We start from the raw sequence: 53,571 nt of genomic DNA on the forward strand, positions 1-53,571 counted from the left end.
CACCAGCGCCTGGCCAATGAAACCGGTGCCGCCGGTCAGCAGGAAGGATTGCGCGCGCCGCGCCGTATCGGCCCCGGCAAAATCGAACGCAGGCACCGTGCCGGCACGGCTGGCAAGCGCGCGGCTCGCCAGCGCATCGCGCACCCCGGACGCCGCCACGCCCAGCGCGAACACGCTCAGCACCCAGCTTTGCCAGCCTTGCGGATTGACATGCAGGCCGGCCGGCAATTGCCACCATGCTTGCGAATGCCACGCCAGCAGGCCGAAGATCACCCCGCCGTTGATGGCCAGCACGGTGTGCGTCACCCGCTCGCTCGGCGGCAGGCTGCGGGTCTGGTCCTCCACCACGAAGTCGCGCAGCGTCAGCAGGATCTCGATGGCAATGATGGCCCACAGGGGAACCAGCCATGCGCCACCCCACGCAAACCACGCCAGGCCGGCGAACAGCACGCCGTACAGCACCGCCCGGATCGCGTGCAGGCGCAACTCCGGCGCGGCGTTGTGCTGCTGCGGCAGTGCGCAGCGCATCTCATGGTGCCAGACGGTATCGAAGGCGCCCATCAATCCCTGCACGATCAGCAGGTTGAGGATGACGGTATGGAGCGTGTCGCTGGTCGGGTCCATCTCAAGCATCCTTAATTACAATAATTTCTGTTGAAAGAGAAATATCAAGTCAAAAAAACGGCCACCATGGCGGCCGGTTCTTCATGCCTGTGCTATTTGCCAGCTTCGCGGGCGCGCTGGTCGCCACGCACCAGCTTCTGGATGCGCGCGCCCAGTTTCATCACCTTGACCAGGGTGTCGGGCGAGAGCAGCAGCATCTCGTCGCCCCAGCTGCCCAGCGTTTCCATCAGCTGCAGCGTGGCGATGATGCGCTTCTGCACTTCCTTGCTCTCCTTGGCGAAGGCGGGATTGTTCACGCATTCGTGCAAGGCATCGATGGTGGGATCGAACTCGCGCTGCTTGCGCTCGCGCACCACGGTGCGGAACAGGTCCCACACGTCGGTGACGGTCTCGAAGTGATCGCGCCGGTCGCCCATCATGTGCACGGTGCGGATCAGCTTCCAGTTCTGCAGCTCTTTCAGGCTGTTGCTGACGTTGGAGCGCGCGACGTTCAGCGTGTCGGCGATTTCCTCGGCCGGCAGCGGGTGCTCGGCAAGGAATAGCAGGGCGTGAATCTGCGCGACAGTGCGATTGACGCCCCACTTCGAGCCCATTTCGCCCCAGTGCAGGACGAATCGTTGTGCGACCGGTTGAAGTTCCATGCCTGACAGTTTATCCGTTCGGAAATTTCCGTCAAGACAGAAATCCAATTTCAGGCAAGCAGGCTCAGGCTGGCTGCGCCAGCGTGCTTTCGTTTTCCTTCACGTATATCGAGTTGCGCGGACGCGCGAACACCCGCCGCACCATCGGCTCGAAGAAGGACAGCGGCAGCGTGTCGTAGTCCTGCGTGAAAGCCGCGCCGTCATACTTGGCGCAGAACTCGGCGGTGCGTTCAAACAGCTCGGGCTGGTCGCGGAATTGCTCGCGCAGGTTGCGGTCGAGCCCAAGGTGGTGAAAAAAGTAGTAGCCCTGGAACACGCCGTGCTTCTCGACCATCCAGAGGTTTTCCGGGCTGACGAAAGGCTTGAGGATGGCGGCGGCGATATCGGGATGGTTGAACGTGCCAAGCGTATCGCCGATATCGTGCAACAGCGCGCACACCACGTACTCTTCGTCGCGCCCGTCGCGGTGGGCCAGCGTGGCGGTCTGCAGGCAGTGGGTCAGGCGGTCGATGGGGAAGCCGCCGTAGTCGCCGTCGAGCAGCTTGAGGTGATCGAGCACGCGGTCGGCCAGCGCGTGCGCGAACGGCATGAATTCCGCGGATATCGCGGCCCAGTCCTCGCGCGTGCCTTGTTCCATGTGGCTGAAGGTGGCACGGGCGTGCGTAGTCGTCTCGCTCATCGTGGGGTCTCCGTGCAGGGTGATCCTGCTTGTTTTGATGGTGATGAGCAACGATTCTGGCACAGGTTTCGCGGCTACACTGTCAAGGACTTAACAATGCAGCCGTGTGCCGCGGCGCATCAATCCGCATGCAGATCCGCCCTTACCTGGCTGCCGACGAAGCCGCCATCATCGACCTGTGGCACACCTGCGGCCTGACCCGGCCGTGGAACGACCCGAAGAAAGACATCGCCCGCAAGCTGACTGAACAGCCGGAGCTGTTCCTGGTCGGGGAAGTGGACGGCCAGCCGGTGGCATCGGCCATGGTTGGCTTCGACGGCCATCGCGGCTGGGTCTACTACCTTGCCGTGCATCCCGACCACCAGCGCCGCGATCATGGCCGCCGCCTGATGGCGCATGCCGAGCAATTGCTGATCGAGCGCGGCTGCCCCAAGATCAACCTGCTGGTACGCACCGGCAACAGCAGGGTCATCGACTTCTACCGCAGCCTCGGGTACGCGCAGGACGAAGCGCTCAGCCTGGGCAAGCGGCTGATTCCGGATATCTGAGCGAGGTCAAGCGCCATGTTCCACATCCTCGGCATCGATCACCTGGTCCTGCGCACCGGCAACGTGACGGCGCTGATGCGCTTCTACGTGGACGTGCTTGGCTGCAGCCTGGAACGCGTGCAGCCGGACTTCGGCCTGATCCAGTTGCGCGCCGGCGGCGCCCTGATCGACCTGATCGACCTGGTCGCGCTGGACGGCCCGCTCGGCCGCGCGGGCGGCGCCGGCCCCGGCAAGGAAGGCCGGAACCTCGACCACTTCTGCCTGCGCCTCGATCCCTTCGACGCGGATGCGCTTGGCGCCCACCTGCGCGCGCGCGGGGTGGAGCCGGGGCCGGTGGAGATGCGTTTCGGCGCCGAGGGCAAAGGCCCGTCGATCTACGTGCAGGATCCCGAGGGCAATGTCGTGGAGCTGAAAGGACCGCCCGCAAACATGTGACGCAACGTGGGCATTTCGCCCGGATGCCCGCTACAATTCCCGCTTGGCCCTCGCCGCCACTCGCGCCATCCGCCCCCCTCCACGGCGGTCCCCGGCACAGCGGCAACGACCGCGTCCAGGCGCGCAATGACAAGACACGAAGCTTCTCCCGGCAGGTCCCCCATCTCGCCACGTCAGCTGGTCTGGACCCTCGGCATCACCGAGACCATTTCCTGGGGCACGATGTTTTTTGCCTTCACCGTCTTTATCGCCCCGATGAGCGCGACGCTGGGCTACTCCAAACCCTTCCTCGCCGGCGGCTATTCGCTGGGCCTGCTGGTCTGGGCCATGTGCTCGTTTGCCGTGGGCCGGCTGCTTGACCGCGTGCAGGCGCGCATCGTGATGTGCGCGGGATCGGTGCTGGCGGGCTGCGGTTTGCTGCTGTGGGCGTGGAGCCCGAACCGGGCGGCCTTCCTGCTGATGTGGATACCGCTCGGGCTGGCCATGGCGACCACCCTGTACGAGCCCGCCTTCGTGGTGCTGCGCCAGGCCTTTGGCGACGGCTACCAGAAGTCCATCGTCACCGTCACGCTGATGGCCGGCTTTGCCAGCACCATCTTCGTGCCGCTGGCGCAATGGCTGGTGCTGCATCTGGGCTGGCGCGAAACGCTGCTGTGCTTCGCCGGGCTCAACCTGCTGGTCTGCGCGCCCTTGCATGCGCGCCTGCGCTACGTGGCGCATGCCTCCTATGCCGCCGCCCCGGCGCCGGCCCCGCTGGAGAACGCGGCGCAGCCCGGTATTGCGCATATGGCCTTGCGACAGCCGGTGTTCTGGGCCGTGGTGCTGGCCTTCACCGCGCTGTCGGTGATCGCCTCGCTGCTTGGCGCCCACCTGATCCCGCTGCTGACCGAAAAAGGCCTGCCGCTGGGCGAACAACTGGTGGTGGCCGCACTGATCGGACCGGCCCAGGTGTTCGGCCGCCTGGTGATGATGCGCTTCCCCGTGCGCCACCCGCTGCGGCTGTCGCTGCCGGTGTACGTGGTGATGAGCGTGGGGCTGCTGTGCTTTGCCCTCGGCTACGGCAAGTGGCTGATGCTGGCCGCAGTGCTCTACGGCTGCGCCAACGGCATCAACACCATGCTGCGCGCCATGGCCATGCCGGAGCTGATCTCGCGCCACCATTACGCCACGCTCAACGGGCTGATGATGACGCCGGTGCTGCTGATGCAGGCCGCCGCCCCCTGGCTGGGCGCCTTGCTGTGGCGGGCCGCGGGCGGTTACTGGCTGATGCTGTGGGTGATGGTGGCCCTGGCGCTGACGGCGCTGGCTGCCTTCGGGTTCGCGCTGCACCGGCGCGGCCTGCTGCGTACATCCAGCCACGCCGCGGCGGCCTAGGAACGCAGCGGCGGGCAACGGGCCTGGGCGGTACGGTCATGCGCCCGACGCACCGATATGCGACGATGCGGGGCTCGACTACCCTGCAGCGCCCGCCAGGACACCTCGGCGCCACCGCGCGTGGCCGGAGATGCCCGCCGCATCCATGCCCGATTCCACTTCCAGCAATCTGACCCGGCCGCCTTCGCCCTCCTCCGCCGCTCCGGCCATTGCCCCGGTCGGCGCGCGCCGCGTGGAGCACGCCGCGCGCGCCACCATGGCGCTGTTTTTCGTCAACGGCGCCACCTTCGCCACCTGGGGCGTGCATATCCCCACCATCAAGGCCCGCTTCGGACTGTCGGATGCCGTGCTGTCCCTGGCCATGCTGGCGGTGGCCGGGGGCGCCATCGCCGCGATGGGGCCGGTGGGGCGCTGGGTGGCGCGCGTGGGCAGCGCCAGCGCCTGCCGGCGCAGCGGCCTGGTCTATGCAATCGCCACCGCCGCCCTTCTCGCCATGCCGCAGTTTGCCTTGCTGATCCCGGCGCTGATCGCCTTCGGCATGGCCAACGCGGCCTTCGACGTGGGCATGAACGCGCAGGCCGCCACGGTGGAGGCCAGCCGCGCGCGGCCCGTCATGTCGGCGCTGCACGGCATGTTCAGCCTGGGCGGCATGGCAGGCGCGGCCGTTGCCGGCGTACTGCTGGGCCTGGGCGTGCCGCCGCTGGCGCACGCCATCGGCATGGCGGCGCTGACGGCGGCGGTTACCGCCGGCGTGGCACCGTGGCTGCTGGATGACCATCCGGTGCCGTCGCCTTCCGCGCACCACCGCGCGCATGCGGTTCGCGCGCTCTGGCTGCTGGGCCTGATGGCCTTCCTGGGGCTGGTTGGCGAAGGGGCGATGTACGACTGGTCCAGCGTCTATATGCGGGAGGTGACGCTGGCGCCCGACGCCTGGATCAGCGCCGGCTATGCCGCCTTTTCCGGCGGCATGGCTTGCGGCCGCTTTGGCGGCGACCGCCTGCGCGCGCGCTGGTCGGACGCGCGCACGCTCGGAGGCAGTGCCTGGGTGGCGTTCGTGGGCATCATGCTGGCGCTGCTGTGGCCCGCGCCGGTGGCGACCCTGACCGGCTTTGCGCTGATGGGCCTGGGCGCGGCCAACATGGTGCCGATCTTCTTCGTGGCGGCGTCGCGGCTGCCGGGCGTGGCGCCGGCCGAGGCGATCGCGCGCGTGGCGCGCTTTGCGTATGTCGGCTTGCTGCTGGGGCCGGTGATGATCGGTGGCGTGGCCCACGCGAGCAGCCTGCAATATGGGCTGGGCGTGGTCGCCCTCACAATGGGCTGGATCGCCCTGGCGGGCGCCCGGCTGGCGCGCCCTTACCTGTCCGCCCGCAAAGGGTAGCAGCGTCCCGCGGGCTCAGGCCGCCGCGCCGGTCAAAGCGATCTGTTCCGAGCCCACGCCCTCGAACACGAAGGTATCCATCGCCAGCACGCCGTAGGTCACATCGTCGGCCACCCGTGCTACACCCGCCGGCAGCTTCTTCTGCGCCGGCGCTCCTTCATGCGGCCCCAGCGCCGCGCCCAGCGCCACGAAGAACGGCAGCAAGTGCTCGTCGGTGGGATGCGCGCGGCGGGCATACGGCGCCTGCGCGCGATAGTCCGCAATGCGCGTGGTGTCGCCGCTGGCGAGCGCCTCGTCCAGTGCCTCGATCATCCAGCCGCGGAAAGACTCCACATAGGGCTCGACAGGCGAGCCGTGCTGCTCGCGCCGGCCCCCGGTGCCGAAGACTTCCTGCAGGTTGTGGGTAAAGCTGCCCGAGCCAAGCACCAGCACACCTTCGTCGCGCAGGGGCGCAAGCGCACGCCCGATCCCGATCTGGGCCGCCGGCGGGAGATACGGATTCAATGCCAGTTGCACCACGGGGACGTCGGCATCCGGGAAGAAGTGCCGCATCGGCATCCACGCGCCATGGTCCAGCGGGCGCTCGTCGTCCTGCAGCACCACCGCCGCGCCGGGAACGTGCGCAGCCTCCACCAGCGCCTTGACGCGGTCGGCCAGCGCCGGGGAGCCGGGTGCGTCGTAGCGCAGTTCGTAGAGCGCGCGCGGGAAGCCGCCGAAATCGTGCCAGGCCTCCTGCCGCTGCCGGGTGCCGACCACCAGCGTGCTGTAGATCCAGTGCGCCGAGACGATCAGCACCGCGCGCGGCTTGCGCTGGCGCAGCACTTCGCCGAGGGCGTCGAACGCGGCGCCGCTCCGGCCCGGCTCGAGCGCGAGCATGGGGGAGCCGTGTGAGATGTAGATGGCGGGGAGCATGATGTCGGCTCTCAATTCCTTTGGATAACGGTATTGAGTGTGACAAAACTTGCCGCCCCCGGCGGTAGGCGTTTGCGGATACCTCCATCAAAAAACTTGAAGCGAATTCGCTGCACCGCACTCGCCCGCCGCATTGCGCCGCAACCCTGCCGCCGTCGGGTGTGGGGTGGCCCACACAACGCTTTAAAGATTCAGACACGCTGTGGGCAATCGGCTTATGATTCCAACACGAGGTGCTGTCCCGTTGCGTGATGCGAGTCGTTATCCGCGCGAGCCGGGGCCAAACCCCGCAACAAATGGATACGATGCGCCACGAAGCGCGTCAGGCTGGAGAACACCGTGGTCAAGCGCACAGCCCACAGGCCCTTGCTGCCCCATGCAAACTGGTGGCAGCCAGGCGTGTATGCAAGTGGACCGGCTGTGCTCCTCTGGATCGCAGCCCGCCTGCCCGCCACCTGGCTGGCCGACCTGTTCAATGCACCAGGCGCGGCCGTGCTGCTCAACCATTGCGGCGATACGGTTTTCGTGGCTGGCTGGATAGCCAGTGCGCTGTGGCTCTGGCTCACGCGAAACCGTCCCGAACCAGACGCCGCGCAACAGCAACCCAATGTGGACAGGCCAGCCAAAGCCGGTAGGCCACCGCGGCGGCACGTCAGCTAGCGCCCCTTCCCGCCGCCACGCGACGCTGGCCTTTGACGCGGTCCGCGCCTCAGTACCTTAGTTCTCCACGACCCGTTCCACCACCGCCGCATCCGGTGCCCATGCCGCCGGCACGTCGCCCGCGCGCAGTCCGGGCGCCCAGGCAATCGTCTCGTAGTCGGCCCGGCCTTCCCGATGGAAGGGGTCTTCGGCCAGCCAGCCCGCCACCTCCTCGCGGCTTGTCCCGCGTGCCAGGATGGCGCCGCCCACGCGCGGCTCCTGCCGGCCCGAAAGCAGGAAGCAGCATAGTGGCGGTGAAGGAAGTCGCGGTGTGCCGCCAGGTAGCGATCGAGTTCTTCCAGGGGCGCGCGGTAGCGCAACAAGATCAGGTACAGCATGGAACGCTCCAAAGGTTGTCCAATCCCGGCCAGGCTTGGCGATGGCAATGCGGCGCCGGTCATGGCAGCAGCAACAGGGAGCCGGAAGTCTCGCCGGCTTCGAGCCGGCGATGCGCCTCGGCGGCCTCGACCAGTGGCAGGCGAGCGCCGATCTCCACTTTCAGGCCGGCCTCCAGCCGCGTGAGCGTGGCCTGGGCGCCTTCGCGGTAGCGCGCCAGATCGGCCATAAAGCGGAACACGCCCGGCCGGGACAGCGCAATCGACCTGGCCGGCCCCAGCGCGGCCAGGTCCAGCGGCCCGCTGTCGCCGCCAACCTGACCGATGCTGGCCACCATGCCATAAGGCCTTACCGCTGCCAGGGTGCGCGCCAGCGTGTCGGCGCCGATGCCATCGATGGCGAAGTCAACCCCGTCGCCGCCACCGAATTCGCGCGCGGCGGCAACGAAATCCGCTTCACGATAACGTACCGCGCGCTCCAGGCCGTGCGCCAGCGCCAGCGCCGCCTTGGCCTCGCTGCCGACGGTGCCGATCACGCGCGCGCCCAGCGCACGCGCCCACTGCACCAGCACCAGGCCCAGGCCACCCGCCGCCGCGTGCACCAGCACGCTGTCGCCAGCGCGCAGCGGGCGCACCCGGCTATAGAGCATGTGCGCCGTCATACCGCGCAGCAGGGCGCCCGCGGCGGCCTCGTCCGGCACGCTCTCGGGCAGCGCCACGGCGCGCTCGGCCGGCAAGTTGCGCACGCGGGCATAGGCACCCGCCGGAGGGCCGGCATAGGCTACTCGCTGGCCTTCCGACAGGCCGCTGACGCCAGGCCCCACCGATTCCACGATGCCCGCGCCCTCCACGCCCAGCGTGGCAGGGAGTGCCGGCAAGGGGTAGAGGCCGGTGCGATGGTAGACATCGACGAAGTTCACCCCGATGGCGGTGTGGATCAGCCGGATTTCGCCCGGGCCGGGCGCAGGGACGGGTACGGTTTCGAGGCGCAATGCTTCGCGCCCACCGGGGGCATGCAGGCGCACTTGAAGTGAAGGGATGGCAGTCATGGCGGACTCCGCGAGATGGCGTATCGAATCGTTGAACGTGCAGGTAGCGTCGAAAAGTCGACTCGCATCACGATAGCCCGGTGCAAAATAGATCGGAACTCCCGAACCATTCGCGCTTATTGTGCAAAATTCGACAGAACAAGGTGGCCTTCCCCTGGACTGGGACGACGTGCGGTACTTCCTCGCGCTGGCCCGCCAGCGCAGCCTGTCCGGCGCGGCCAGAGTGCTTCACGTGGAACACTCCACGGTAGCCCGACGCGTGCAAGGCCTTGAAACCAGGCTGGGCGTGCGGTTGTTCGACCGGCTGCCGCGCAGCTGGCCGCTGACGGCCGAAGGCGAAGACTTGCTCGCCCACGCGGGACGGATGGAGGAGGAGGCGCTTGCCTTTGGCCGGGCCGCACTGGGCGCCAGCACTCTGGAGGGCACCGTCAGGCTATCGGTACCCCCTGTTTTCGGGAGCCATTTCCTGGTACCCCGCCTAGCCGCGCTGCGCCCGCAGTGGCAAGGGATCGTGCTAGACCTGACGGGCGAAGCGCGCGCCGCCGATCTCCATCGCGGCGAGGCCGACCTGGCTGTGCGGCTGTCGCGGCCGCAGCAGCCGGGGCTGGCGGCGCGCAAGCTGGGGGAAATGGGCTACGGCCTTTATGGCGGCCACGGCTGGCTCGGGCTGCCCCAGGATGCCTGGGTTTTCCTCGGCTACGGCGAATCCTTGCGCGAGGTACCGCAGCAGCGCTGGCTGGAACGCCTGGCCGGCGAGCGGCCCTTTGTGATGCACGCCAACGATCTCGCCACCCTGCACCAAGGCTGCCGCGCCGGGCTGGGCCTGGCAGTACTGCCGCATTTCCTAGCGCGCGACGACCCTATCCTGTTCGGCATGATGCCGCCGGATGCGGCCCTGCGGCGTGATATCTGGCTGGCGGTACACCCTGACGTGCGGCGCTCGCCGCGCGTGCGGGCCGTGGCCGAGGCGCTGGCCAAAGCGGTACAGGAAGCGTCCGGCAGCCTGATCTGACCGCTTCCCGGAACAAGGCGGTGCATCCGCCGCCACACGCGCGGGCGCGGCACAGGCCGGACACAAAGAACACCGGCGCCAGTCGCCGTTCCCGCTGTTAATTAAAGAATCGCTTACTATTCTGCCTTTCAGGGCACACGTGCCGTCCCGGGCCAAGCCCTCCGCCGATTTCTCATTGCATCAAACGGATCATGCAAGCCACCGCTGCAACACCTCAATTTCACGAAATATCCAGATCCCAGCGACGGAAGGCGATTCTTGCCGCCACCATCGGCAACGGCCTCGAATGGTTCGACTTCACCGTCTACAGCTTCTTCGCGCTGATCATTGCCAAGTTGTTCTTTCCCACCGGCAATGACCTCACTTCCTTCCTGCTGACCGTCGCCACCTTCGGCGTAGGCTTCTTCATGCGCCCGGTCGGCGCCATTGTGCTAGGCGTCTATGCCGACCGCGTGGGCCGCAAGGCGGCACTGACCCTGACCATCCTGATGATGGCGCTCGGTACGGCCATCATCGGCCTGGCGCCCACCTATTCGTCGATCGGCCTGTGGGCGCCGGCGCTGATCGTGCTGGCCCGCCTGATCCAGGGCTTCTCGGCCGGCGGCGAGGTTGGCGGCGCCACCGCCTTCCTGATCGAGCACGCGCCCGACGAGGAGCGCGGCGTCTACGCCAGCTGGCAGCAGGCCAGCCAGGGCATTTCCTTCATGCTGGGCGCGGCCATGGGCGCGCTGGTGATCAACGGCCTGGAGCCGGAGCAGATCGATGCCTGGGGCTGGCGCATCCCGTTCCTGTTCGGCCTGCTGATCGGCCCGGTCGGCATGTATATCCGCTCGCACCTGGAAGAGCCGCCCGCCTTCGAGGCGCGCCGCGCGGAGCGCAAGGCCAGCAACGTCAAGTTCTCCCCGCTGACGCAAGTGCTGCGCGACCATCCGCGTGAAGTGCTGGCCGGCCTGGGCGTGACCATCCTGTGGACGGTGTGCACCTATGTGCTGGTGTTCTACATGCCGTCCTACGCCAAGCAGCAACTCGGCCTTCCGCTGGGCGCGACCTTCCAGTCGACCGCCCTGTGCGGCGCCATCATCCTGGTGCTGTGCCCGCTGATGGGCATGCTTTCCGACCGCCTGGGCCGCAAGCGCATGCTGGGTACCGTGGCGCTGATCATCGGCGTGCTGGCCTACCCGCTGTTTCACTGGCTCAACGTCTCGCCGACCACCCAGACCCTGCTGATGGTCCAGGTGATCCTCGGCATCCTGCTGGCGGCCTTCACCGGCCCGGCGCCGGCGGTGCTGGCAGAGCAGTTCCCGACCGAGGTCCGCTCGACCGGCCTGTCGCTCGCCTACAACTTCGCCGTGACCATCTTCGGCGGCTTTGCCCCGCTGATCGTGACCTGGCTGATCGCGTCGACCGGCAGCAAGCTGGCGCCCGCGTACTACGTGATCGCCGCTGCCGTGGTGAGCTTTGTCGCGCTGCTGTTCATGCACGACCGTACTGGCAAGCCCTTGCAGTAACCCGGCCCCGCCGGCGGATTTGCTCCGGCCGGCGACGACGAAAAACGAAGAAGGCCAACCACCCGGTTGGCCTTTTTCATTGTCTGGCACGGGCGCTCAGGACGCCGGCGGGTCCCGCTCCTGCGGCGGCGCGGCTGGCGCGCCCAGCGTCCGCAACAAGCGCCAGGCCATTGCGCCCAGTACGCCCACCGCCAGCAGCAGCGCGCCCCACAAGACAAGGCGCCGCTTGCGCTGGGCGTCGGCGGGCGCCGCGGCGGACCGCGGCGACGCGTTCATGCCGGCAATCCGCGCCTTGGCGATGACCGGTGCCGGACCGGCCAGCAACTCGGCACGCGCGACCGGCCCGGGCTCCCGCGGCTGCGCCGCGGGTTCGCCCACCGCCAGCGAGAACGGCGCCGCGCCACGCGCGACAAATGTCACCACGGCGGGACGCCAGCCCAGCGCTAGCAGTGGCATGCCGCTGCCAAGGCCGCCGGCGCGCGCATCCACGCTCAGGCGCCACAGGCGGTCGGCATTGCGCCCGATCGCCAGCGGTTCGCTCTCCTGCTCCGCACCGCCCGCACCGGCAAGCCAGTAGAGCTGCCCGCTGCTCACCATGCGCCAGGCCGACTCCGCGTCGGGCCGCGACCACAGCGTCGCCTGCACCACCGTATTGGGCTGCGGCAGGCGAATGCGCACCCGCTCGGCGGGGAAGCGCCCGCCGGTGTCGAACACGTAGTCGCCGCCAGCCTGGGCCTGCGTGGCGGCGATGTTCTCGCGCCATTGCAGCGCCAGCGGCGGCGGCGTGCCCGCCGCCACGGTCTCCACCTGCACGCGCGCCGGCGCCGGCGGCACGCCCTGCCACTGCAAGCGCAGGTAACGCGCCCGCAAGCGCCCCAGCGCGACCCGGTCCTGGCTGAGCACGCTGCCCGCGCGGCTGACCCGCAGCAATTGCGCGCTGCCCACGGCCTGCCAATGCTGCAGGTCGTCGCTGCTGGCGACGTCCACCGCGCCCTGGTATTCGCCGTCCGGCAGCCCGATCACCACCGCGGCGGCGTCCTCGCGCAGCTTGCTCAGGTCCAGCAGCCATGCCCCGGCGCTGGCGGCGGCCGGTTGCGGACTGGCCGCCCGCAGCGCGCCGTCGGTGCCGATCACCACGCCCATGGGCGCGGCCTGGCGCTGCGCCAGCGCCGGCAGCGCGAACCAGGGCACGTCGCTCAGCGTACGCACCTCGGCCGCCGGCTCGGGCGGCAAGTCCAGCGCATAGGGCAGCAATTCGCCGGCGCCGTTGCGCACCCGCAGGTCGGCCAGCCCCGGCCGCGCGCTATGGGCGTAGACATCGGCGTCGAGGGTCACAGCGTAGTAGGCCGCCACGCCCTCGGTGGCCAGCGTGAAGCGCTCGGCCCGGGCCAGTGGCGACAGCAGCAGCGCCGCCAGCAGGACCGGGAGCGCTGCCAGGTCGCGCGCGCCAGCCTTGGAGAAAACCGGCATCAAGTGGCCTCCTTGGCCTTCGGCGGCAAGGGCGAGAAGTAACCGATCAGCAACAGCAGCACGCCCACGCCGATAAACGAGATGATCCGCTCGATACCCTTGACGAAGGACAGGTCGAACAGGAACAGCTTGACCACAGTCAGGCCCAGCAGCGCGCCGCCGATAAACCACAGCGCGCGCGTGCCGCGCCGGGTGGCCACCACCATGGCAATCAGCGCCAGCACGGTCCAGAACACCGACAGCGAAGCCTGCACCAGCGTCGAGCCGCCCAGGTCCTGCAGCGTGTACGGCACGCCGGTCCAGTGATGGAGCGTGCGCAGCAGCATCGCGTTGCACCACAGGAACACGGTGGCGGAGGCGGCATACTCGAGCACGCGCGGCCGCGTTGCCAGGCCCAGCGCGGCAAGCCGGTGCTGCCACAGCGCCACCGCCAGCATGGCCAGCAGTTGGGCGACGTCGAGCGGGTTGAGCAGCGGCAGGTAGAACAACGGCGCGGCGTCGCCATCGCTGGCCACGCTGGCGAGGCTCCACAGCCACAGCAGCGCCGCCAGCGGCAGCGCGCCCCACAGCAGGTAGGCCCGCGCGAAGCGCGCCACCGGCCAGCGCAGGCGCCAGCCCCAGGCCGAGAGCAGCGCCAGCGGCCCGCCATAGCCATAGGCCCAGGCGCTCCAGCTCCACGCGCCCTCCGGCACGTAGGCGCGCAGCCGCCAGTAGGCTTCGGTGGAAAGCAGCGCGCACAGCGTCCAGAACAGCAGCGCATGCATGGGCGCCAGCACGGCATCGCGTTCATCGCCCTGCTGCCGCCACAGCAACAGCAAGGCCGCGCCAAAGATCAGCAGCCAGGCCAGCGCGCCAATGCCGTGCAGCGGCGACGCCGACCAGATCGCGCAACTGAGCACGCCCAGGATAGCCAGCACCGGCGTCATGGCCAGCGCAGGCTTGCCGGCCAGCGGCCATGCCAGCACGCGCCGCGCCAGGTGCGCCAGCCACGCGCTCAACACCGCGAACAGCGCCAGCGTGGCGAGCAGCGCGCGCACGGCCCAGTCGAGCACGTCGTACCAGTGATGGATCTCGACCACGCCACCGCCCAGCCACCACAACAGGCCCCATGCTGCGGCGGCAAGGCCCAGCGGCGCGGATGGCGCGAACCAGGCGCGCGCCTCTGGCCGCCCATGCAGGCGCCAGCCGCTGAAAACACCGGACACCGCCAGCAGCAGCGTGCCCACGTAGCGGCCGTTCAGCACTGGCCACGCCAGTGGCGTGGCCTCGAACAGGCTGCCCGCCGCGAAAGCCACGCCGGCCGCCAGTTGCAGCAGCAGCCCGGACGCCAGCGCCAGGCGGCGCTGCTGGCGCACGCCCACCCACACCACGGCGGCGCCCTCCACCGCCCACACCGCGCTGGTGGTGCGCCCGTCGAAGGCCAGCGGCACGGCCAGCGTGGCAAAGATCGCGCCCAGTGCCAGCATGGCTTCGAACAACATGCCCAGGCGATCGCGGCGCGCCGACAGCCACGCGGCCAGGCCGAGATAGAACGCTGCGAGCGCCACCGCGCTCCATGCCATGGCAAAAGGAATATGACGCACCAGCGCGGCTTGCAGGCCCATCGCCAGCAGCGGCGTGCCGAACACCAGCGTGCCGTCGACGTAGTCCTTGAGGCTGACCTGCCGGCGCAACGCGTAGAGCAGCGCGATGCCCGTGTACATCAGGAAAAACAGGATCAGGAACGGCTCGGTGGTAGCCAGCAGTTCAGGCCGGTAGTTGAGCGCGCCCCACGCCGTGCCGATGCCGAAGGTAAACGCAAAGCCCAGCAGGTTGAGCTGGCGCCAGGCCCGGAACCAGGCAATGGCAAAGATGCCGGCATTGAGCAGCGCGTAGTAGCTGAACAGCATCACATGGCTGCCACCGCCAGTGGAAATCAGTACCGGGGCGAGGAAGCCACCCGCGCTGCCGGTCAATGCCAGCACCGGAGCGTTCTGCAGCACCGCCAGGCCGCCGGCGAGCGCGCAGATGGCCACCATCAGCGGGAAGGCCGCCGCGGCCGGCAGCAGGCCGTAGAGCTTGGTGGCGGCGAACACGGTCAGATACAGCACGCCCACGCCGCCGCCCTGCAACACCAGCGCATAGGCAGCGCGCCGCTCGCGCAGCCGCCAGCCCGCCGCCAGCAGCGCGACCGCGCCGGCAGCCACGCCCGCCAGCCGGAATTCGACCGGCAGCATGGCATTGTCGGAGGCGTATTTGAGCAGGAAGGCCACACCGAAGAAGAGGATCAGGATGCCGACCCGTACCACGCTGTTGCCGCCTAGCAGCCAGCCGCGCGCGGCGGACACCGCGCGTTCGATGAAATCGGGCTCCTGCGGGGCGAATGCGGACGAGAGCGGGGGTTCCACGTGCGGCGCGGGCTGGTCCGCGGCGGCGACGGAGATCGGTGCGGATGCCGTGGGGGCAGGAACCGGGGCCTGCACAAAAGGGGATGGTGCCGGCAAGCTGGCCGCCGGGGCGAACGCCGGCTCGGGCATCGCCGTTGCGGCCGCCACCGGGCCTTCCGCTGATCCCGGTTCGAATGCCGGGAATCCGTGCGCCGCTGGCGTACCTTCCACTGCATCAGCCTGCTGCGGCATCGCCGAGGTCTCGCCGCGCAACTGCGCCATCTCGCGCTTGAGCGTGGCCAGCTCCTGCTCGAGGCGCGCCACGCGAGCCGCGAGCGAAGGCGCCTCCGGCGCGCCCTGTGTCTCGCCATCGGGACGTGGCCGCGCGGGCCGGTCGCTGATCATCCAGCCAAAGCCGAAGCCCAGTATCGCGCCCGTCAGGGCACCGCCAAATCCGGCTGCCGCGGCCCCGAGCAGCAAGCCAATCACCGCGAATATCCAACGCATCAGATGACATTTCGCCTAGAAAGGTTGGAGAAGACGGCGGCCGGTGGCGCCGATACTGCGTTTGCCGGCACGGGGAACCGCCTAAATCATGCGCGCCCAGTGTAGCGCGAGGTCGACATCGTCAGGCGATCTCAGCTATGCCGGCCGGCGGTCATTCTTCGTCGCTATGGATGTTGATCACGTGCCGCGGCTCGAACCACAGCGGCATGCCGGGTTCCATCTCCTCGGTGCAGTAGGGCTGGTTGTCGAGTTCCCCGCTGTAGAGATCCCCCTCGCGCCCGGTGACAACCACCCACATGCGCTCCACGTGCTGCTCGTCGCGGTCCTGCTCGTCCGTGGTGACGATGCGAAAGATCAGCTTCACCATCTGGCCGGGCTGCAGCGCCTGCCGGGCTTCCAGCGGCGGCACCCAGAAGGTCTCCGGGTGCGCCTCGCCGATGACTTCGCCGTCGTCGAGCTGCCAGCCGTCTTCTTCGATGGTCGCCAGTCGTTTGTCCATGTCAGTCCTCAAGAAAATCGTTCTTCACGGCCGGCATCGTAGCAAACGCATCGTGCGTCCGTGCGGGCGGGACATGCCGCGCAAGTCGCTTTAAGATGGCGGATCGAAGGAGAACGCATCCATGGCAGCAGACAACAGCGTGGCAAAAAAGGCAGCGAAAAAGGTGGCCGGGAAAGCCGTACAGGCGGAGCGCGCGCGCTGCGGCTGGTGCGGCACCCTTGAGGATTATTGCCACTACCACGACAGCGAGTGGGGCTTTCCGGTCGACGACGACCGCCGCCTGTTCGAGAAGCTATGCCTGGAAGGCTTCCAGGCGGGGCTGAGCTGGCTGACCATCCTGCGCAAGCGCGAGGCATTCCGCCGCGCCTTCGCTAACTTTGAGATCGACAAGGTGGCGCGTTTCGGCGAGCGCGATATCCAGCGCCTGCTCGGCGACGCCGGCATCGTGCGGCACCGGGGCAAGATCGAGGCGGCCATCAACAACGCGCAACGCGCCCGCGAACTGCTGGAGACGGAGCCGTCGCTGGCCGCCTACTTCTGGCGCTTCGAGCCAGATCCCGCCAGCCGGCCAGCGCTGCTGACGCCCGAAGTGCTGCGCACCATGGCCGTCTCGCCCGAATCGACGGCGCTGTCCAAGGACCTGAAGAAGCGCGGGTGGCGCTTTGTCGGTCCCACCACGATGTATGCGCTGATGCAGGCCATGGGCCTGGTTAACGATCATATGGAAGGCTGCTCGACTCGCGAGGAAGCTCTGCTGGCGAGAAAGTCATTCAAGGTGCCGCGCTGAGGGGACGGGTTAACGTCGGCGGTGCGATACGCCGAAGGTATACGCGTGACGCAGCGAACCAAAAGCGAACCGCGTATACGTAATCCGCAACGGTTGCCTTCTGTCTTTCTATATTGTTTACGTATACCAATATAGTAGTAGTAGGTAAACGGCCCGGTTTTCCGTGGATAAGCCTGTTTTCCCCTTTCTATTCAAGGGCTTGAGAACAAGATAAGTCCTCGGGATTACCCTGAATTCACGGGATATCCCGGCTACGTATACGTGGCGCGCAAAAACCGCCTCGAAGTTGTACGTATACGCCCCACAACCCGCCCCCAACCGGGGCACAGCTTTCCTGCCTGCTTATCCCCAGGGTTTTGCGCAGTTATCCACAGGCCGAGGGATTCGCCCACGCCTAGCGCAACGCATGTTGCGCTAGGCCCCACATTGGCAGGCACGCCTGTCTGCATTCACCCAACACCCTGAGCGAGAAAGTGGCGGCGTATACGCTATTTCCGCCATTCAGGGGATGGCATGGTCCATGCGGTTAACAGCTTCGAGCGCGGCGCCGAAGCTCGCCTTCCCACCCGGAGCATCCGCTCCTTCGGAGAACCGTCATGAAGATCCATTGCTATGAACCACGAGAGAGCCGCACCAACTCGCCAGTGCGGGGCGCCGTGCGCAAGCTGCGGAGAGGCGTCCTGCTGATTCGCGTGCTCGCGCTATGTGTCAACTGCGTGGCATACGCGCAGCCCGCCGCGCCGGCCAAGTCAGTGGTCACGCCCGAGCAAACGTTTATGCCAGGCTACCTCGAAGCCGTCTCCACCGGCTATGACAACGGCCAGGCGCTGCACGAATCCGAAGGCATCGCGACCATGCGTGTGCCAAGTACCATTGGCAGCCAGCTCCAGGCCTCTCCGGCGCCATCCGCGCCGGCACCTGTAGTCGCGGGACCATCGGTGATCCCGGTCTCGCAGAAGTCCAGAAGGCCGCAGGGGCAGTGAGGGAGTGTGGGCGCCCCTCGGGGCTACCGGCAGCATCCTGGCTCCGAACCTGGCGCACTCGGCGCGGCCGCATTGCGCCGGGCCGCAGAAATCCGTTCGAGGATTTCAGGTTGCCGGCGCTTCAGAAGCGCCGGCTAGAACGGCACGCGATGCGCACGATATCTTCCAACCGCTGGGGCGTCTGCCTTGCCTGGTTTGTTGTCGGCAGAGCGCGCAGGGTAGTGTCAGACTCTGACTCTTTTTTGCCTCCGGGCGATGAGTGTCTGGTCATGGTTTTGGTCCGTTCGATGTCACCGCCGGCGTGCCCCTTCGGAAAGATCGCGCGGTAGGCCGCGAAGCCGTTGGATAGGTGCGCAACCCACGAGCGGCCGTCTGCCTCCGCCACGATTACGCCGGCCGATCCAGGAAACAAAAAAAGCCGGGAAGCCCTATCTACATAGGGCTTCCCGGCTTTTTCCGGACTACTTTGGAAATGTTCCTGGTGGACCGAAGGAGGATCGAACTCCCGACCTCTGCATTGCGAACGCAGCGCTCTCCCAGCTGAGCTATCGGCCCGTGACGGCTGATTGTAGCCCAGTTTTCGCCAGCATATCAATCACGCCGCCATGCCTGCGTTGCCGGTCATTCCGCGCACGGTCGGCACGTTCAGCGGGCGTGCCGTGACCTCGCCGGAGGTGCGCAGCCACTGCGCCATCAGGTCCCAGATCGGGGGGCTGCCGCTCTGGCGGGCGTCTTCCGACACGGGCGCCCAACCGGCCACCTTGTAGGTCTTGCCGGCGTCGATGGGCTGGCCCTTGAGCCGCATGTCGGTGATGCGCCGGCCCATCGCGGCGGTGGGGTCAATCGCGTATTGCAGCCCGCCCACGCGCACCATGTCGCCACCCTGCTGGTAGTAGGGATCCGGGTTGAACAGGTTGTCCGCCACGTCTTCGAGGATGGTCTTGATGGTCTCCCCGCTCATCGCCGTGACGGTGGTGTGCGGGTACGTGATGGCGGTCTGGTCCATCAGGTGTTCCATGGTGATGGCCTGGCCCGGCAACAGCGTGGTTCCCCAGCGGAAGCCGGGCGAGAACGCGATCTCGGCGCCCTGCACGTCCATCAGGCCGTCGAGGATCAGCTGGTCGAAGGTGCCGTTGAAATTGCCGCGGCGGTACAGCAGGCCGGTGTTGCGGGCGAGCACTTCGCCGAGCTGCTTTTCGTACGGCGCGCGTACCTTGGCGATCAGCGCGTCCATGGCAGGATCGGCGGCGAGGTAGTTGGCGAAGACGGGCAGCAGGCGGTAGCGGAAGCTGCCGATCTTGCCGCCCTTGACGTCGAAGTCGAGCACGCCCAGGAACTTGCCGTTGGAGCCAGCGTTGGTGACGAGCGTGGTGCCACCGGCGTTCCTGACCGCCACCGGCGCGGGCATGCCGTCGTGGGTGTGGCCGCCGAGGATGGCGTCGAGGCCGCGCACGCGCGAGGCGAGTTTGAGGTCCACGTCCATGCCGTTGTGCGACAGCAGCACGACGACCTGCGCGCCCTTGCCGCGCGCCTGGTCGATGACTTGCTGCAGGTTTTCTTCCTGGATGCCGAAGGTCCAGTCGGGCGTGAAGTAGCGCGGGTTGGCAATCGGCGTGTAGGGAAAGGCCTGGCCGATGATGGCGACCGGCACGCCGTTCATCTCGCGGATCACGTAGGGGTCGAAGACGGGATCGCCGAAGTCGTTGGTCTTGATGTTCTGCGCGAGGAAGGCGACCTTGCCTTTGAAGTCGCGCTCTACGATCTCGGTCACGCGCTCGGCGCCGAGCGTCATTTCCCAGTGCGGGGTCATCACGTCCACGCCGAGGGCGAGCGCGGCGTCGACCATGTCCTGCCCGCGCGTCCACAGCGCGGTGGCCGAGCCCTGCCAGGTATCGCCGCCGTCGAGCAGCAGCGCGCCGGGCCGGCCGGCCTTGAGTTGCTTGATGAGCGTGGCGAGGTGGGCGAAGCCGCCGACCTTGCCGTAGCGGCGCGCGGTTTCCGTGAAATCGAGATAGGTGAAGGCATGCGCCTGCGCGCTGCCTGGCGCGATGCCGTAGTGGCGCAGGAAGGCCTGGCCGACGACGTGCGGCGGCTTGCCCGCGTAGTCGCCCACGCCGAGGTTGACATTGGGCTCGCGGAAATACAGCGGCCGCAGCTGCGCATGGCAATCGGTGAAATGCAGCAGGTGCACATTGCCGAAGCGCGGCACGTCATAGAGCTTGCCTGCGGCCTGCGCGGCCTGTGCATCGGTGGCGGGAAAGGTCATGCCGCCGGCGCCGGCAATGGCCAGCACCTGCAGGAACTCGCGTCGGTTCATCGTTTCTTCCAGTGGATTGCATGCGCCGGTATCGGGCAGCGGTGACCCGGCGTCTCGTGGCCGAATGCGGCTACTTCGGCGTTGGTCTGGCGTACTTCGCCAGTGCCGCGACTTCTTCTTCCAGCATCTCGCCGACCTCCTTCTGCACGACCTTGCCGTCGGCGTCGATCACGTACAGCTCGGGCAGGCCCTTGCGCTTGCCGAGCACGGCGCGCAGCGCGGGCGTGTCCATGGCGGCGGGGAAGGCGTAGCCGCGCTTCGCCATGTAGGCGGCGGCTTCCTTCGGATCGCGGTCGATGCTTACCGCCAGCACCCCCAGTCCGCCGCGCGCGCCGCCGGTGCTGTCATAGAGCTTCTGCAGGCGCGGGTTCTGCAGCGCGCAGAAGGGGCACCACGATGCCCAGATCTCCAGCACCAGTGGTTTGCCGGCCAGTTGGGCGGCAGGCATGGTGCGGCCGTCGAGCAGTTGCACCGCAGGCAGGCGCACGGTGTCGCCCACCTCCAGTGCCGCGGCCGCGCCGCTCCAGGCGAGCGCCGCGAGCAGCAGCGTCCGCCGGAAGTTGATGGCCATGCCGCCGGTCGCCATCGCGGTGCCTTACTGGTTGACCGGCGAGGCCGGGTCCAGCAGCAACGCCATCACGTCGCGGATCTGCTGCTCGGTGAGGATGCCCTTGTGGCCGAAGCGCGGCATGTTGGAGCAGGCCGCAAAGGCGCTGGAATCCCAGATCTTGCCCCAGGTGTACTTGAGCACCGCTTCCGAATCGCCGCGCAGCTTGCCGTACTGGTACAGCGAGGGACCGATATTGCCGAAGGAGATCTCGGCCTTGGTCATCTGGTGGCAGGCGTAGCAGTTCGCGCCGTTGACGCCGCCGACGGCGTCGGAGAACTGCATGCCGCGGCCGTTCTGGGCGGTCTTCTCGCCTTCCTTCCAGTCGCCCAGCCATTGCTTGTCGGCGGGGTACTTGATCTGCTTGAACTCGGCGGCTTCGATTTTCCTGGCCACCGCCGCCGGCACCTTGGAGCGGTCCGGGTAGTCGCTGCACGCCTTCTGCATGGCGTCACGATCGAGCACGCCTTCGACCGTGGCGGGACCCTTGGACGTGAAGGAGCTTTCGATCAGCTTCTTCATGTCGGCGTCGCTGACGGCGGCGCCCTTGGCAGGCTTCGCGGCCCTGGCCGGCTTGTCCTCCGCGTGAGCCATGCCCACGCAGGCCAGCAGGGCAAACGTGACCGCGGCGAGCGTGCTTTGTGTGTATCTACGCGCTTGTTTCATCTGTGCTCTCCCTTGCTCAGCGCTTCATGGCCGGACCGTCATACGTGCCGCCGTTGGCATTCCTGGCGAGGAACAGGCTCAGCGCCGTGATCACGTCGGAACCATAGGCGGGCTCGGGAAAGCGCTGCTGGCGCAGGCAATCGTAGAGGCGGTGCTGCATCGAACGCACCTCGCCCTGCGAGACGCGGTAGGCCGGCCACGTGGTGTAGGCAGCCTGGGCGCCTTGCTGGGTCAGCAGATTGGGCAGCTCTTGCAGGCGGATGCGCTGGCCATCAACGGCGTGGCAGGTGGCGCAGGCGAAGTCGTAGGCGCCGCCGCGGTAGAAGAACATCTTCTGGCCCAGGGCATATACGCGCTTCTCTTCGGGATGGGCCAGTTGCACGTTCATCTTCACGCCGCGCGACTCGCCGGTCAGGAAGGCCACCAGGCGCTCGATGTCGGACGGCTTGCCGGTGGAGGCGAAGGGGTTCTTCAGCGCTTCTTCCTGGGTCAGGCCCTGCAGCGTCACGCGGCAATAGGCCAGGCGTTGCTCCAGGTCCATCACGCGGCCGGTGTCCTTGAAGTAGCGCGGCAGTTCGGCGTAGGCGCCCTTGGTCACGCCGGAGCCCTTGCCCAGGTCGCATTGTTCGAGCGAGGCGTTCTTGGGGCCGGCGGGTTTTTTCCAGAGTTCTTCGCCGGCGGCCTCCCACAGCTCGGCGGGATTGCCCTCGGCGAGCATCTGCCGGTACTTGGCGATTTCCTCGGCGGTGCTGCCCTGGGCGTGCACGGCGGCGGCGGCCAGCGCCACGGTGCCGGCCAGCGCCAGCGCGGCGCCCGTGTGGCGGCGTCTGATCGATTTCATGGGGCTTCTCCTCGGGGCCTCGGAAGCCTGCCGCCATGTGGCGCCAGGCCGTGCGGGCCGGTCTTATTGCTTGTCTTCCCGTTGCGCGGCACCCGGTTTGCGCAGGCTCCCGCGCGGATGCTACTTACGGCTTGATATAGGCATAGCCTTCATCAAACTGCAGCCTGGCCACTTCGACCACGCCCGCCTGTACGACCTTGGCTTCCATCAGCAGGCTGGACTCGGGGATCTTGCGCGCCGTCAGCGTGTTGCGGCAGACGCGGAACTCGACGCCGGAACTGGCCAGCGCGCCGACCGCCGCCTCGAACGTATTGCCGCGTGCGTCACGCGCGCCTTCCACGATGAAATCCACGCCATAGCCGAAGGCCACCACCACGATCCTGGTGTCCGGCGCGGCGTTCAGGTGGTTGCGCAGGTTGGCCATGGCGCGCACCGCCTGGTCCGTGCCTTCGGACAACTGGTAGACCACTTTGACGCGCCCGCCCTTGCCGGCGGCCGCCGGTGCCGCTTGCGCCGCAGCCTTGGCCGACAAGCCGATCGCGGCCAGGGCCGCCGTTGCTCGAATGAATGCTCGCCGCATGATTCCTATCCTTCCGGTCGCACCCCTGCGCGCAACATGCGCCAGCCCGGGTCCGACATTCGACCTGAACCATAGCAGAGGATGCGGCCGCCCGCTCGGCCAGGCCCGTACCTGCTCCGGTCAGGAAATGGTGGCTTCGTCGGTCCGCTTGTCGCCGCGGTTGTCGATCCAGGTCACCGTGACCTTGTCGCCCTTGGCGCCGCCCTTGAACTTGAAGTTCAGGAAGGGATCCTTGGACACGGCCGGGCCGAACTGGGCCTGGAATACGTCCTTGCCCTTGCACTGCGCCGTCACGCTCTGGATATGCCAGGCCGGAATGGTCTTGCCGGCCGCGTCCTTGCGCTGGCCAGTTTCCATGTCGTGTTTCATCAGGATCTTGACGTCGACCACGCCGCCATTCTCGGCGGCACGTACGCGCATCGGGTCTGCCATGTTCTTTCCTCTTTCAGGTAATGGTGGGGCGGGAAATCCGCGTGGGGGGATGGGAGCGTGGCCTCAGCCGCCGCAACCGCCCAGCGTCACCTTGATTTCCTTGGACGCCACATACCATTTGCCGCCGGCCTTGACGGCGGCGTACACCATCGAGGTCTGGCCCATCTTCACTCGCGTGGAGACGAAGGGCTCGGTGCCGGCGGGGATGGTGAAATCCGCTGCCAGCGTATTGGGATTCTTTTCCACCAGGACGGCGATCTGCTCAGTGCCAGGAATATTGCTGGTCACCGCGACCGGCACCACGGCGCCGTTCTCGGCGATGTCGGGGGCGGTAAAGACAATGGCGGTGCTCTTCTCGGTGCCGCTGCCGCCGAGCGCCTTGATGACGTCCGCCACGCTCTTGCCGTCGAAGGCGGTCTTGTTCCACTCCGCTGCCTGCGCTTTGCTGATCAGGCCGGTGGCGGCCATCAGCGCGAGCACGGAAGTGACCCGCAATACGTCTCGTCGTTTTGAATGCATTGTTTCCTCTTCTCCTGCGTTTTGCGTACCGGCCTGGTTTATTGGCCTGCCGCGCCTTCCGGCACGGCAGTGGGCGGTGCATTGCCGCCCTTCAGCGAGAGGCGCCACCGGCGCCCCCTGGGTCCCGAAGCCGTAACCCGGTCCGGGCAGGGCGTGCCCTGGGTGCCTTACTTTGCCGGGGCGCCTGCCAGCACCCACTCCACGACCGTCTTCAGGTCGGCATCGCTCAAGCCAGCATTGGCGGGCATCGGCACCGGGCCCCAGACGCCTGCGCCGCCGCTCTTGACCTTCTTGGTCAGCGTTGCCAGGGCGTTCTTGTCGCCCTTGTACTTGGCCGCCACATCCTTGTAGGCGGGGCCGACCAGCTTCTTGTCGACCTGGTGGCAGCCCATGCAGGCGTTCTTGTTGGCGATTTCCTGGGCCTTGGCGGCATCGACTGCAGCGTTGGCCGAGGCGGCGCAAGCCAGCATCAGCGTTGCGATGACAAACTGCTTCATGGATATTGCTCCGAACTTTGAAGTGCCGTGGGGACGGCGATAGGCCGCTCGCTGCCCGCCATGCCGGATGGCTGGCCGGCGCGGCGGCGCGCTGGCCGCGCCACGGGGCATGGTGGCGGCCAGTCCGCTATTTTGCCTCAAGAATCCACCCCACCACGGTGCGCAGGTCGGAATCGGGAATCTGCGCCTGGGGCGGCATCGGCATGCTGCCCCAGGCGCCCTGCCCGCCCGCCCTGATCTTGTGAGCCAGCGTGTCCCGCACTTCCTGCCCCTTGTACTTGCGCGCGATCTCGGCAAAGCTTGGGCCAACCAGCTTGCGGTCCGTGGCGTGGCAGGCCATGCACTGGTACTGGCCGGCCAGCTTCGCGCCGGCCTTCTCGTCCGGCGCGGCCGCCGCGGGCGCGCTCGCGGCGGTTCCGATGGCCACGCCGCGCGTGGGTCCCACCGTGCGCTGCTGCGCGGCCAGGTCGCCGTGGGCATCGCGCGCGTAGGCCGGCATCGCCGACGCCACCTTCACCGTTCTCGCGCAATCCTTCATGCACGCCGTATTACGCGTATCCGGCTGGCGGAGCCCAGGCCACAGGCCGTGTTGCAGGGTCATGCCGTTGCGGTTCGGCATGGCCTGCTGCACTACGGCGATGTTGCGATCCGACAGCGTGAAATCCGCCGGCACGATATCGCCCAGGTTGAGCAGGAAGGCGGTGACCGCGTAGACCTCGTCGGCGGACAGGCTGCGCGGTGCGTTCCACGGCATCGCGCGGTGGATGTAGTCCCACAGCGTGCTGACGGTGCTGACTTTCATCAGCGTGGTGCGATACGGCTGGTTGCCGGTCAGCGAAGCCACCCGTCCGCGCTTGATGTCCTTGGCGGTGGTGCCGCCGACGATGGGCGAGAAGACCTCGTTGGATTCACCGAAATCGCCATGGCACGAGGCGCATTTGCCATCCCAGATTTTCTGTCCCTGCGACACCGTGCCGCTGCCCTTGGGCAGGCCCTGGAAATCGGGACGCACATCGATGTCCCATGCCCCGACCTCGGCCGGCGTCGCGGTGCGGCCCAGCGCGGCGCGCGCGGCTTCGGCCGGCGTCGCCGCCATCGACGCCGGCCCGCCCAGCGCCACGGCGGCGGCAAACAGCGCGGCGCGGGCGGCCTTAATCAACGTGGACATTGGAGACCTCGCCGCTGCCGGCCACCTGCCAGCTCTGGATGGCGTTGTTGTGATAGATCGAGCGAGTGCCGCGCACCGCGCGCAGCTGCGCCATGCGGGGCTGCACATAGCCGGTCTCGTCGATGGCGCGGCTTTGCAGGATGGCGGGGGCGCCGTCCCACACCCAGTCCAGGTTGAAGCGCGTCAGGCATTTGGACAGCACCGGCGTCTCCAGCCGCGCGGTGCGCCAGTTGCGGCCGCCGTCGACGGAAACATCCACTCGCTTCACCCGCCCGCGGCCGGACCACGCCAGGCCGCTGATGCTGTAGAAGCCACGGCCCACCATCTGCTGCCCGCCCGAAGGCGTGGTGATGACGGATTTGCATTCCTGGATCGAGGTGTACTGGCGCAGCATGCCGTCGGGCATCATGTCGACGTAGTGCACGGTCTCGTCCTTGGTGTTCCACGGCTGGTCGCCCAGCTCCAGCCGGCGCAGCCACTTGACCCACGACACGCCCTGCACGCCGGGCACCACCAGCCGCAGCGGATAGCCGTTCTCGGGACGCAGCATCTCGCCGTTCATGCCCCATGCGACGATGATCTCGTCGGCCAGCGCCATCGGGATGGTGCGCGTCATGCCCGAGCCGTCGCCGCCTTCGGCAAGCAGGTAGTGCCCGCGCTTGAAGTCGGCGCCGGCATCGTCGAGCAGGACCTTGAGCGGCACGCCGGTGAATTCGCAGCAGGACAGCATGCCGTGGGTGTATTGCACCGTGGGCACCGCCACGTTGCCCCACTCCATGCCGGTGTTGGCGCCGCACTCGATGAAGTGCATGCGCGACACCGCCGGCAGGCGCATCAGATCGTCCATGGTGTAGACGCGTGGCGCTTTCACCAGGCCATTGATCATCAGGCGGTGGCGGGCCGGATCGATGTCCTGCCAGCCCTGGTGATGACGCTCGAAGTGCAGCCCGTTGGGCGTGATGATGCCAAAGAAGCCTTGCAGCGGCGCGAAGGAAACAGAAGCGGCGGACACGCGGGTCAGCCCCGGCGACTCGCGCCGCACCAGGTTTTTCTCGTAGGCGGAGCGCTGGCCGTAGGGGTGTGCGGCAACCGCCTGGCCCAGCGTGGTGGCCCAGGGTTGCGGCGTGAGGATGGCGTCGTCGCCGGCGCTTTCCGCTGCGCGCGTCCTGCCGCCGGCACCGGCGGCCAGCGCGGCCGCGGCGCCCAGGAAGCTCTTGCGCAGGAAGTCGCGGCGCGGGCTGTCCGGCGTGCCCAGGCCATGCTGCGCGATGTCCTGCTGCAATGATGCGCTAACGAAATGCTCCGGCGCTCGCACGATGCGCCCGGGGCGGATCTGTTCCGGCACTGCGGTCTCCTCCGGTCCGCTCGTCCGGCACGCAAGCGCCGTCGGCCAACCTGTTATCGGCCAGCGCCCGCGGATGCGGGCTGCCGCCGTACAACCTGCGTGCGAACGTGAATGCGGTTGCCCTGCGCCCTGGTACGCGCCTTGCCTTAGCGGCTACGGCGGCGCGGCGCCGGTGCGGCCTGCGGCATGAAGCGGTCGACCATGCCTGCGGGCAAGGCGCTGTCTTCCAGCCGGCTGGCCACCTGCACGCAAACCGTGCGGCACAGCTCAATCACGCTCTCGTCCTCGATGGCGTAGAACACGAGGTTCGCTTCCTTGCGGCGCGACAGCACGCCCGCGCGGTACATCGCGGTGAGATGCCGCGAGACATTGGTCTGCGAAGAGCCCACCGTTTCCACCACGGTGCCAACCGGCTTCTCGCCATCGCACAGGGCGTGCAGGATCTTCAGCCTGGTGGGTTCCGCCAGCAGACTGAAATACCCCGACACTTTCTCGAACACGCGATCCATCTCGTCCATGCCGTCCAATATATTCGTATATGCGTGATTGCGCATATAGTGTTTACCCCTTTGTGCAGCGCTTCCGGATGCGGAGCTGGCTGCGATTTCGGGGACATATGCAACGCGCGCCGTCACCGCTGCGCGCCGTGGTTGTCCTGCCGGGCGTTCAGCCGAGCATGTCGGTCCAGATGGCATCCGCCCATGCCTGGGCATAGGTGCCTTCCAGCGCGTTCGGCGCAGCCGACAAGCCGCCCGCGCCCGGCACCGTGACCATGGTCTTCTGCGCCGCATCATAGCGATGCACGCTGGCGATGTGGATCGCTTCGCGCGCGGACGTGAAGCTGTAGCAAGTGTTGTTGTAAAGCGGCTCGGGATTCGGCGCCTGGCCGGCGAGCAGCGACACGATGGCCGCCGCCGCCACCTTGCCGTGCTGGTTGGCCATATGGCCCGACTTGGGCATCAGCGGCGCGATCTGGATGGCGTCGCCGAGCACGTGAATGTTGGGCACGGCGATCGATTCGAAGGTAAGGAAGTCGACCTCGCACCAGCGGCCGTTGGCGGTAGCCAGCCCGCTTACCACGGCAATGGCGCCGGCGCGCTGCGGCGGCAGCACATTGAGCACATCGGCGCGCTCGTCGTCCTGCACCTCGAACTTGAGCGTGCGGGTGGCGGGGTCCACGTCGATGGTGTTGTACTGCGGCCGGTACTCGATCATGCCTTTGTAGCGCGTGGCCCAGACCTGCTTGAACAGCGCGCCCTTGGAGGTGACGTCGGGATTGGCGTCGAGGATCAGCACCTTGCTGCGCGGCTTGGCCCGGCTGAAATAGTCCGCGACCAGGCAGGCGCGCTCGTAGGGCCCGGGCGGGCAGCGGTAGGGCGCGAGCGGAATGGTGATGGCGAAGGTGCCGCCATCGGGCATCGCTTCCAGCTGGCGGCGCAAACCCACCGTTTGCGGGCCGGCCTTCCAGGCGTGGAGGATCTGGTCGCCGCCTGGCTGGGCAAGGCCCGGAATCTCGCCAGAGAGCACATCCACGCCGGGCGACAGCACCAGCCGGTCGTAGGGCAGCGTGCCGCCGGCCAGGCGCACCACCCTGCGCGCCGGGTCGATCGCGCTGACATGGTCGCGCACCACGTTCACGCCGTGGCGCTTCGCCAGCGCTTCGTAGGACAAGGTGATGTCACCGATGCGCTTGCTGCCGGCGAGCACGAGGTTGGATAGCGGGCAGGAGACCAGGCTGGCGTTGGGTTCGACCAGCGTGACCTCAATACCTTGGCCGCTCCATTCGCGCAGGTAACGCGCTGCGGTGGCGCCGCCATAGCCGCCGCCTACCACCACCACCTTTGCCTTGCCGGTAGCGCTGGCCGCGTGCGCGCGGAATGCGCCGCAGGTGCCGAGCGCGGCGGTGCCGGCGAGCGCGCCGAGGAATTCACGTCTTTGCATCTGAGAGTCTCCTTGCCGGGTTGCAAGCCGGCGCGCTTAGCGCACGGCGGCGAACCAGCCCGCGATGGCTTCGATCTGCTGGTCGCTGTAGCCCTTGGCGATCTGCTGCATCACCGTGGCTTCGCGCTTGCCTTGCCTGAAGTCCTGCATCTGCCGGACCAGCTCGGACTTGTCGCGGCCGGCGAGGCCAGGCACCGGGCTCCCCGCGGGCGCGCGGCCCGCGGGGCCGTGGCAGCCTGCACACGCCGCGGCCCAGTTGCGCGCTTGCAGCGCGGTGGCGTCGGGCGCCTGCGCTTGCGCCCCGCCGGGCAAGGCCAGCAACGCCAGCGCCGCCAAGGCGGCAAGTAAGGGGGTCTGGATCATCATGTTCGCTCCGGGATCGCGCCGCGAGGGCGTGCCAACCCTAACACACCGGGCGCGTGCATGTGATGCGAAAACCTCAGATCGAAGTGCGCCCGGTGATGCCCGGAGAGGACGGCGAGCGGCGGGGAAGTGGCGCGTGAACCGGCCGCCGGAAACTGCGGCCGCAGCGCGAGGCGCTGTAACGGGTACGCCGCGCGGCAATGCACGCGGCGCACGGTCAGGCTGGCGCGGGAACCGGGGCTGGCCTGCCGCGCCGGCCGTTCAGGGCAGGTTGCGGCCGGGCGGCAACGCCACCGGCGACGTGACCGGGCTGGCCGTGGCGCCAGGGGTCGCCTCTGGCGCGGGCGGCGCGGATTGCACCGGGGCGGGCGTGCCGGACGGGTTATCCGGCGGCGCGGTCCGCCCGGTGGCGGCAGCGTCGAGCCTGCCGCTCTCGGTTTCGGTCACATAGTCGAAGGCCTTTACCACCTTGATGACGCCGCTGGCATTGCGGGCCACATCGGTGGCGCGTTCGCCTTCAGGCGGCGTGACGATGCCAAGCATGTAGACCACACCCTTCTCTGTGACGATCTTGATCGAGTTCGAGGGCACGCCTTCGGCGGTGATCAGCATGGTCTTGACCTTGCTGGTGATGTAGGTGTCCTCGCTCTGCGTGGCGAACGACGGCGACGGTACGATCTCGAGCTCGTTGATCACCTCGCGCGCATTGGGCAGGCCTCGCACGTATTTGTCGATCTGCTGCTTGACCGAGGTGTCCTTGGCCTCGCCAGTCAGCAGCACCTTGCGGTTAAAGACCGACACGCTCACGCGGGCCTGGCCGTTGTAGCGCGAACTCAGCGTGCTATCGGCCTCGAGTTGCAGGCCGCGGTCGATGGTCTGGGTGGTGGTAGGCCGGCGGTCGGTGGCCACGGTCACGCCGCTAGCCACGCCGGCGGCGATGACCGGAAAGCAGCCGGTGAGCTGCGTGGCCGCAACGGTCAGTGCCGCCACCATCGTCGCGGTGCGGGCCAGGCGTGGCAGGATCCCGGTCGGCCGGGAGGTGCGGGATTCACGCGAGTTGGGCAGAGTCGTCATGCGGTCCTTGCTTGTAGCGGTGAGGCAAAAATGGGTTGTGGTTGCTTCGGGAGCGAAATTCAGGGGCGAGAAGCCGAGGCGCTATCGGCGGCGGGCTCAGCCCTCGCCCAGCAGCGCCTCGTCGATGCCGTCGCACAGGCAATGCAGGGTCAGCAGGTGCACTTCCTGGATGCGCGGGGCGCGCTCGCTGGGCACACACAAGTTGACGTCGAATTCGTCCAGCAGGCCGGCGAGCTCGCCGCCCCCCATGCCGGTCAGGGCCACCACGCTCATGTCGCGCTGCTTGGCAGCGTGCACCGCGGCGAGCACGTTGGCGGCGTTGCCGGAGGTGGAAATCGCGAGCAGCACGTCGCCGGGCTGGCCGAGGGCTTCCACCTGCTTGGAGAACACCAGGCTGAAATCGTAGTCGTTGCCGATGGCGGTGAGGATCGAGCTGTCGGTCGTCAGGGCGATCGCGGCCAGCCCGGGGCGCTCGCGCTCGAAGCGGCCGATCAGGTCGGCGGCGAAATGCTGGGCATCGGAGGCCGAGCCGCCGTTGCCGCAAACCAGGATCTTGTTGCCGCTGGTGAGCGCGCCCACCAGGCGTTCGATCGCCGCGGCGATGTGCGGCGCCATCAGCGGCGCGGCCTGGCGCTTGGTCTCTGCGCTGTCGAAGAAATGCTGCTGGATGCTATCGATATGCATGGCTCGATCGGCCTTCTTGTTTTCAAACGCTTTTCAAATGCGGCACGCGCCGCAAGATATCGCGCATTATGACGCAGGCGCCCGGGCTCCCCGGCGCTTCATTGCGCCGCGCCGGCTTCGAAGGCATCGCGAATCCATTCGAGCCGCCCCGGCTCCAGCGCCACCACGTCGAGCCGGCAGCGCGGCGCGGCGCCCGTTTCCGCCTGCGCGGCGAGGTAATGCTCCGCGGCCAGCAGGATGCGCCGCTGCTTGGCCGGCGTGACGCTGGCAGCCGCGCCGCCAAAGGCGCGGCTGGCGCGCTGGCGCACCTCCACAAAAACCAGCGTACCGTCGGCCTCGCGCATGATCAGGTCGATCTCGCCGCCTTTGCAGCGATAATTGCGAACCACGAGCGCCAGGCCCAGCCTCTCCAGGTAAGCCCGCGCGCGTCCCTCGGCCCGGGCGCCCCGCGCCTGCGCCGGGGACATCGTGGATTTGAATGATGGATTCAACGGAAGTTCTCAAGCATGACTGACTGGATCTCCCTGGCGGCCGGCCAGTCCTACCCGTCCGGCACCCTGTACGTGGTGGCTACCCCGATTGGCAACCTGGCCGATCTCTCCCTGCGGGCACTGCACGTGCTCGGCCTGGCCGACGCCATCGCCTGCGAGGACACCCGCAATACCGGCCAGCTGCTCACGCGCGTGGGCCTGCACCGCCCGCTGCTGGCGGTGCACGAACACAACGAACGCGAAGCGGCGGAGCGCATCAACGCGCGGCTGGCCGCGGGCGAGCGCATTGCCTACGTGTCCGACGCCGGCACGCCCGGGATCTCCGATCCCGGCGCGCGGCTGGTGGAAGCGGCGCGCGCGGCCGGCCACGCGGTGGTGCCGCTGCCGGGCCCGAGCGCGGCCGTGGCGGCCTTGTCGGTGGCGGGCGAGATGCTCGACTGCGGCGACGGACGCTTCACCTTTGCCGGTTTCCTGCCGCCCAAGGCGCGCGCGCGCAGCGAAGCCATCGCCGGACTGGCTGCGCTCGACCACGCCTGGGTGGTCTATGAGGCGCCGCACCGCATTGCCGACACGCTGGCAGCGCTGGCCGCCGCGTTGCCGCCGGACAGGCGGCTGCTGATTGGCCGCGAACTGACCAAGCTGTTCGAGGATATCAAGGTGCTGCCGGTGAGCGAGGCGCCCGCCTGGCTGGCCGCGGATGCATCGCGCGCCAAGGGAGAGTTCGTGCTGGTGGTGGAAGGCGCGGCGGCCACGCCAGCGGATGCAGGCCAGCCCGACGCCCGCGCGCAGCAGGTGCTGGGGCTGCTGCTGGCCGAGTTGCCGGCCAAGCGGGCCGCCAAGCTCGCCGCCGCCATTACCGGCGCGCCCACCGATGCGCTGTACCGGCTGGCGCTGGCCCGGCGCGCGAGGCACGGCGAGGACGACGGGGATGGCGAGGCGGCCACCGAGTGAATCGTCCGGGTGCCTGAAGACCGCATCGGCGCATAAGCCGACGGCGTCGCGGACCTGGCATGCCTGCATGGTCCGCATCCCGGCTCAGCGGCTCTTGCGCCGGGCCGCCGGCTTGCGCGTCTTGCGGGCCGCGCGCACGGGACTGGCCGGGTTGTCGGCCAGTTCGGAGTCGGTCGTGGCATCGTCGCCGCTCTCGCCCGCATCGTCGCCGCTCGGCGCGATCTGCGGCCCCAGCGCCGCTACCTCGGAGCGCGACAGGCGCCGGATCTCCACCTGGGTGGAGCCGTGATCGATAAAGCCGAGGCGCTTGGCCGCGCCAAAAGAGACATCGAGCACGCGGTTGCTGTGATACGGCCCGCGATCGTTGATGCGGACCACCGCCACCTTGCCATTGCGCAGGTTGCGCACCAGCACCCAGCTATCGAGAGGCAGCGAGGGATGCGCGGCAGTCATCGCCCGCATATCGAAGCGCTCGCCATTGGCCGTCTTGCGGCCATGGAAACCCTTGCCATACCAGGACGCCATGCCGCGCTGCTCATAGGAGCCCAGGTCGGGCCGCAGGCCCTCGAACGATCCCACGCCATCCCCCTGCGCATCGCCGCCCCAGCGATACAGGCCCCAGCCATTGCTGCTGTCCTTCTGGGCTTTGTCCGAGGCGCCGTTTTTCTCGCCCTTGGCAACTTTGGCAGGCTTGGCCGGCTTGGCAGTCCCCGGCGTGGCGGCGGTGGGTAAACCCTCCTGCGTCTGATCGCCCGGTGGGATCGCACAAGCGGCAAGCGCCAGCGCGCACGTGGCATGCACGCACAGGCGGACGATCCGCGCGGGGCGGGAAAGGGGGAGTTGTAACCAACGCATCGCGGGAGTCTAGCATCACGCAGTTACACCTATGGCCTTGATTTTGTTACGAATTGTCTGTAACGCGCGGCACAAACCGTACCCGATTCGGCGCTTGCCAGGCGCCAGGCCAGTCCTGACAAGGCTTTCGCGGTGTGCTTCGCGCATTGCTTCATGCCTTTCCGACGCTGTCGGGCGCGGCACGTTTTTACAGGCCCAACGCTACAATGCGACCACTGTTCCGATCGCGAGCCATTCTTCGCCCTCGATTTTTGTGGTGCATGCGGCGCTCGTATCCGGCCCTGGTTCCCTGTCCCCCTCCAACTTTCGCTCCATGCAAGTCCTACTGATTCCCGTGACGCCCTTCCAGCAGAACTGCACGCTGCTGATCGACGAGACCACTGGCCGCGCCGCGGTGACCGATCCCGGCGGCGACCTTGACCGCATCCATGCCGCAGTCAAGGAACACGGCGTGACGCTGGAGAAGATCTTTCTCACGCACGGGCACGTGGACCACTGCGCCGGGGCGGCATCCCTGGCGCGCGAGCTTGGGATCCCGATCGAAGGGCCGCACGAGGACGAGCGCTTCTGGATCGAGCAATTGCCGGAACAGACGCGCCGCTTTGGCTTTGGCCACGCCGAGATCTTCGAGCCGCAGCGCTGGCTGGACACGGGCGACACCGTGCAGTTCGGCAGCGAGACGTTGGAGGTCTACCATTGCCCCGGCCACACGCCCGGCCACGTGGTGTTTTTCTCGCGCGCGCACCGGCTCGCCATCGTGGGCGACGTACTGTTCGCGGGCTCGATCGGCCGTACCGACTTCCCGCGCGGCAACCATGCCGACCTGATCCGCTCGATCCGCACTCATTTGTGGCCGCTGGGCGGCGACGTTACCTTCGTGCCCGGCCACGGGCCTGTCTCCACGTTTGGCGAGGAACGCAAGAACAATCCCTATGTGGCGGACCACCTGATCGACGTCGGCTGAGCCCCCGCACGCCGCGCTTTCCGAATCCCTATTCCAAGGCACGCCATGGCCAAGCGACAGGCACCCGACACCCGCCCCGAAATCTATGTGAGCACCGACGTGGAAGCCGACGGCCCGATCCCCGGCCCGCACTCCATGTTGTCCTTCGCCTCCGCCGCGATGCTGGCGGACAAGACCGTGGTGAGCACCTTCTCGGCCAACCTGGAGACGCTGCCGGGCGCCGCCGGGCATCCGGCGCAGATGCAGTGGTGGCAAACCCAGCCGGAAGCCTGGGCAGCCTGCCGGCAGAACCCGGAGCCGCCCGAGCGGGCCATGGTGCGCTACGTGGAATGGGTGGAGAGCCTGCCCGGCAAGCCAGTCTTCGTAGCTTTCCCGGCCGGCTTCGATTTCACCTGGATGTTCTGGTACATGATGCGTTTCGCCGGCCGCTCGCCGTTTGGCTGGGCGGCGCTTGACATCAAGACGATGGCTTTCGCCATGACCGGGCTGCCCTACCGCAAGACCGTCAAGCCGGCGCTGCCGGCCGAATGGAAAGATCCGCTGCCGCACACCCATGTGGCGCTGGACGATGCGCTGGAGCAGGGTGCGCTGTTTTGCAATATGCTCGCCGAATTGAAGGCCCGGGAAGCCAGGCTCGCCGCTGCGCAGGCCGTGCCCGCAAGCGACGGCCCGCCCGCTCCCCCCGCGGCCTGAACCGGCTCACGCGTGGATTCCCGGCGCCGGCATGCGCCGGCCTCGCATCCTGTGGCGCGCCAGCTATAGTTAAGACGTATATGGCATCCACACTGGCATTCGAACCCACCCGATCTCAGGGCGGCCGCGTCGCCAAGCCATATACGGCCTCGCGTGCCACGCCCAGGAGGTGTCGCCCATGCGTTTCCACCCCGACCTGCACCTCAGGCAGTTGGCCGGCCGGTTGCACTGGCCGCACGGGACGCCATCGACGCGCGAATCCACGCGCCCGCACTCTCTCGAAGACGACGCCGAAGTCGCCAAGGCCATTGTTTACGTCAGCGCGCTGACCCTGGTGGTCCTGCTGGTGGTCCTCGCGGCAATCGCTTTCGGTCAGGAGGCCATGCACTGGCTGGGTGTTCCTTAGACGACCCGCCTGAAGCAGTACAGCCTTCCTGACCGGGCCGGCCCCCACCTTGCGTGGGGGCCGGTTTTATTCAGGGGCCGCGGTTTGCTGGGCCCGCAGCCGGAACGAGCCAGGCTCAGGCCAGCAAGGGCGCCACGTTCTCGGGCGGACGGCCGATCGCGGCGCGGCGGTCGCGCACCACCACCGGGCGCTGCAGCAGGATGGGATGGTCGGCCACCGCGCCCAGCACCTCGGCATCGGTCAGGCCCGGATCGGCCAGCCCCAGTTCTTTGTAGGGCGCCTCGTTGTCGCGCACCATCTCCCTCACCGGCACGCCCAGCATGGTGTGAAGCTGCTTGAGGGTGGACAGCGTGGGTGGCGTCTTCAGGTATTCCACGATCTCCACTGGCTCACCCAGCCGGGTTGCGGCGGCCTCGACCAGCGCCAGGGTTTCACGCGATTTCGAGCAACGGGGGTTGTGATAGATGGTGATCATGACGGTACTCCTGTTCGGTGTCGGGGCGGCCCGGCGCGCGCTGGCATTGCGATGACCGGCCGAGCGAGCCCACGCCCCTGGGGCTGAAACCCGCACTATACAAGCGGCGCCGCGCGCCCGCATGCCCCGCTGCGGCGGGGCATGTCCGTTCAGTCCGCGCCCTGCTTTTCCGGCGCCAGCCGCAGCAAGGCCGCCACCGTGGCGCGCAGTCCGGCACGCAGCGGCTTGTCGTGGCGCAGCACCAGCGTCAGCGTGCGCGCCAGCGGCGGCGCAAGCGGGCGCACGGCGATGCGGGCGCGCGGCTGGCCAGGCGGCAAGGCCATGCCGGGCAGCACCGAGTAACCCAGCCCGGCGCCGACCAGCTCCTTGATCGCTTCGACGCTGTCCAGTTCCATCACGGGGCGTGCGCTGATGCCGGCGCGCAGGAACCACTCATCCACCAGCCGGCGCGTATTGCCACCCGGCGAGAACAGCACCAGCGGCCGACCGGCAAGATCGGCGGGCGCCACGGTGGCTGGCAACGGATCGCCGTCGGCCGGCCCGATGGCGACGAACGGATCTTCCAGCACGGGCGTGATGTCGAACATCCGGCCCGAGGCCGGCAGCGTGACGAAAGCCAGGTCGAGCGCGTTGTCTTCCACCGCCTTGAGCGCCTCGCCGGTGTTTGCCGTGCTGACCACGATTTCCAGCGCCGGCATGGCGCGGCGCAGGTCGCGCAAGACCGCCGGCAGCAGGTAGATGCAGGCGGTGGCGCCGGTGCCCAGCCGCACCCGCCCTACCGCTCCGCCGGCATGGCGCGCCATGCTGTCGTCGGCGGCGGCCAGCGCGCCCGCCACGCCACGCGCGTGCGCCAGCAGGTCCTCGCCGGCGGCGGTGGGCAGCACATGGCGTCCCACCCTTTCCAGCAGGCGCAGGCCGTAACGCTGTTCGAGCTGGCGGACCTGCAGGCTGACCGCCGGCTGGCTCAGGCCGAGGCGCTCGGCGGCTGCCGAAAAGCTGCCCAGTTCGCAAACCAAGGCAAAGGCCTGCAGAAAGTCTGGATTGGGATGCCGCATGGCAAAGAAATTCTTATGCGCTGCATAAGTCAGCGAAGCTTCCTTTATAGCATCGGCGCACGGTAAGGTAGCGGCGTCGGGCCTCTCTGGTTGGCTCCGATAACGCGGCTTCCCTCCACGTTCCGCCATCAACCCGGATTCGATCTGCCTTCCGGCTCACCTGCCCAGACCGCGCGCCGCGCCAGCACCATGAAAGCCCCTCTCGCCACACTCAGCGCTGCTTCCGCCACGCCGTTGGCCGTGGCCAACGCCACCGCCGCCGTCCAGGCCTGCGCCAGCCCCTCGATCCGCGACGCCACCGCCGCGGACATCCCCGCCATCCAGGCCATATATGCGCACCATGTGCGCCACGGGCGCGCTTCGTTCGAGGAAGTCGAACCGGGCGTGGACGATATGCGGCTGCGCCACGCGGAGGTGAAGCGCCAGGGGCTGCCCTACCTGGTGGCCGAGCGCGGCGGCGATGTGCTGGGCTATGCCTATGCTTCCGCCTACCGGACACGCAGCGCCTACCGTTTCGCCATCGAGGATTCGGTCTACATTGACGAGCGCTACCGTGGCCAGGGCTTAGGGCTGGCGCTGCTTGCCGCGCTGGTATCGCGCTGCGAAAGCGGCCCGTGGCGGCAGATGGTGGCAGTGGTGGCCTGCACCGCCAGCGGCGAGGGCGCGGGCTCGCTGGCATTGCACGAGCGGGTGGGTTTCCGCACCATCGGCCGGCTGCAATCGGTTGGCTTCAAGCACGGCCAGTGGATCGATACGGTGCTGATGCAGCGCTCGCTGGGCGATGGCGACGAGACGTTGCCGGTGGAGCGCGCGGCCAGGCGGTAGGCACGGCGCCGGCTGTGCGCCGGAGGATACCCGGGCCGCAGACGCGGCTCAGCCGGTTCGGGGCACTCGCCGATCGCTGTCGTCCGGACGGGCCGCTCCGCCACCGGCGCCATTTACCTGCTGCGCGAGGTGCCCGGCCCACGCATCGACGCACGCCATGCCGCGTGCGACGTGTTCGCCGCCGCGTCGCATCTGGTCCAGCCGCAGCGCCTCGAAACGGGTCAGGCCGATGCAGGCCAGCACGTACTGCAGGTAAGGCGTGAGGAAATCGCGCTGGGCCGCGGGGCCTTCATCGAGCGGCCCGCCACAGGTGACGAGCAGCCATACCGGCCGGTCGGCGAGCAGCCCGGCCTTGCCAGCCGGCGTGCCGCGAAACGTCCGGTTGATCCGCACCACATGATCGATCCACGCCTTGAGTGCGGATGGCACGGTGAAGTTGTGCATCGGCGTGGAGATCAGCACGAACTCGGCGGCCTCCAGCTCCGCGATCAGCGTCTCCGAGTGCGCGAGCGCCGCAAGCTCGGCGGCGCCGCGGTCCGCCGCCGGCATCAGGCTGGCCTCGACGAGCGCCGCCGGCGGATGCGGCGGTGGCTCGCTGCCAAGGTCGCGCTCGCTTACCGCCAGGGCGGGATGGCGCTGCCTGATTTGCGCCAGCAGCCGCCGGGCGGCCTGTCGGCTCAGCGAGGACTCGCCGCGTGCGCTGGCGCTGATATGCAGGAGCTTGGTCATGGTTCTCCGGTCACCGGGATTGGCCGTGTCAGGCAAGCGCGATATTAAAGCGCAGCGCGGAGGCCAGCAGGCCATTGCGGTAATAGAAGCGATGACCGAGCACATTGGTCAGCGGTGTATCCAGCACCAGCTTGGCGCAGCCCAGCGCGCGCGCCTCATCCTTGAGCCGGTTCATCAGCAGATGGCCGTACCCGCCGCTGCGCGCGGACTCGTCGGTGACGAGGTCGTCCACGTAGAAATGCACGCCGTGCACGAGGTTGTCCTGCAAGCGGAAGCCGGCCAGCGCCACCGGCCGCCCGCCCTGCCACAGCGCCAGCAGGCGATAGCCTGCCGCCACCTGGCGGCGCCAGCGTGCCACGAATTCTTCGGGCGACGCAAGGTGCGGGCGGAGCTGATGCATCAGCGGGAAACACGCCAGCACCCCGGCTTCATCGTCCACGTAGCGGAGCGGCTCGCGATCGCCTGCCTGTGTGGCGTCTTGCGCGGGGGCGTTCATGCGGCGCTCCGGGGCTGCGCCGGTGCCGGCGGCGAGAAGCGCAAGCCCACCGCGATCCGGTTCCAGGCGTTGATGTTGGCGATGGCCGCGCTCAGGTGAGCGAGTTCGCCCGCAGGGAATTGCCCGGCCACCTGGGCGTAGACAGCGTCGGAAGCACTTTCCGCGCTCAGTTTCGTCAGCGTTTCCGTCCAGGCCAGCGCGGCCTGCTCACGGGCGCTGAAGATCTCGGCATCGCGCCATGCCGCCACCAGGTCCAGCTTGCGCTGGTCCACGGCCAGCCCCCGCGCCGCATTGAGGTGGAATTGCACGCAGAACGCACAGCCGTTGATCTGCGAGGCGCGCAGCTTGATGAGTTCGGTCAGGGACTTGTCCAGGCCGGCGTCGTCCACGGCCTTGGACAAGGCGCGCAGGGCGGCGGCTACGGCGGGGGCGGTGTTGGTGAAATCGGTGTACTCCATGCGGGCGTGGGTCGGCATGCGCATCTCTCCTTGGGACGTTGCGAGGATTCAAAATATATCAGAGCACGAACATAATATAAGAGCACTGATATTAGGCGCAAGTGGTCGGCACGGCAGGTGATGCGGAAGTTTCGCTGGGGAATGTGGAGGCGTTACCGGCTCAAGCGGATGGCAGGAGCGGAGGGAGAAGAAAATCGCGGCCGATCTTCTGATTTTAAAATGCCGCCAAGGAATTTAAATAGGATCACACAGAGCAAAATTATTCATTGCGAGAATAATTTGTCTGCAAAGGTCGCGGGGATGCGGCATGGCAAGCGCCTGCCCCCATCCCCGCCCCTCCCACGGGCGGGAGGGGGCCAGCCATCAGCCAATCAGGTCCGACAGCGCCAGCGCCACCACCTTGGTGGCACGGTTCAGGTCGTTCAGCCGCAGGTTTTCATCCGAGTTGTGGCCGCGCGCTTCCATCAGCGTGCGCGGGCCGGCGCCGTACAGCACGGTGGGGATGCCGTACTTGGTGTAGTGGCGGGCATCGGTGTAAAGCGGCACGCCCTGCACCGGGATTTCCACGCCGAACACTTCCTCGGCACGGCCCTTGAGGGCGCCGATCAGCTTTTCCACGCCGGGCAGTTCGGACAGCGGCTCGGCCAGGATGATGCGCTCGACCTTGACCTCGATGCCCGGACGGTCCTTGGCGGCCTTCTCGACCACGGCGCGGAGCTCGCCTTCGGCGTCGAAGCCGATTTCCTCGGGGATCATGCGGCGGTCGACGCGGAAGGTCACCAGGTCGGGCACCACGTTGGTGTTGATGCCGCCCTTGATCAGGCCGACGTTCAGCGTGGCGGTGTCGATGCCCAGCGTCTTCGACTTGCGCGTGGCGAGTTCGGCGCGCAGGCCATAGATGGCTTGCAGGATGTGGGTGGCCGCCTCGATGGCGTCCACGCCGGTGTGCGGCATGGCAGCGTGGCCCTGCTTGCCCTTCACCGTGACTTCCACATGCAGGCAGCCGTTATGGGCCGAGGTGATGCCGTAGGAGAAGCCCGCCGAGATGGCGTAGTCGGGCTTGCTCAGGCCCTGGTCGAGCAGGAACTTGGGACCGATGTCGCCGCCGGTTTCCTCGTCGTAGGTGAACTGCAGTTCCAGCGTGCCGTTGAGCTTGGCGCCTTGCTTCTCGGCTTCCATCAGCGCCAGCACGGCGTAGGTGTAGGTGGCGAAGTCCGACTTGGACACGGCCACGCCACGGCCGTACATGACCGGGCCGTGCTCGCTGTCGGCGATCTCGCCGCCGTACGGGTCCTTGGTCCAGCCCAGGCCGGGGGGCACCACGTCGCCGTGCGCGTTCATGGCGATGGTGGGACCGCCCTTGCCGAAGGTCTTGCGCACCAGCAGGTTGGTGGCGCTGATCATGCCGGCGGCCCTGACCAGTTCGTCGGGCACCTTGTGCGCTTCCACCTTGAAGCCCAGGCCTTCGAGCAGCACCTTGGCGCGGTTGCCGTGCGCATCGCAGTCGCCCGGCGGGTTGTCGGACGGCACCTTGACCAGTTCGGCCAGGAAGGCTTCCTGCGCGGGGCGCTGGGCGTCGATGAAGTTAGTGAGCGTGGTCTGCAGCGGGTTCACGTTGTCTCGTGCGGTCATGTTTTATCTCTGAATCTAAAGGTTTCTCAGGATCGGGGACGCTGGCGCCTGGCCGCGCCGCTTATTGCTGCCGTGCGGAAGACTTGTCGAAATGCTCGACAAAATCGCTGAACACGGCGGCAGCACTGGCGGCGTCTTCAGCAGTCATGATCTCGGTGGGGTGGTGGCTGATGCCGCCGTTGCCGCAGCGCACAAACAGCATCGCCACATCGGCGATGGCGGCGATGGCCATGGCGTCATGCCCGGCGCCCGAGGGCAGGTGCCGCACCGGCAGTCCCTGGCGGGCAATGGCATCCGCCCATTGCGTCTGCAGCCAGGGCGCGCACGGCACGCTCACGGCTTCATGGGTCTTGCGGACCGTCACACGCACATTGCGGCGGGCGCACACGCGTTCGATCTCCGCCAGCACATCGTTGACGGCAGCCAGGCGCACGGCGTCTTCGCCGGCGCGGATGTCGATGGAGATCACCGCGCGGCCTGGCACCACATTGGCCGCGCCGTTGGGCACGTTGAACTGGCCGATGGTGCCCACCAGGCCCGGCAGGCCGCCGCAGCGGCGCTCGATATACAGGCCGATCTCCGCGCCGGCCATGGCCGCATCGCGGCGCATGTCCATCGGCACGGTGCCGGCGTGGCCGGCCAGCCCTTCGAATTCGACGATGAAACGGGTGGCGCCGGAGATCGCGGTCACCACGCCCAGTGGCAACCCTTCATTAAGCAGCACCGGGCCTTGCTCGATATGGACTTCCACGAAGGCCAGCACCTGCTCGCGCCGATGCGCGGCGGCAGGCAGGCCGGCGGGGTCGAAACCGGCCGCGCGCATCACTTCGCGCATGGTCTTGCCGGAGTCGTCCGCATTGTCGAGCACGTTGGTGTCGAAGGTGCCGGCGATGGCGCGGCTGCCCAGCAGCGTCGCCTTGAAGCGCACGCCCTCTTCCTCGGCAAAGCCAACCACTTCGATGGCGAACGGGAAACGCTTGCCCTGGCGGTTCCACCCGGCCACGCAAGCGACCGGGAGGATCACGCCGAGGTTGCCGTCGTAGCGGCCGCCGTCGCGCACGGTGTCGAAGTGCGAACCGGTAAGCAGCGCCGGCGCGCCGGGCGTCGTGCCTTCATAGCGGCCAATCACGTTGCCGGCGGCATCGCGGCGCACCGTCATGCCGGCTTCGCGCATCCACTCGGCCAGTTGCGCGGCGGCGCCGTGGTGGGCGTCGGTGAGATAGGTGCGGGTGAGCATGCCGGGCTGCTCGGTATGGACGGCCAGGGTATCTGCCCAGGCCATGATGCGCGCCCCGGTTTCGGTAGCGGGCGTGAGGGTTGCTGCCATGCGTGTCTCCTGCTGGAAGTGCGCGAATGCGATGGCGCCGGATCATGCAAGCGCCGCGCCAGCGGTGCCTTGGTTGCCGGGCCGGCGTCGCCGGACCGTCCCGGTGCGCCTTGACTCTCGTCCGAGAGCTCTATTCTGTGCGATTCATGGTAGCACAGTGAATTCAAAAATTGCATACAAAAATGATATGCACTATATTGGCTTCCACGTTCCGACAATTCGCTGCGGACAATCCGATCCGGACAGCGAGTTGCGTGGATTCCGCTCCAACAGGAGGGCCAATCCACGAAGCGCCGCAGCCCTCACCCGGCCACGCGCCCGGCACGTCAGGCCGGCCGTCCCGCCACGCGGGCAACCGGTAATTCCTGCAGCAATGACAGGACGCGCCAGCCAAAGTCTAGGACGCGTCCGCATGGAGACAACGATGCACCCAGCAGTCCAGCCGCGGTCCGCTTCCGCGCGCCCGCAGTCCGCTATCACCCGTTTCACCCGCTCCCTGTTTGGCCAGGTGCTGATCGCCCTGGTGCTTGGCACCGCACTCGGCCTGTTCTTCCCGGAGTTCGCCGCCAAGCTCAAGCCGCTCGGCGATGCCTTTATCAAGCTGATCAAGATGCTGATCGGGCCAATCGTCTTCTGCGTGGTGGTGGCCGGCATCTGCGGCGCCGGCGAACTGAAGAAGGTGGGCCGGGTCGGCATCAAGGCGGTGCTGTACTTCGAGGTGGTCACCACCATCGCGCTGGCGCTGGGCATCGCGCTGGCCTATATCTTCCATCCCGGCACCGGCATGAACGTGAACCCGGCCTCGCTCGACGCATCGGCGATGTCGGCCTACGTGGACACCGCTGAAAAGGTCAAGAGCGCAGGTATGGTGGACTTCCTGCTCAAGCTGATTCCCAGCACGGTGATGGGCGCGTTCGCCAGCGGCGACGTGCTGCAGGTGCTGCTGGTGTCGATCCTGTTCGGCTGCGCGCTGTCGCTGGTGGGCGAACGCGGCCGGCCGCTGGTGTTGATGATCGACACCTTCTCGCACACCTTGTTCAAGATGATGGGCTTCATCATCAAGCTGGCGCCGCTGGGCGTGCTGGGCGCGGTGGCCTTCACCGTGGGCAAGTATGGCATCGGCTCGCTCAAGCAACTCGGCTACCTGGTGATGGTGTTCTACGGGGCGGTGATGTTGTTCGTGCTGGTGGTGTTGGGCACGGTGATGCGCCTGTGCGGCTTCTCGGTGATCAAGCTGATCCGCTACCTGCGCGCCGAACTGCTGGTGGTGCTGGGCACCGCGTCGTCGGACAGCGTGCTGCCGCAGATCATGAAGAAGCTCGAATTCATGGGCATCAAGAAATCGGTGGTGGGCCTGGTGATCCCCACGGGATACTCCTTCAACCTCGACGCCTTCTCCATCTACCTGACGCTGGCCGCTGTCTTCATCGCCCAGGCCACCAATACGCCGCTGGCGCTGGGCGACCTGCTGGGCATCCTGGCGGTGGCGCTGGTCACGTCCAAGGGCGCGCACGGCATTCCCGGCTCGGCCATCGTGATCCTGGCGGCCACGCTGTCGGCGCACCCGGCGATTCCCGCCATTGGCCTGGTGCTGGTGCTGTCGGTGGACTGGTTCATCGGCATCGCCCGCGCCGTGGGCAACCTGATCGGCAACTGCGTGGCGACCGTAGTGGTAGCCGCATGGGAGAAGGACATCGACCGGGCGCGCGCCCACGACGTGCTCAACGGCAAGATCGACGCCACCGACCTCGACGCGGGCCTTGCGCCGGCGCCGCATGAAGCCGCCCTGGCCACCCCCGGGGCATCCCCGCTGCCCGGCGCGGCCGCGGGGCGCTAGAATCTCGGCATTCCTCAATGAGACGCAGCGCAAGTGCGCAACCATGCCCGAGCATATCGATCCTGCCATGACCGCCGAAGCGATCGCCGAAGACATTGTCGCGGCCATCGTTTCGCACCGCCTGCCGCCTGGCACCAAGCTGCGCGAGGAGGCCCTGGCCAGCGTCTACCGCGTCAGCCGCACCAAGGTGCGCGCCGCGCTGCTGATGCTGTCCAAGGACAAGCTCATCCAGATCGTGCCGGACAAAGGCGCCTTTGTCGCCAAGCCCAGCGCCGAGGAAGCGCGCGAAGTGTTCGCGGTGCGCCGCATCCTGGAGGCCGCGCTGGCGCGTGAATTCGTGGCGCGCGCCAGCGCAGCCGACTATAAGCGCATCGACCGGCACCTCGCCGCCGAGAAAAAGGCGCTGGGCGGCGTCGATGCCCAGTTGCGCACCCGCCTGCTGAGCGATTTCCACATCATGCTGGCGGAAGTGGTTGGCAATGGCGTGCTGACCGGCATGCTGCAGGAACTGTCGATGCGCAGTGCCGTGATCACCATGCTCTACCAGTCCCGCCGCGATGCCGCCTGCTCTTCCGATGAGCATCGCGAGTTTATCGAGGCGGCTCGCGCCGGCGACACCGAACGCGCCGTGACGCTGATGGTGGAACACCTGGGCCACGTCGAGGCGGCACTGCATTTCGACCAGGTGCCGGCCGCCCACGGCAAGGACCTGGTGACGGCGCTGCTGGCCTGAGGCCATCCTGAGGCCATCGTTTGCCGCGCCCGTGGCAAGCGCTTGACCTGGGTCAAGGCGGGCGCCGCGCCTTTGCACCATCATGGACCCCGTCATGAAGATGCGGGGGCGCGCTTCATGACATATGGCCCGTCCCTTGCGACGGCAGCCCGCACGCCGGCCTGGGTGCGGGCTTTTTCTTTTGCGCGGCGCTTTTTTCCGCGCGCCTGCCCGCCTGCCGCCCCCGCCTTGCTCCCGCCCACCTTATTGCGTGCCCCGCGCACCTTCATTGCCGCATCCGTACGTGATCGAATCGCGGCATCGGAGTAGGATGTCGGAGGCCCAAGTCAGAGGCCGCTTAAAAGACAAGAAGACAGGAGACAGACATGACCCGTTCCATGCCGCTTTCCGCAGTCCCGGCCCGGCCGCTCCACGCCGCCGGGCGCACCTCGCCCTCGTCCGGCCAGCACGGCCGCGACTGACCTTTCAGCCCGACTCGCGTGCCGGGCCATCCGCTTTCACCATCCAACCCAGCCCAGGGAGGGAAACCCATGTCCAACGCGTTCCGAGACGACGTCCTGGCCGGCAAGGTCGTGTTTATCGCCGGCGCCTCGTCCGGCATCAACCTGGGCATCGCCCAGCACTTCGCGAAAGCCGGTGCGCGGCTGGCGCTGGTCAGCCGCGACCCCGAGCGCATCGCGGCGGCGGCTGCCATCATCAACCATGCCGGCGGCAGCGCGCTCGGCATGGCGGCCGATGTGCGCGACTACGCCGCGGTGGAAGCGGCGCTGGCACGCACACGCGATGAACTCGGGCCGATCGATATCGTGATTTCGGGCGCGGCCGGCAACTTTGTCGCGCCGGCGCTGGGCATGTCCGCCAACGGCTTCAAGACCGTGGTGGATATCGACCTGATCGGCACCTTCAATGTCTTCCGCGCCAGCTTTGCCTTCCTCAACGCCCCCGGCGCCTCGCTGATCGCCATCACCGCGCCGCAGGCGGTCAACGCGATGATGTTCCAGGCCCATGTGTGCGCCGCCAAGGCCGGCATCAACATGCTGGTGAAATGCCTGGCGATGGAATGGGGCCCGGCGGGCGTGCGCGTCAACGGCATCTCGCCCGGTCCCATCGCCGGCACCGAAGGCATGGCGCGGCTCGCGCCCACGCCGGAGATGGAGGCGCGCTTCAAGGCACGCCTGGCGCTGCGCGACTACGGCGACAAGAGCGATATCGCCAATACCGCGCTGTTCCTGTCCACCGACAACGCGCGCTATATCACCGGCACCATCGTCGACTGCGACGGCGGCAGCAAGCTGGGAGACGCTTCGGCCGATGCGCTGCATCCGCCCAAGGCGCCCGGCAAGGCCGCCTGAACCCGCGCGCCGGTCCGTAGCGGCACCGGCGCATTCGCGCGTTAGCGCATCGAGACACCTGCATCAACACACACCAATCAAGGAGACAAGCAATGACATCGCCCGTGCTCTATCACGCCGCCGAAGGCGTGGCCACCATCACCCTGAACCGCCCCGACGTGCTCAACGCACTCAATGCGGAGCTGATGGCCGAACTGCGCGCCGCGGTCGAGCGTGCCGCGCAGGATGAAGCCGTACGCGCGGTCGTGCTCACCGCCAATGGCCGTGGCTTTTGCGCAGGCGCGGATCTCGCCGGGCGCCAGGCCGAACTCAAGGACTCCGGCACGCTGCTGCGCGAGCGCTATCACCCGATCATCCTGGCGCTGCGCAATATGCCCAAGCCTGTCATCACCTCGGTCAACGGCGTGGCGGCCGGCGCCGGCATGAGCCTGGCGCTGGCCGGCGACGTGGTGCTGGCCGGCCGCTCCGCGTCGTTCCTGCAGGCGTTCTCGAAGATCGGCCTGGTGCCCGATGCGGGAAGCACCTACTTCCTGCCGCGCTACGCGGGCGAGATGCGCGCGCGCGCGCTGGCCATCCTGGCCGAGAAGATCGACGCCGAGGAAGCCCATCGCATTGGCCTGGTGTGGAAGGTGCATGAAGACGAAGCCCTGCCCGCCGAGACCGCCAAGCTGGCGGCCCACCTCGCGCAGATGCCTACCTTTGCCTATGGCCTGATCAAGGAAGCACTCAACGCCAGCCTGGAGAGCGACCTGCCCACGCAGCTCGAACGCGAAGCCACGATGCAATCGCGCGCGTCGAAGAGCGAGGACTTCAAGGAAGGCGTGGCGGCGTTCCTGGAGAAGCGCAAGCCGGCATTCAAGGGGCGCTGAAACGCTCGCACGCCGGACGGTGATGCCACCGCCGTTATGTTGACTACGCATCGCACCACAATGCCGAAACCAGGAGACGCGCATCATGCTAGGCCTCATGCAAGACCGTCCGTTGCTGATTTCTTCCCTGATCGAATACGCCGCGCTGTACCACCCCCTGCAGGAGATCGTGTCGCGCACGATCGAGGGCGGCACGGTGCGCACCGACTATGCCGAGGTACACAACCGCGCCAGGCGCATCGCCAGCTCACTGGCCGGACTCGGCGTCGCGCAGGGCGATCGCGTCGGCACGCTGGCGTGGAATACGCACCGCCACCTGGAGCTGTACTTCGGGGTGTCCGGCGCGGGCGTGGTGCTGCATACCGTCAACCCGCGCCTGTTCCCTGAGCAGATCGATTACATCATCAACCACGCTGAAGACCGCGTGCTTTTCTTTGATCCATGCTTCGCTCCGCTGGTGATGCAGCTCGCGCCGCGCCTGACGTCGGTCACGCACTACGTGGCGATGACCGACCGCGCCGGCACCGACGCGCTCGGCCTTGCCGGCAAACTGCCGAACCTGCTGTGCTATGAAGACCTGATCGACGCCGGCAACGAGAACTACGCATGGCCGCAATTCGACGAGCGCACCGCGTCGTCCCTTTGCTATACCTCGGGCACCACCGGCAACCCCAAGGGCGTGCTGTATTCGCATCGCTCCACCGTGCTGCACAGCCTCAAGGCCTGTGCTTCCGACACATTCGGCGTAGGCGCGGACAGCGCCATCCTGCTGGTTGTGCCGCTGTTCCATGCCAACGCCTGGGGCATGCCCTACGCCTGCGCCATGACCGGCGCCAAGATGGTGCTGCCGGCCCAGCATCTGGACGGCGAAAGCGTCTACCGCATGCTGCGCGACGAGCGCGTGACCTTCTCCACCGCGGTGCCCACCGTGTGGCTGATGCTGTTCCAGTATCTCGACGCGCACCCGGAGATCGACCCGCGCTCGCTCGGGCTGAAGCTCGCCGGCGTGGGCGGCTCGGCCGCGCCGGCGGCCATGATCGAGCGCTTCGAGCAGCAGTTCGGCGCGCGCTTCATCCAGGGCTGGGGCATGACGGAAACCAGCCCGATCGGCGTGATCAGCACCCTGCTGCCCAAGCACCGGGAACTCGGCGCGCAGGAGCAGCTGAAGGTCAAGCTCAAGCAGGGCCGCGCGCTGTGGGGCGTGGACCTGCGCATCGAGGACGACCAGGGCAACGCACTGCCGCACGACGGCCACGCTTTCGGCCGGCTGAAGGTGCGCGGGCCGTGGATCGCCGCGGCTTACTTCAAGGCGGAGCATGACGCGCTCGATGCCGATGGCTGGTTCGACACCGGCGACGTTGCCAATATCGATGCCGACGGCTATGTGCAACTGGTGGACCGCGCCAAGGACGTGATCAAGTCCGGCGGCGAATGGATTTCTTCCATCGACCTGGAGAACGCCACCATGGGCCATCCCGCCGTGGCCGAGGCGGCGGTGGTTGGCGTGCCGCATCCCAAGTGGCAGGAGCGGCCGCTGCTGGTGGTGGTGCGCCGCCCCGGCATGGAAGTCAGCGCCGCCGAACTGCTCGATTTCCTCGCCGCCAGGGTGGCGAAGTGGTGGGTGCCCGACGACGTTGCCTTCGTCGACTCACTGCCCCACACGGCCACCGGCAAGCTGCTCAAGGTGAAGCTGCGGGAGCAATTCAAAGACTATGTCCTGCCCACGGTGCAGGAACCCATTCAAGCAAGGAGTAACGCAACATGAGCACCAGCAGCGAACGCATCGTCCTGACCATCGAAGACGGCGTGGCCGAGGTCAGGCTCAACCGCCCCGACAAGATGAACGCGCTCGATCCCGCCATGTTCGACGCGCTGATCGAAACCGGCCAGCAGCTCGCGCGCGAGCCCGGCCTGCGCGCGGTGGTGCTGTCCGGCGAAGGCCGTGCCTTTTGCGCGGGCCTCGATATGCAAAGCATGGCCGGACTGGGTGGCGGCAGCGAAGGCATCGCCGCCGGCCGTCTTGCGGCGCGCGCCCATGGCATCTCCAACCGGCCGCAGTACGCCTGCATGGTGTGGCGCGAATTGCCGGTACCCGTGATTGCCGCGGTGCACGGCGTCGCGTTCGGCGGCGGCCTGCAGGTGGCGCTCGGTGCTGACTTGCGTTACGTCAGCGCGGACACGCGCATGTCGGTGATGGAAATCAAGTGGGGCCTGGTGCCCGACATGGCCGGCATGCTGCTGATGCGCGGACTGGTGCGCCCGGACCGCCTGCGCGAGCTGATCTACAGCGGGCGCATCGTCAACGCAGAAGAAGCCTGCGCGCTGGGCCTTGCCACGGCCGTGGTGGACGATCCGCGCGCAACGGCGCTGGCCACGGCGCGCGACATCGCCAACCGCAACCCGGACGCGATCCGCGCCGCCAAGCGCCTGATGCAGGTGAGCGAAGACGGCGATGGCGCTACCATCCTGCTGGCCGAATCGGTGGAACAGGACCGCCTCATCGGCGGCGCCAACCAGCGGGAGGCGGTGATCGCCAATATGGAGAAGCGGGCGCCGGTGTTCCAGGCCGCGCCGTAGTTGCCGCGTGGCGCCGGCGCGTCGTTCTTCGCCGGTGCCACGTCGGGCGGGCTCACGTGCGAGCGTTGGTGCGCCGGCGCCGCACGCGGCGGTAGAGCGCGAAATAGACAGCCATGTTCAGCGCAAGCATCAGGGCGCCGAGCACCAACTGGATTTCGCGCGTGAGGCCGTCGGGATAGATCAGTTGGAGGACGTAGTGCTGGATGAAGTCGCCGCCGTAGGCTTGCAGGCCGGCGCGCTGGCGCAGCGCGTTTTCCAGCGGCGTGAGCGGGCAGATCCACCCGCTCCACTCCACCACCACGCCCCATGCCGCCGCCGGCAAGTGCAGCCATGCCAGGCGCGGCCAGCGCAGCACCAGCAAGCCGCCCAGCATCGCGAAGACGATAAAGGCAAGGTGCAGCAGGACGACCGCGTCCGCCAGCCACGCCGCCATCATCGCCCCTGCCGCCCCGTCCAGTAGCCCGGCACCGCGAACGCCGCCTTCAGGTGCTCGATAAAGAAACGGATCTTGGCCGGCACCGGACGCTGCTGCGGGTACACCGCCAGGATGTCGTAGTCGGGCAGCGCGTACTCGTCCAGCACGGTGATCAGTTCGCCGCTCTCCAGCTGCGACAGGATTTCCCACGTGGAACGCCAGCCCAGTCCCAGTCCCTCCCCGGTCCAGCGGTGCAGCAGTTCGCCGTCGTTGCAATCGAGGTTCCCATTCACGCGCACGGTCACGGTCTTGCCGTCCTGCTGGAAATACCAGCCGCGCTGCTGGCCGCCCTGCAGATTGAACGCCAGGCAGTTGTGCTGGGCCAGGTCGTCCAGCGTCTGCGGCACGCCGTAGCGCGCGAAGTAGGCGGGCGTGCCGCACACCACGCGCTTGTTGGTGGCCAGCTTGATGGCGACGAAATTCGGATCGATGGCGCCGCCGATGCGGATGCCCACGTCGTAACCCTCGCGCACCAGGTCCACCACGCGATCGGTCAGGTTGAAGGAAATCTGCACCTCCGGATTCGCTGCCAGGAACGCCGGCGCGTGCGGCGCCACGTGCTTGCGTCCGAACGCCGCCGGGGCCGACACGATCAGGTGCCCGGTTGCCTTGTGCTTGCCTTCCGCGATCAGCATCTCGGCACGGTCGAGATCGGCCAGCGCCTTCTTGCACTGCTCCATGAAGGCAGCGCCCTGCTCCGTCACCACGATGCGCCGCGTCGAGCGGTGCAGCAGCTTCACGCCGATGCGCGCCTCCAGCGCATTGATGCGGCGCCCGATCATCACCGGCGTCACGCCCTGCGTCAGGGCGGCGGCGGCCATGCTGCCGTGCTCGACGACTGCGATAAAGGCTTCGATTTGCTTTAGCTTGTCCATGCTGTGTGTCTCCTGAGCGTCATTGTGGCGCATGGGAGGCCGCCATGCATGCGCGCGGTGCTATGGGCACAATTCGGCGGTGTGCATGGGACCTGCGACAGCCGCGCTCAGGGGCGCCCGCGCACCGCCGGCCGCCCCCGAGGCATCCCTTGCGCCCGATGCCGTACCTCCTTGCTGAACTCCGCGCACGCATGTGTCATCAGGTCTTCGGAGCGGTACACCAGGAACACCCGGAACTCCGGCAGTTCGTCGCTGATCGGCAGGCGCACCAGCGACTCCGGATCCAGCCGCAGCGGCCCGGTACCGTCGAACACGAAGTCCGACCACATGCTGATCAGGTCGGTGCGCGTGGCGAGTTGCAGGCCGAGCAGGTTGGAAGCGCTCTGCACGATGCGCGTGGGCATGTCCAGCCGATGCAGGCGCATCAGGCTGGCCAGCGGGCTGCCGGGGTCGTCGAGCGGGTCGAGGACGAGCCAGTCGGCGTCGAGCAGCGGCCGCAGCCGGCGTACCCGCCGCAGCGGATGGCCGGCGCGCACCGCTAGCGACATGCCGGTGGAGAACAGCGGCTCCCACTGGAAGGCGCCGGTGCCGGGGCCGCTGTTGGTGGAGATCAGGCCAAGGTCGAGCCGGCCTTCGCGCAGGCCTTCGAGGATCTGCTGCGGGCGCAGCTCGAAGCCGCGCAGCGCGACGTTGGGAAAGCGTTTGCGGAAGGCGGCCATGGCATCGGGCAGCGGCCCGCTGGAGGCCACGGCGGTCAGGCCGATATTGAGCTGCGCGTCGGCGTGGCCGCGGATCGCTTCGATGTCTTCCAGCGCGTGGCGCAGCTCCTGCTCGACCAGGCTGGCGCGCTTGACCAGCGCCACGCCGTAGGCGGTCAGGCTGACGCCGCGCACGGAACGCGACATCAGCGTGACGCCGAGTTCGCGTTCCAGTTCGGCGATGGCCTTGGACAGTGCCGGCTGCGACACATGCAGGCTGCGCGAGGCTTCGTGGATGCTGCCGTGCTGGGCTACCGCCAGCAGGATGCGCAGTTGCTGCAGCTTCATCTTTCCTTTCCCCTGTTTTCCTGTTTTTCTCGGTGCCCCGCGCCGGTGCGCCGCGCCCCGCGGCCGTGCGCGTGGGGCGCTCCAGGCACGCCCGCGCGTACCCGGCGCTGCGCCGCGATGCCACGTGGCACAAGGCTTCTCCGTACTTCTACCGATAGCGGCGCAACCCTGGTTATGACGGCGATGCCATTTGGTTATCAGGATGAAAATATATGATTTTTGGCTTGCCGTGTTTGCCTGAATACTTCATCGCCAGGGATTCCACATTCCCTACGCTGGACGCAGGCAACCGCCGGCCTCCACGGCCCGATCCCCCAACCAAGTTCGTGGAGAAACCGACATGAACGATGCCACCCTGCCTGGCGCGCCTTCGCTGGCGCCTGCCCAGGCGATATCCGCCACTCCAGCCCGCCAGAGCCAGTTCCGCCTGATCGCCGCCTGCTCGATCGGCAATGCGCTGGAAATGTACGACTTCACCGTCTACAGCTTCTTCGCCCTGTTGATCGGCAAACTGTTCTTTCCGTCCGGTAGCGCCTACGGCTCGCTGCTGCTGGCGGTGGCGACGTTCGGCATCGGCTTCGTGATGCGGCCGCTGGGCGGCTTCGTGATCGGCAACTACGCGGACCGCCACGGACGCAAGGCCGCCATGACGCTGACCATCGGCCTGATGGTGCTCGGCACGCTGTGCCTTGCCTTCGCCCCGACCTACGCTTTCGCCGGGCTGTTCGGCCCGCTGATGATCGTGGCTGGCCGCCTGCTGCAGGGCTTTTCGCTGGGCGGCGAGATCGGCGCTTCCACCGCCATGCTGATGGAGTCCGGCGGCGTCAAGGGCCGCGGCTTTCGCGTCAGCTGGCAACTTGGCAGCCAGGGCATCGCGGCGACGCTGGGCGCGCTCACGGCCGCCATTCTTTATGGCGCGCTGCCGCAGGCGTCGCTGGAGAGCTGGGGCTGGCGCGTGCCCTTCGTGCTGGGCCTGCTGATCGCGCCGGTGGGGCTGTATATCCGCGCGCACCTGGACGAGACGCACACGGCCCAGCCGCACGCCCCAAGCCCGCTCGGCACGCTGTTCCGCGAGCATGGCGGCACCGTGGTCAAGGGCATCCTGACCATTATCGGCGGCACGGTCGCCACCTATCTGGTGGTGTATTTCATGCCCACCTACATGATCCGGGAACTGCATCTGCCGCCGTCGCTGTCGCTGCTGTCAGGCTGCGTGACGGGTGTGGTGTGCCTGGTGATGTCGCTGCTGGCCGGCACCCTGGCCGACCGCCTGCCGCGCCGCAAGCCGCTGGTGCTGGGCTCGATGGTCTTTACGCTGGTGTGCCTCTATCCGGCGTTCTGGCTGATGACCCATTACCCGAGCGTGCCGCTGGTGCTGTCGCTGTCCGCGCTGCTGACCGCCAGCGTCTACCTGGGCTCCACGCCGATGCTGCTGATGATGATGGAACTCCTGCCGGCCAACGTGCGCGCCAGCGGACTGTCCGTGATCTATGCGGTGGGCGTGACGGTGTTTGGCGGTTCCTGCCAGTTCATCGTCACCTGGATGCTGGCCAGGACTGGCAACCCGATGGCGCCGGCCTTCTACATGATGGCCTGCGGCACGGTGACCA

At 67.7% G+C, this 53,571-nt stretch carries 57 protein-coding genes and 1 tRNA gene (2 of these 58 cut by a window edge); 21 read left to right on the plus strand and 37 right to left on the minus strand.

What is annotated here, in order from left to right; translation table 11 throughout:
• The 3 genes from ACZY0R_RS35640 to ACZY0R_RS35650 all read right to left on the minus strand — a co-directional run.
• Positions 1-624 carry the beginning of a TIGR01777 family oxidoreductase gene (locus tag ACZY0R_RS35640; protein ID WP_488865091.1) on the minus strand. It extends 885 nt beyond the left edge of the window, so only the first 624 of its 1,509 coding nucleotides appear in the window; its start codon is at positions 622-624; the stop codon falls past the left edge of the window.
• Positions 625-716: 92 nt separating this feature from the next.
• Positions 717-1,265 carry a GbsR/MarR family transcriptional regulator gene (locus tag ACZY0R_RS35645; RefSeq protein ID WP_488865093.1) on the minus strand — a complete coding sequence of 183 codons (549 nt, stop codon included), beginning with the start codon at positions 1,263-1,265 and terminating at the stop codon, positions 717-719.
• A gap of 64 nt (positions 1,266-1,329) precedes the next feature.
• Positions 1,330-1,944 carry an HD domain-containing protein gene (locus tag ACZY0R_RS35650; protein ID WP_488865094.1) on the minus strand — a complete coding sequence of 205 codons (615 nt, stop codon included), beginning with the start codon at positions 1,942-1,944 and terminating at the stop codon, positions 1,330-1,332.
• 128 nt (positions 1,945-2,072) lie between these two features.
• On the opposite strand from ACZY0R_RS35650, the gene ACZY0R_RS35655 reads away from it, so the two are divergent.
• The 4 genes from ACZY0R_RS35655 to ACZY0R_RS35670 all read left to right on the plus strand — a co-directional run bounded on the left by ACZY0R_RS35655 (position 2,073) and on the right by ACZY0R_RS35670 (position 5,679).
• Positions 2,073-2,492, plus strand: a complete 420-nt coding sequence (locus ACZY0R_RS35655) for a GNAT family acetyltransferase (protein ID WP_488865096.1) — start codon at positions 2,073-2,075, stop codon at positions 2,490-2,492.
• Positions 2,493-2,507: 15 nt separating this feature from the next.
• Entirely contained in the window at positions 2,508-2,927 is a 420-nt protein-coding gene (locus tag ACZY0R_RS35660; protein WP_488865098.1) for a VOC family protein, read from the plus strand.
• Between the two features lie 126 nt (positions 2,928-3,053).
• The gene (locus tag ACZY0R_RS35665; RefSeq protein ID WP_488865100.1) at positions 3,054-4,301 is read left to right on the plus strand and encodes an MFS transporter; all 1,248 of its coding nucleotides are present in this window, start codon (positions 3,054-3,056) and stop codon (positions 4,299-4,301) included.
• A 145-nt stretch (positions 4,302-4,446) separates the two neighbouring features.
• The gene (locus tag ACZY0R_RS35670) at positions 4,447-5,679 is read left to right on the plus strand and encodes an MFS transporter (RefSeq protein WP_488865102.1); all 1,233 of its coding nucleotides are present in this window, start codon (positions 4,447-4,449) and stop codon (positions 5,677-5,679) included.
• A 15-nt stretch (positions 5,680-5,694) separates the two neighbouring features.
• On the opposite strand, the gene ACZY0R_RS35675 is transcribed toward ACZY0R_RS35670, so the two are convergent.
• On the minus strand, positions 5,695-6,591 hold the full coding sequence (locus tag ACZY0R_RS35675) for a DODA-type extradiol aromatic ring-opening family dioxygenase (RefSeq protein ID WP_488865104.1): 897 nt from the start codon (positions 6,589-6,591) through the stop codon (positions 5,695-5,697).
• Between the two features lie 420 nt (positions 6,592-7,011).
• Here ACZY0R_RS35675 and ACZY0R_RS35680 point away from each other — a divergent pair, with 420 nt between their 5' ends.
• The gene (locus ACZY0R_RS35680) at positions 7,012-7,251 is read left to right on the plus strand and encodes a hypothetical protein (RefSeq protein WP_414629430.1); all 240 of its coding nucleotides are present in this window, start codon (positions 7,012-7,014) and stop codon (positions 7,249-7,251) included.
• 57 nt (positions 7,252-7,308) lie between these two features.
• On the opposite strand, the gene ACZY0R_RS35685 is transcribed toward ACZY0R_RS35680, so the two are convergent.
• Complete coding sequence (locus ACZY0R_RS35685; RefSeq protein ID WP_488865106.1) at positions 7,309-7,500, minus strand: YciI family protein; 192 nt, start codon at positions 7,498-7,500, stop codon at positions 7,309-7,311.
• A gap of 187 nt (positions 7,501-7,687) precedes the next feature.
• Entirely contained in the window at positions 7,688-8,674 is a 987-nt protein-coding gene (locus tag ACZY0R_RS35690) for a quinone oxidoreductase family protein (protein ID WP_488865108.1), read from the minus strand.
• Positions 8,675-8,828: 154 nt separating this feature from the next.
• Here ACZY0R_RS35690 and ACZY0R_RS35695 point away from each other — a divergent pair, with 154 nt between their 5' ends.
• Positions 8,829-9,686, plus strand: coding sequence for a LysR family transcriptional regulator (locus tag ACZY0R_RS35695; RefSeq protein WP_488866367.1), 858 nt, complete (start codon positions 8,829-8,831; stop codon positions 9,684-9,686).
• A gap of 191 nt (positions 9,687-9,877) precedes the next feature.
• Positions 9,878-11,194, plus strand: a complete 1,317-nt coding sequence (locus ACZY0R_RS35700) for an MFS transporter (protein WP_488865110.1) — start codon at positions 9,878-9,880, stop codon at positions 11,192-11,194.
• A 96-nt stretch (positions 11,195-11,290) separates the two neighbouring features.
• On the opposite strand, the gene ACZY0R_RS35705 is transcribed toward ACZY0R_RS35700, so the two are convergent.
• The 3 genes from ACZY0R_RS35705 to ACZY0R_RS35715 form a co-directional block, all read right to left on the minus strand.
• A complete protein-coding gene (locus ACZY0R_RS35705) occupies positions 11,291-12,664 on the minus strand; it encodes a DUF3999 domain-containing protein (protein ID WP_488865112.1) in 1,374 nt (457 codons plus the stop codon).
• Positions 12,664-15,537, minus strand: coding sequence for a DUF2339 domain-containing protein (locus ACZY0R_RS35710; RefSeq protein ID WP_488865114.1), 2,874 nt, complete (start codon positions 15,535-15,537; stop codon positions 12,664-12,666). Before ACZY0R_RS35710 ends, ACZY0R_RS35705 begins: the two co-directional genes overlap by 1 nt.
• A 151-nt stretch (positions 15,538-15,688) precedes the next feature.
• On the minus strand, positions 15,689-16,036 hold the full coding sequence (locus ACZY0R_RS35715; protein WP_045239288.1) for a hypothetical protein: 348 nt from the start codon (positions 16,034-16,036) through the stop codon (positions 15,689-15,691).
• Between the two features lie 121 nt (positions 16,037-16,157).
• Here ACZY0R_RS35715 and ACZY0R_RS35720 point away from each other — a divergent pair, with 121 nt between their 5' ends.
• Together ACZY0R_RS35720 and ACZY0R_RS35725 are read left to right on the plus strand one after the other, a co-directional pair.
• Positions 16,158-16,823, plus strand: a complete 666-nt coding sequence (locus tag ACZY0R_RS35720) for a DNA-3-methyladenine glycosylase I (RefSeq protein ID WP_488865116.1) — start codon at positions 16,158-16,160, stop codon at positions 16,821-16,823.
• A gap of 596 nt (positions 16,824-17,419) precedes the next feature.
• Positions 17,420-17,806 (plus strand): hypothetical protein, encoded by a 387-nt coding sequence (locus ACZY0R_RS35725; protein ID WP_488865118.1) that lies wholly within the window; start codon positions 17,420-17,422, stop codon positions 17,804-17,806.
• A gap of 479 nt (positions 17,807-18,285) precedes the next feature.
• On the opposite strand, the gene ACZY0R_RS35730 is transcribed toward ACZY0R_RS35725, so the two are convergent.
• The 17 genes from ACZY0R_RS35730 to ACZY0R_RS35810 all read right to left on the minus strand — a co-directional run bounded on the left by ACZY0R_RS35730 (position 18,286) and on the right by ACZY0R_RS35810 (position 31,307).
• Positions 18,286-18,361 (minus strand) — tRNA-Ala (locus ACZY0R_RS35730).
• Positions 18,362-18,401: 40 nt separating this feature from the next.
• Positions 18,402-20,123, minus strand: a complete 1,722-nt coding sequence (gene soxB, locus ACZY0R_RS35735) for a thiosulfohydrolase SoxB (RefSeq protein WP_488865120.1) — start codon at positions 20,121-20,123, stop codon at positions 18,402-18,404.
• 70 nt (positions 20,124-20,193) lie between these two features.
• Positions 20,194-20,694 (minus strand): TlpA family protein disulfide reductase, encoded by a 501-nt coding sequence (locus tag ACZY0R_RS35740; protein WP_488865121.1) that lies wholly within the window; start codon positions 20,692-20,694, stop codon positions 20,194-20,196.
• A gap of 24 nt (positions 20,695-20,718) precedes the next feature.
• Positions 20,719-21,396 (minus strand): sulfur oxidation c-type cytochrome SoxX, encoded by a 678-nt coding sequence (gene soxX, locus ACZY0R_RS35745; protein WP_488865123.1) that lies wholly within the window; start codon positions 21,394-21,396, stop codon positions 20,719-20,721.
• A 16-nt stretch (positions 21,397-21,412) separates the two neighbouring features.
• A complete protein-coding gene (soxA, locus tag ACZY0R_RS35750) occupies positions 21,413-22,237 on the minus strand; it encodes a sulfur oxidation c-type cytochrome SoxA (RefSeq protein ID WP_488865125.1) in 825 nt (274 codons plus the stop codon).
• Positions 22,238-22,361: 124 nt separating this feature from the next.
• Positions 22,362-22,817 (minus strand): DsrE family protein, encoded by a 456-nt coding sequence (locus ACZY0R_RS35755; protein ID WP_441632923.1) that lies wholly within the window; start codon positions 22,815-22,817, stop codon positions 22,362-22,364.
• 120 nt (positions 22,818-22,937) lie between these two features.
• Positions 22,938-23,249 (minus strand): thiosulfate oxidation carrier complex protein SoxZ, encoded by a 312-nt coding sequence (gene soxZ, locus ACZY0R_RS35760; RefSeq protein WP_488865127.1) that lies wholly within the window; start codon positions 23,247-23,249, stop codon positions 22,938-22,940.
• 63 nt (positions 23,250-23,312) lie between these two features.
• Complete coding sequence (soxY, locus tag ACZY0R_RS35765) at positions 23,313-23,768, minus strand: thiosulfate oxidation carrier protein SoxY (RefSeq protein ID WP_045239295.1); 456 nt, start codon at positions 23,766-23,768, stop codon at positions 23,313-23,315.
• 167 nt (positions 23,769-23,935) lie between these two features.
• Entirely contained in the window at positions 23,936-24,265 is a 330-nt protein-coding gene (locus tag ACZY0R_RS35770; RefSeq protein WP_035873236.1) for a c-type cytochrome, read from the minus strand.
• Positions 24,266-24,392: 127 nt separating this feature from the next.
• Complete coding sequence (locus ACZY0R_RS35775) at positions 24,393-25,433, minus strand: c-type cytochrome (RefSeq protein WP_488865129.1); 1,041 nt, start codon at positions 25,431-25,433, stop codon at positions 24,393-24,395.
• Positions 25,417-26,778, minus strand: a complete 1,362-nt coding sequence (soxC, locus tag ACZY0R_RS35780) for a sulfite dehydrogenase (protein ID WP_488865131.1) — start codon at positions 26,776-26,778, stop codon at positions 25,417-25,419. The genes ACZY0R_RS35775 and soxC overlap by 17 nt, the downstream gene beginning before the upstream one ends.
• A gap of 146 nt (positions 26,779-26,924) precedes the next feature.
• A complete protein-coding gene (locus ACZY0R_RS35785; RefSeq protein WP_035873232.1) occupies positions 26,925-27,332 on the minus strand; it encodes an ArsR/SmtB family transcription factor in 408 nt (135 codons plus the stop codon).
• A 112-nt stretch (positions 27,333-27,444) separates the two neighbouring features.
• Entirely contained in the window at positions 27,445-28,719 is a 1,275-nt protein-coding gene (locus tag ACZY0R_RS35790) for an NAD(P)/FAD-dependent oxidoreductase (RefSeq protein ID WP_488865133.1), read from the minus strand.
• 36 nt (positions 28,720-28,755) lie between these two features.
• Positions 28,756-29,085 carry a c-type cytochrome gene (locus ACZY0R_RS35795; protein WP_488865135.1) on the minus strand — a complete coding sequence of 110 codons (330 nt, stop codon included), beginning with the start codon at positions 29,083-29,085 and terminating at the stop codon, positions 28,756-28,758.
• A 258-nt stretch (positions 29,086-29,343) separates the two neighbouring features.
• Entirely contained in the window at positions 29,344-30,156 is an 813-nt protein-coding gene (locus ACZY0R_RS35800) for a BON domain-containing protein (protein WP_488865137.1), read from the minus strand.
• Between the two features lie 96 nt (positions 30,157-30,252).
• Complete coding sequence (locus ACZY0R_RS35805) at positions 30,253-30,840, minus strand: phosphoheptose isomerase (protein ID WP_045239299.1); 588 nt, start codon at positions 30,838-30,840, stop codon at positions 30,253-30,255.
• A gap of 98 nt (positions 30,841-30,938) precedes the next feature.
• Positions 30,939-31,307: a YraN family protein gene (locus tag ACZY0R_RS35810; RefSeq protein WP_488866369.1), complete on the minus strand. Its 369-nt coding sequence runs from the start codon at positions 31,305-31,307 to the stop codon at positions 30,939-30,941.
• Between the two features lie 39 nt (positions 31,308-31,346).
• Between ACZY0R_RS35810 and rsmI the strand changes: the two genes are divergently transcribed.
• On the plus strand, positions 31,347-32,282 hold the full coding sequence (rsmI, locus tag ACZY0R_RS35815) for a 16S rRNA (cytidine(1402)-2'-O)-methyltransferase (RefSeq protein WP_488865139.1): 936 nt from the start codon (positions 31,347-31,349) through the stop codon (positions 32,280-32,282).
• Positions 32,283-32,366: 84 nt separating this feature from the next.
• Here the strand turns inward: rsmI and ACZY0R_RS35820 are convergent, their stop codons facing one another.
• The gene (locus ACZY0R_RS35820) at positions 32,367-33,137 is read right to left on the minus strand and encodes a septal ring lytic transglycosylase RlpA family protein (RefSeq protein WP_488865141.1); all 771 of its coding nucleotides are present in this window, start codon (positions 33,135-33,137) and stop codon (positions 32,367-32,369) included.
• A 313-nt stretch (positions 33,138-33,450) separates the two neighbouring features.
• Here ACZY0R_RS35820 and ACZY0R_RS35825 point away from each other — a divergent pair, with 313 nt between their 5' ends.
• The 3 genes from ACZY0R_RS35825 (at position 33,451) to ACZY0R_RS35835 (ending at position 35,200) form a co-directional block, all read left to right on the plus strand.
• Complete coding sequence (locus tag ACZY0R_RS35825) at positions 33,451-34,101, plus strand: MBL fold metallo-hydrolase (RefSeq protein WP_488865143.1); 651 nt, start codon at positions 33,451-33,453, stop codon at positions 34,099-34,101.
• A gap of 45 nt (positions 34,102-34,146) precedes the next feature.
• Positions 34,147-34,794 carry a 3'-5' exonuclease family protein gene (locus tag ACZY0R_RS35830; RefSeq protein ID WP_488865145.1) on the plus strand — a complete coding sequence of 216 codons (648 nt, stop codon included), beginning with the start codon at positions 34,147-34,149 and terminating at the stop codon, positions 34,792-34,794.
• Between the two features lie 178 nt (positions 34,795-34,972).
• A complete protein-coding gene (locus ACZY0R_RS35835; protein WP_488865147.1) occupies positions 34,973-35,200 on the plus strand; it encodes a hypothetical protein in 228 nt (75 codons plus the stop codon).
• A gap of 115 nt (positions 35,201-35,315) precedes the next feature.
• Here the strand turns inward: ACZY0R_RS35835 and arsC are convergent, their stop codons facing one another.
• Both arsC and ACZY0R_RS35845 read right to left on the minus strand, forming a co-directional pair.
• Positions 35,316-35,675, minus strand: coding sequence for an arsenate reductase (glutaredoxin) (arsC, locus tag ACZY0R_RS35840; protein ID WP_488865149.1), 360 nt, complete (start codon positions 35,673-35,675; stop codon positions 35,316-35,318).
• Between the two features lie 149 nt (positions 35,676-35,824).
• Positions 35,825-36,730 carry a LysR family transcriptional regulator gene (locus tag ACZY0R_RS35845; protein WP_488865151.1) on the minus strand — a complete coding sequence of 302 codons (906 nt, stop codon included), beginning with the start codon at positions 36,728-36,730 and terminating at the stop codon, positions 35,825-35,827.
• Between the two features lie 189 nt (positions 36,731-36,919).
• Here ACZY0R_RS35845 and ACZY0R_RS35850 point away from each other — a divergent pair, with 189 nt between their 5' ends.
• A complete protein-coding gene (locus tag ACZY0R_RS35850) occupies positions 36,920-37,555 on the plus strand; it encodes a GNAT family N-acetyltransferase (RefSeq protein ID WP_488865153.1) in 636 nt (211 codons plus the stop codon).
• A gap of 48 nt (positions 37,556-37,603) precedes the next feature.
• Here ACZY0R_RS35850 and ACZY0R_RS35855 read toward each other — a convergent pair whose 3' ends face one another.
• From ACZY0R_RS35855 to ACZY0R_RS35875, 5 genes are all read right to left on the minus strand, one after another.
• The gene (locus ACZY0R_RS35855; protein ID WP_488865155.1) at positions 37,604-38,284 is read right to left on the minus strand and encodes an FMN-dependent NADH-azoreductase; all 681 of its coding nucleotides are present in this window, start codon (positions 38,282-38,284) and stop codon (positions 37,604-37,606) included.
• 28 nt (positions 38,285-38,312) lie between these two features.
• Complete coding sequence (locus ACZY0R_RS35860) at positions 38,313-38,780, minus strand: GNAT family N-acetyltransferase (protein WP_488865157.1); 468 nt, start codon at positions 38,778-38,780, stop codon at positions 38,313-38,315.
• Positions 38,777-39,256 carry a carboxymuconolactone decarboxylase family protein gene (locus ACZY0R_RS35865; protein WP_488865159.1) on the minus strand — a complete coding sequence of 160 codons (480 nt, stop codon included), beginning with the start codon at positions 39,254-39,256 and terminating at the stop codon, positions 38,777-38,779. The genes ACZY0R_RS35860 and ACZY0R_RS35865 overlap by 4 nt, the downstream gene beginning before the upstream one ends.
• A 345-nt stretch (positions 39,257-39,601) precedes the next feature.
• Complete coding sequence (locus ACZY0R_RS35870; RefSeq protein WP_488865161.1) at positions 39,602-40,870, minus strand: M20/M25/M40 family metallo-hydrolase; 1,269 nt, start codon at positions 40,868-40,870, stop codon at positions 39,602-39,604.
• 61 nt (positions 40,871-40,931) lie between these two features.
• Positions 40,932-42,197: an allantoate amidohydrolase gene (locus tag ACZY0R_RS35875; protein WP_488865163.1), complete on the minus strand. Its 1,266-nt coding sequence runs from the start codon at positions 42,195-42,197 to the stop codon at positions 40,932-40,934.
• 475 nt (positions 42,198-42,672) lie between these two features.
• On the opposite strand from ACZY0R_RS35875, the gene ACZY0R_RS35880 reads away from it, so the two are divergent.
• The 6 genes from ACZY0R_RS35880 (at position 42,673) to ACZY0R_RS35905 (ending at position 49,565) form a co-directional block, all read left to right on the plus strand.
• Positions 42,673-44,034: a C4-dicarboxylate transporter DctA gene (locus ACZY0R_RS35880; RefSeq protein ID WP_488866371.1), complete on the plus strand. Its 1,362-nt coding sequence runs from the start codon at positions 42,673-42,675 to the stop codon at positions 44,032-44,034.
• A 43-nt stretch (positions 44,035-44,077) separates the two neighbouring features.
• Positions 44,078-44,767, plus strand: coding sequence for a GntR family transcriptional regulator (locus ACZY0R_RS35885; protein ID WP_477102469.1), 690 nt, complete (start codon positions 44,078-44,080; stop codon positions 44,765-44,767).
• 530 nt (positions 44,768-45,297) lie between these two features.
• A complete protein-coding gene (locus tag ACZY0R_RS35890; RefSeq protein ID WP_488865165.1) occupies positions 45,298-46,119 on the plus strand; it encodes an SDR family oxidoreductase in 822 nt (273 codons plus the stop codon).
• A gap of 92 nt (positions 46,120-46,211) precedes the next feature.
• Entirely contained in the window at positions 46,212-46,988 is a 777-nt protein-coding gene (locus tag ACZY0R_RS35895; RefSeq protein WP_045239312.1) for an enoyl-CoA hydratase-related protein, read from the plus strand.
• A gap of 85 nt (positions 46,989-47,073) precedes the next feature.
• Entirely contained in the window at positions 47,074-48,753 is a 1,680-nt protein-coding gene (locus tag ACZY0R_RS35900; protein ID WP_488865167.1) for a long-chain-fatty-acid--CoA ligase, read from the plus strand.
• Positions 48,750-49,565 (plus strand): crotonase/enoyl-CoA hydratase family protein, encoded by an 816-nt coding sequence (locus tag ACZY0R_RS35905; protein WP_488865169.1) that lies wholly within the window; start codon positions 48,750-48,752, stop codon positions 49,563-49,565. Before ACZY0R_RS35900 ends, ACZY0R_RS35905 begins: the two co-directional genes overlap by 4 nt.
• 52 nt (positions 49,566-49,617) lie before the next feature.
• On the opposite strand, the gene ACZY0R_RS35910 is transcribed toward ACZY0R_RS35905, so the two are convergent.
• From ACZY0R_RS35910 to ACZY0R_RS35920, 3 genes are all read right to left on the minus strand, one after another.
• Entirely contained in the window at positions 49,618-50,001 is a 384-nt protein-coding gene (locus ACZY0R_RS35910; RefSeq protein WP_488865171.1) for a DUF2784 domain-containing protein, read from the minus strand.
• On the minus strand, positions 49,998-50,915 hold the full coding sequence (locus tag ACZY0R_RS35915) for a LysR family transcriptional regulator (RefSeq protein ID WP_035873173.1): 918 nt from the start codon (positions 50,913-50,915) through the stop codon (positions 49,998-50,000). The genes ACZY0R_RS35910 and ACZY0R_RS35915 overlap by 4 nt, the downstream gene beginning before the upstream one ends.
• Positions 50,916-51,022: 107 nt before the next feature.
• Positions 51,023-51,961 carry a LysR family transcriptional regulator gene (locus ACZY0R_RS35920; protein WP_488865173.1) on the minus strand — a complete coding sequence of 313 codons (939 nt, stop codon included), beginning with the start codon at positions 51,959-51,961 and terminating at the stop codon, positions 51,023-51,025.
• Between the two features lie 340 nt (positions 51,962-52,301).
• Here ACZY0R_RS35920 and ACZY0R_RS35925 point away from each other — a divergent pair, with 340 nt between their 5' ends.
• A protein-coding gene (locus ACZY0R_RS35925; protein WP_488865175.1) for an MFS transporter crosses the window boundary here: on the plus strand, positions 52,302-53,571 show its 5' portion. It continues 32 nt past the right edge of the window; only the first 1,270 of its 1,302 coding nucleotides appear in the window; the start codon lies at positions 52,302-52,304; its stop codon lies beyond the right edge, outside the window.

It is taken from the genome of Cupriavidus sp. F041 (genome assembly GCF_057814235.1).

What these genes read in the sequence shown, in the direction of transcription:
- ACZY0R_RS35645 (WP_488865093.1), bottom strand. Translation starts at nt 1,265, where the DNA reads ATGGAACTTCAACCGGTCGCACAACGATTCGTCCTGCACTGGGGCGAA.
- ACZY0R_RS35650 (WP_488865094.1), bottom strand. Translation starts at nt 1,944, where the DNA reads ATGAGCGAGACGACTACGCACGCCCGTGCCACCTTCAGCCACATGGAA.
- ACZY0R_RS35655 (WP_488865096.1), top strand. Translation starts at nt 2,073, where the DNA reads ATGCAGATCCGCCCTTACCTGGCTGCCGACGAAGCCGCCATCATCGAC.
- ACZY0R_RS35660 (WP_488865098.1), top strand. Translation starts at nt 2,508, where the DNA reads ATGTTCCACATCCTCGGCATCGATCACCTGGTCCTGCGCACCGGCAAC.
- ACZY0R_RS35665 (WP_488865100.1), top strand. Translation starts at nt 3,054, where the DNA reads ATGACAAGACACGAAGCTTCTCCCGGCAGGTCCCCCATCTCGCCACGT.
- ACZY0R_RS35670 (WP_488865102.1), top strand. Translation starts at nt 4,447, where the DNA reads ATGCCCGATTCCACTTCCAGCAATCTGACCCGGCCGCCTTCGCCCTCC.
- ACZY0R_RS35675 (WP_488865104.1), bottom strand. Translation starts at nt 6,591, where the DNA reads ATGCTCCCCGCCATCTACATCTCACACGGCTCCCCCATGCTCGCGCTC.
- ACZY0R_RS35690 (WP_488865108.1), bottom strand. Translation starts at nt 8,674, where the DNA reads ATGACTGCCATCCCTTCACTTCAAGTGCGCCTGCATGCCCCCGGTGGG.
- ACZY0R_RS35700 (WP_488865110.1), top strand. Translation starts at nt 9,878, where the DNA reads ATGCAAGCCACCGCTGCAACACCTCAATTTCACGAAATATCCAGATCC.
- ACZY0R_RS35705 (WP_488865112.1), bottom strand. Translation starts at nt 12,664, where the DNA reads ATGCCGGTTTTCTCCAAGGCTGGCGCGCGCGACCTGGCAGCGCTCCCG.
- ACZY0R_RS35710 (WP_488865114.1), bottom strand. Translation starts at nt 15,537, where the DNA reads ATGCGTTGGATATTCGCGGTGATTGGCTTGCTGCTCGGGGCCGCGGCA.
- ACZY0R_RS35715 (WP_045239288.1), bottom strand. Translation starts at nt 16,036, where the DNA reads ATGGACAAACGACTGGCGACCATCGAAGAAGACGGCTGGCAGCTCGAC.
- ACZY0R_RS35720 (WP_488865116.1), top strand. Translation starts at nt 16,158, where the DNA reads ATGGCAGCAGACAACAGCGTGGCAAAAAAGGCAGCGAAAAAGGTGGCC.
- ACZY0R_RS35725 (WP_488865118.1), top strand. Translation starts at nt 17,420, where the DNA reads ATGAAGATCCATTGCTATGAACCACGAGAGAGCCGCACCAACTCGCCA.
- soxB (WP_488865120.1), bottom strand. Translation starts at nt 20,123, where the DNA reads ATGAACCGACGCGAGTTCCTGCAGGTGCTGGCCATTGCCGGCGCCGGC.
- ACZY0R_RS35740 (WP_488865121.1), bottom strand. Translation starts at nt 20,694, where the DNA reads ATGGCCATCAACTTCCGGCGGACGCTGCTGCTCGCGGCGCTCGCCTGG.
- soxX (WP_488865123.1), bottom strand. Translation starts at nt 21,396, where the DNA reads ATGAAACAAGCGCGTAGATACACACAAAGCACGCTCGCCGCGGTCACG.
- soxA (WP_488865125.1), bottom strand. Translation starts at nt 22,237, where the DNA reads ATGAAATCGATCAGACGCCGCCACACGGGCGCCGCGCTGGCGCTGGCC.
- ACZY0R_RS35755 (WP_441632923.1), bottom strand. Translation starts at nt 22,817, where the DNA reads ATGCGGCGAGCATTCATTCGAGCAACGGCGGCCCTGGCCGCGATCGGC.
- soxZ (WP_488865127.1), bottom strand. Translation starts at nt 23,249, where the DNA reads ATGGCAGACCCGATGCGCGTACGTGCCGCCGAGAATGGCGGCGTGGTC.
- soxY (WP_045239295.1), bottom strand. Translation starts at nt 23,768, where the DNA reads ATGCATTCAAAACGACGAGACGTATTGCGGGTCACTTCCGTGCTCGCG.
- ACZY0R_RS35770 (WP_035873236.1), bottom strand. Translation starts at nt 24,265, where the DNA reads ATGAAGCAGTTTGTCATCGCAACGCTGATGCTGGCTTGCGCCGCCTCG.
- ACZY0R_RS35775 (WP_488865129.1), bottom strand. Translation starts at nt 25,433, where the DNA reads ATGTCCACGTTGATTAAGGCCGCCCGCGCCGCGCTGTTTGCCGCCGCC.
- ACZY0R_RS35785 (WP_035873232.1), bottom strand. Translation starts at nt 27,332, where the DNA reads ATGCGCAATCACGCATATACGAATATATTGGACGGCATGGACGAGATG.
- ACZY0R_RS35790 (WP_488865133.1), bottom strand. Translation starts at nt 28,719, where the DNA reads ATGCAAAGACGTGAATTCCTCGGCGCGCTCGCCGGCACCGCCGCGCTC.
- ACZY0R_RS35795 (WP_488865135.1), bottom strand. Translation starts at nt 29,085, where the DNA reads ATGATGATCCAGACCCCCTTACTTGCCGCCTTGGCGGCGCTGGCGTTG.
- ACZY0R_RS35800 (WP_488865137.1), bottom strand. Translation starts at nt 30,156, where the DNA reads ATGACGACTCTGCCCAACTCGCGTGAATCCCGCACCTCCCGGCCGACC.
- ACZY0R_RS35805 (WP_045239299.1), bottom strand. Translation starts at nt 30,840, where the DNA reads ATGCATATCGATAGCATCCAGCAGCATTTCTTCGACAGCGCAGAGACC.
- ACZY0R_RS35810 (WP_488866369.1), bottom strand. Translation starts at nt 31,307, where the DNA reads ATGTCCCCGGCGCAGGCGCGGGGCGCCCGGGCCGAGGGACGCGCGCGG.
- rsmI (WP_488865139.1), top strand. Translation starts at nt 31,347, where the DNA reads ATGACTGACTGGATCTCCCTGGCGGCCGGCCAGTCCTACCCGTCCGGC.
- ACZY0R_RS35820 (WP_488865141.1), bottom strand. Translation starts at nt 33,137, where the DNA reads ATGCGTTGGTTACAACTCCCCCTTTCCCGCCCCGCGCGGATCGTCCGC.
- ACZY0R_RS35825 (WP_488865143.1), top strand. Translation starts at nt 33,451, where the DNA reads ATGCAAGTCCTACTGATTCCCGTGACGCCCTTCCAGCAGAACTGCACG.
- ACZY0R_RS35830 (WP_488865145.1), top strand. Translation starts at nt 34,147, where the DNA reads ATGGCCAAGCGACAGGCACCCGACACCCGCCCCGAAATCTATGTGAGC.
- ACZY0R_RS35835 (WP_488865147.1), top strand. Translation starts at nt 34,973, where the DNA reads ATGCGTTTCCACCCCGACCTGCACCTCAGGCAGTTGGCCGGCCGGTTG.
- arsC (WP_488865149.1), bottom strand. Translation starts at nt 35,675, where the DNA reads ATGATCACCATCTATCACAACCCCCGTTGCTCGAAATCGCGTGAAACC.
- ACZY0R_RS35845 (WP_488865151.1), bottom strand. Translation starts at nt 36,730, where the DNA reads ATGCGGCATCCCAATCCAGACTTTCTGCAGGCCTTTGCCTTGGTTTGC.
- ACZY0R_RS35850 (WP_488865153.1), top strand. Translation starts at nt 36,920, where the DNA reads ATGAAAGCCCCTCTCGCCACACTCAGCGCTGCTTCCGCCACGCCGTTG.
- ACZY0R_RS35855 (WP_488865155.1), bottom strand. Translation starts at nt 38,284, where the DNA reads ATGACCAAGCTCCTGCATATCAGCGCCAGCGCACGCGGCGAGTCCTCG.
- ACZY0R_RS35860 (WP_488865157.1), bottom strand. Translation starts at nt 38,780, where the DNA reads ATGAACGCCCCCGCGCAAGACGCCACACAGGCAGGCGATCGCGAGCCG.
- ACZY0R_RS35865 (WP_488865159.1), bottom strand. Translation starts at nt 39,256, where the DNA reads ATGCCGACCCACGCCCGCATGGAGTACACCGATTTCACCAACACCGCC.
- ACZY0R_RS35870 (WP_488865161.1), bottom strand. Translation starts at nt 40,870, where the DNA reads ATGACCGCACGAGACAACGTGAACCCGCTGCAGACCACGCTCACTAAC.
- ACZY0R_RS35875 (WP_488865163.1), bottom strand. Translation starts at nt 42,197, where the DNA reads ATGGCAGCAACCCTCACGCCCGCTACCGAAACCGGGGCGCGCATCATG.
- ACZY0R_RS35885 (WP_477102469.1), top strand. Translation starts at nt 44,078, where the DNA reads ATGCCCGAGCATATCGATCCTGCCATGACCGCCGAAGCGATCGCCGAA.
- ACZY0R_RS35890 (WP_488865165.1), top strand. Translation starts at nt 45,298, where the DNA reads ATGTCCAACGCGTTCCGAGACGACGTCCTGGCCGGCAAGGTCGTGTTT.
- ACZY0R_RS35895 (WP_045239312.1), top strand. Translation starts at nt 46,212, where the DNA reads ATGACATCGCCCGTGCTCTATCACGCCGCCGAAGGCGTGGCCACCATC.
- ACZY0R_RS35900 (WP_488865167.1), top strand. Translation starts at nt 47,074, where the DNA reads ATGCTAGGCCTCATGCAAGACCGTCCGTTGCTGATTTCTTCCCTGATC.
- ACZY0R_RS35905 (WP_488865169.1), top strand. Translation starts at nt 48,750, where the DNA reads ATGAGCACCAGCAGCGAACGCATCGTCCTGACCATCGAAGACGGCGTG.
- ACZY0R_RS35910 (WP_488865171.1), bottom strand. Translation starts at nt 50,001, where the DNA reads ATGATGGCGGCGTGGCTGGCGGACGCGGTCGTCCTGCTGCACCTTGCC.
- ACZY0R_RS35915 (WP_035873173.1), bottom strand. Translation starts at nt 50,915, where the DNA reads ATGGACAAGCTAAAGCAAATCGAAGCCTTTATCGCAGTCGTCGAGCAC.
- ACZY0R_RS35920 (WP_488865173.1), bottom strand. Translation starts at nt 51,961, where the DNA reads ATGAAGCTGCAGCAACTGCGCATCCTGCTGGCGGTAGCCCAGCACGGC.